Below are 57,671 nucleotides of genomic sequence, written 5' to 3'. Positions count from 1 at the left end.
TCGTCGAATCCCAATGCAACAGATTCTGGAAATGTTGTCCAGCGGCAACACCGAAGCGGTGAACGCCCGCGTCAATGAAACCAAAGTCGGCACAGCGGAGCGAGCAGACGCCGCCTTCTATGGTGATTTCTATCTTGGACTCTATGCCGATGCTGCGGGCGATCTGGACCGAGCACGCAAGCTATTGGACCGCGCGTCAAAAGACGCACCGCACCATTACATGGGCGATATCTCGCGAGTCTACGCAACGTATTTGCACAGCGACGACGCTAAAGCCAGCGTCAAAAAATAATCGTTCTTCAAATCGCATCGCATCCCCAAGAAGGTACCCCATGTCCGCAGCGGATCCGCCCCGCCGGCACTACTGGAAGATTGCCATTCTGCTGTGTGTCCTGGGGATTCCGATCCTGCTTTGTTCAGGCACGGCGACGTGGTGGTTTGCGCGACAAGAGATCGCCGCGGGAAAGTTAGCTTCAGAACGTGCCGAGATTGTTGCGCGTGGATTACCGATCGATAACGAATCAATTGCAGAGTTCCGTTCCGAGCGGATGAGTCACAAGCTGTCGGATCGTTGGATGCGTTTGCTGGATCAATTCGAAACCGAAGCGTTTCTAAAGTCGTGTGAGGGTGTCCCGATTGTGGGTGTCACTGAGGATGAGCCTTCTGTCGCGTTGGATTCGCCTAACAAATATCAAGACGATATCGAGCGTTTCTTGGAACAATGGGCTGGTTTGCGGGCAGAGCTACACGAGATCACCGAAGGCAGCGGGGCAATTTGGACCGAAATCGAATTTGACTCCTTTGCAACTCTACTTCCTCGAGTGCACAGCACGCGGTCGGCGGCGAGGCTGCTTTCGCTCGAATTCAAGGATGCCGTCCGACGTGATGATCGCGAACAGGCGTTTCACAGCATCATGGCCACCATTGGCGTCGCACGATCGCTCGAGTCGGAACCGATTTTGGTTGCCACATTGGTCCATCTTGCGATCAGCGGGATGGCATTGGACGATCTGAAACTAGCGGTTGAACGTGATTTGTTTAACGAAGAGCAGCTCCTGCGACTTCTCGACCAACTCAAATCGTTCGATGATTTCGGGACAAAATATCGACTCGCTATCGCGGGCGAGCGGGCGATGTCTCAACCGGTATTTGATAATCCGGGGCAATTGATGGATGAGGGGAACGAAAGCAACCTCGGGGCTCGCCCCATCGATGCTTTGGCGGCTCTCGAATTTCTTGAACAAGCCGAGTCGATTCCCACCGACAACTTGACCGATTTCATGGTCGATGCCGATGCGTTTGAAACCCACGTTGATCGCCAGTTTAAAGATGCGGGATGGTTGCAGAGATGGGACACAATCATGACCAGTTTGACAGTACCTGCGGTCGGTGCGTACGCAACGGCAATCGTGCGCAATACGATGCAAATGAGAATCGCCAAGCTGGCGATTGGATTGCGTTTGTTTCAAAAGCCTCGCAGTCACTGGCCTGATTCTTTAGAAAAGCTCAGCGTTAGCAGCATCGGAGTGGAACTGGGGCCGACCGAGCCAATCGGAGACAAACCGTTCGGATATCGAGTAGAAAACGAGACGGCCGAGCTGTGGGGATTCCTTCCTGAGAACGCCAGCGATTCGACGCCCGACTCGCCGCCGGATCCAATCTCCGTGCCTGAGAACCAGCGAGATCAAGTGGATTATTGGCACTGGAAACTACAAACGCCGACGAACTAGAAGCGAGGGGGAACCTCTTGCGACCAAAATACCGCGGGGCCCAACGATCCTTCTCGCTTCGTTTAGCAATCAACTCGCATTGCACCACGACAACATTCAGCCCGCGTCATAGGATTGCTGAATCAAACGACCAAGGGCGGCGATGTTGAAGGCTGTTTTTGCGATACAACGACGTCGGATCAGGATCTCGGATCCGGCACTCGAATGCTCGGTGGCGGTTGATTACAGCATGATGATCAGTCAAGCGTTTTCGATGCCAATCGACTTCGAGACACAATCGATCAGGCTCGCACGTAGTCGCTGGATCGCTTTATAAAACGCCTGTTCGCTTTTCCCCGATTGGATTGCGACATCGCGGATGACCACCCCGGCGGAATGGACCCTTAGCAGGACATCGCGTTTATCGGGATGCATTTTGGCCAAGCATTTCTCCAGATGCTTACGGTACAGAGGCTGAGGCTCGTCCTGTGTCGACTCCTCGGCCAACAAATCCCAAACGTCGTCGGCAAATACGAGTGGTGTGCGTGCGATTCGGCGTCGGTGTTTGAGCGCTTCGAAGCGAGCAATTGTCAAAAACCAGCCACCAAATGCCGTGCCTTGCTCGAAATCCGAAAATTTCCGCCATGCGATCAAACTCGCTTCCTGAACGACCTCGTCCACATCGTTCCAGGTCGGCAACAACCCACGTAGAAAGGCACGCACCTGGGGTTCATGTTCAAGCAATAGACGTACAAACACTTCGCCCTGGTCAACACCTACCTGCTCCGCCCTGGGCTGCTGAGTGCTGTCGTCCATTTTGAGTCGCCTTGGTCGAGTGTTCAGAGGAGGCACGATGCCCAACCGCCAACAGAAACGCGGCGTTTTCGCCCCATCATAAGCAAGCGTGTCGCTTCGATTGATCTGATTATATCATCCCGGTGGTTTCGCGGTACGCCGTCCGCCGTCCGGTTGAGGCGAGGATCCCGTGTCGAACCGAGCGATTGGATGCCCTCGAATCGGCGAACAACGCTCGCCTCCTAGCCGCAACCACTCACGCTGTGAAGCATTTTCTCGTAGCTACCTTCGTCAGAAGCTGGTGATTCGTATTGGCCGGCAACCATCCACGCTACGGCGAGCGTCGCTACGAGACGCAAATGCTGCAATTTGCCGTCTCTAGGTGCCTCACAGCATTGCCCTTGGGGGCTCTTGATTTGCTCGCCGTTTATCTGCCACCCGCGGCATAGGGTGCGCCTGGATTGAGATCCAGTAATGCACGTTTGGGTTCAAGTAACGAATCCTCAAATTGGCAAACCCATTTTGAATCAGGTTCCGTGCCAGCGACGGTCTGGCCAGACTCGATAACCGAACCGTTTTCAAAAATGTAAAGTCCGGTATCGAACAACAACTGGCTGACGTGGTTGGGGTCAAGGCCGCGAAAATGGCATTGCAAATCGTGAAGCCCAATTTCATCAAGGCCGCGTGTGTCCATAATCATATCTTTGGCATCAGAATTACTGATGCTGAAGAACCGTACGTTGAGTGATCCAAGACGCTGAATTGGTTCTAATGAGCAAGATTCGAGATAGGCATCAGCGGCCACGATCTGCTGGGAATGGCCAAACGCAATGGCTTGTGGATCGGTGATCTCGACAAACGCCTGCAAGACACCGTGGAACAATCGAATCCGTTCAGCGGGCTCTAAAGCACTTGCCATCAGCTCGGTGACAAGACGCGAACACTTGCTGGTGCGGATGCGTTCGGCTGCATCGTCGCAGCACCACGATTGCTGGATGCGGTCTGCGTACGCTGCGGGGTCGGTTGACTTGTCCGTGGCGAGGATTGCAGTTTGCGGCGGAACCAAACTGTCCTTGTATTGGACGCTGTGTTTTTTGTGAATGAATAGCAGCGATCCGCTACCGGAATCGGATGAACGAGATTCGATTCCAGAATCGAGTAGCTCCTCCGCTCGCTCAGCAATCTCACCAGCGTCGTATGACGGTGTCGAGGTGTAGTGAAGCTCCGCCATCTGCATTGACATCAACAATTAGCCTTTCGCTGCATAACGCACATCGTCACGGGGCGCCAGCGTTACGTGGTGATTTCAGAACTCGCCCGATTCGCCACTCCCGGTAACACAAAGTTGGACATCGACGCGATGTCAACTTTAATTGTGTTTGTGAATTGCGTCTAAGGGGACCGGATCTTGTTCGCGAAGGTTTGCGAGTATGTTTCGTGTTTCGTCCGTGGGAGAAAAGGGTTCAACCAACAGATCGGTGACGTCGACCGTTTCCACATTCGTTCCTAGAAAAACAAAATCCCATTTCGACACGACCAAATCGACGTCAGCCTGTTTTGCGATTTCAGGCATCTTCTCCTTGATCGTCTCCAGAATATCGTGAACCGGCCAAGTGCTGAAGGCTTGTTTATGAACCTGGCCTTGTAACGCTTGACCTTCGGCTTCAAGTTGCTTGGCCCGCTTGTCGTCTCCCGACGCCTTGGCATCCTTCAGCTCGGATTGCATTTTTGCAAGCCGCAGCTGAAATGCCTGAGAGCGAACATAAGCAGTCGCGACAAGACGAGAATCGAATGTTCCGACGCGGACTGTCGACGGTTCCGACTTCGTGTCCGATTCCTGTGCCGAAATGCCTGGGCATGACAACAGCTGCAAAAGCACGAAACCTACAGCAAATAATTTTGCAAACAGCCCCATCAGAATGTCTCCTTGATGATTACGCCAACGTCACCCGACACGAACGGAAAGGTGACCAATTGGAATGCGTTGTTGTATGCTCGGTTACTTCAGCAGTCTCCGTCGTCGGTGGAGAGGTACTTACAGTATAGGCTAGGTGATTTTGTAGCGGGGCGACGCGAGCCGCCCGGTTAAAATCGAACGTTTTCTGACGCCGCAACCGGACGGCTCGCGCCGTGCCGTTAGCCAAAATAGGGCGGGTTGCGGGTGAGACGGGGGGGGCAGCGTTTTTTTGCGGAGCGACAAACGACACTCAACGTCGTGAACCCTATGGGGTTTTCTTGGACATCTGCAGAATCGCGTCGGCGAAGGCGACTCCCATTTCGGCAAACGTTTTCGCGCAGCCAAGGTAGTGGTAACCGGCATTGGACGCGCCGCGTTGCCGCATTACGACTTCGGCGGGGCTGATCAATTCGGATTCGAACCTTTTCAGAAACTCGCGTTGTTCTTCCTCGCTCATCGAACCATCCGCGTTGGCGTGGTTCTTGTTTTTGGTTCGTAGCAGGTAGCTCATCTGACGCACCGATTCGTATTTCTCTTGGATCGCCGCCAATGGTTCGTCCCAAAATGGCGAGGTTGGCACCGCGGTGACATTGCCGCGAAATTCAGCGAGTGACGCAGGCGCCGCCATGGCTTCGCGGAATTTCAAATTGTCGGCGTTCGCCTTTTCACCGCCGACTCCCATCACGCCGATCACAAATGGCATCTTCGGTGCGTCAAGGTCACTGCGGACGTCGCGAATGAAATCGGCCATCCATTCACTGTACTTGGCAAAGCGGTTCTCGGAGCTTTCCTTTGGCAACGGCGGATAGACATCGCGGTTGACCATGTCGTTGAACCCTTGGAACCAAACAAAGCCAGCGATCTCGTAGCCTTGCGTCTCGTCATACTCAGGGCAAACCCGACCGATGTCGCTGAGCACGTGTTTAACATGCTTGATCATCAGCCGGTAGTAATGCCCTGATCCGCTCTCAGGATTGCGGTCTCGCGCGATGTCTTGCTCGGTTCGCGGATAGACGCCAGCACTCGGTGGCCGGAAATCGTAGTAAAGCGATTTGCCGCCCCATGCCGTTTTAATAATCAAGACCGGTTCGTCGTAGACCTCGTCCATCTTCAAACCAAACGTGAACTCGGGGCCGATCTTGCCTCCGTTTTCACTTGGATTGGATCGCGATCCGTAACCCGCGGTAAGCTTGCCGTAGCCTTCACCGTTGTTGTCCCCTCGCCCGGGCAGATAGGATATCCATGCTCCTTCGCTGACACGTGGGTTGCCTTCGTCGTCTCGCATCTTTTCCAGTAGCGGCTTCGTCGCAGGATCATCTCCGATGTAGTCAAACGTCTCGACCTTGGCGTGTCCTTCCATATTGGATTGCCCCGCCAAGATAAACACCTTGATCGGCCGCTTTGCCGCGTCCGCCGCAAACGTCGCCGACACCGAAAGCAAACAGAACGTTGTGAACAAGAACAAGTTTTTCATGTGAAGCTTTCGATGTGGGATAGGCATCTTGCCTGTTTTGCGGCGCAACGTTGATGTCCTTTCAACGGCGAGATTATTCCGTAGCGAAACTCGCGAAGAGTTTCGGATGGGTGATATTTGACAACAGACTGGAAGCTTATCCCACATTGACGAAAGTCTTGACGACTTTCGCTCCATTTGACTGAGCTGACGGACGACAGGCTGGCAGCCTGTGCTACGTTAGGACTTTAGTTTCCAGAGCAGGTAGTCGGTGGTCGTTTCGTGATCGACGTTCTCAGCACCAGGGTAGACCAAATCGCAATCTACGCCCGCTTCTTCGCAGTGCTCTTGCAATTTCACGCCAAAGTTTGCGGTGTGTGTGGGATCCTTTTGGTTCTGGCCGAGTGCTGGAGGGGCTGAATAGCTGAGATAAACCGGTGGATCATCGGAGCTGACCAAGGCATAAGGGGAATATTCGGCGATCCAGGGCAAGATCGTATCACGGTTGGCAAGGAATTGCTCGAACGCCGACAACTTGTTTGCCGAGTCTCCGTGGTAACCGAATGCGTGTCCGCCGTAGCGACTGTTCGGCGTCCACTCTTTCATCTGTTTCGGATCAAGCGTGGTTTGAGCACCGGTGACGGCGGCACACCACAAACGCGTCGACTCACGTGCCACCGCGTCTTCACTGTCAGCATCCGCCATCTCGGGATGAAACGCTAACCACAGACTCGAGCAGGCACCGGCGGATCCACCGGAGGCACCAATTCGCTGCTTGTCAAGATTCCACTCGGACGCCTTGCTACGCACAAATTGCAACGCCCGCGCTGCGTCGCTGAGCGGTCCTTTGACTGGTGGCGAGACCCCATCGGCAGTCGCTTCGGCGACAAAACGATACTCGACCGAGACCACCGAAATTCCCTCGGATAACATTGTTGGCAACATGTTCACTAAACCACTTAGCCGTCCACCACCACTCCATCCACCGCCGTGAATGAAGAACAGGACCGGGGTAGGCTTGTCCGACTCGGCTTGCCAAAAATGGAGCACCTGTTTCGGGTGCGGGCCGTAGGCGACGTCGTATTGGGTGGGGTCTGGAAGAGGGCGGAATGCCGCTAGGATTCGTTTGCTCTCTTGCTCGCCAATCTCGCGAACGAAGAGGTTGCGCCAGCGGATCTCGCCGCCGTGAGTTTGCAACATAATGGGCCCTTTGGTGGGCAACGGCTGCGAGCGGTCCCAGTAATTCTCCATCACCGCACCTTCGACCACCAAACGTTTGTTGAGCCAAACCCAGGTTCGGTCACCGACTTGTCGGATTCGCAATTGGTTCCATTGGCCAAACGGTTTATCCGCTCGCATGATGGGATCACGCCCAAGAGTGCCCGGCGTATTGTTGAACAGCCCCCCCGATCCTTGATGCGGTTTGCGATCGGGTTTCTTTGGATTGAACGCTTGGTTCCAGTCCCAAATCTGAACTTGCGGGGTACCACGCAAATAGACGCCACTGTCCGCACTGGGAACCGTCTTGTACTCGATCAGCAAGTCGATGTTCCCGAATTCCTGTTCGGTCGTTGCGTAGGGGCCATGACCATCGTTGACCAATTCGCCATTTTCCACGGACCAGTGCTGGGGAAATTCGGCCCGCTGCTCGCGTAGGTTGGCCGCCTTCTTTTCGCCCGCAAGCTTTGCGGACGCGTGCGGATTCCATCCGTACCAACCCGATAGATCGTTGCCGTTAAAGATCGCTCGATAACCTTCGGGCGGTTCCGGCGATGCTGCGTCACAAGACGGTGCAAGCGACAAACAAGCAAAGGCAACAGTCACAAGTGCCAGGGATCTTATAATGATTTGCATGGTGAACTTTCCAGGTGGGGTGAGCTTTAAATGTGGGATAGGCTTTCAGCCGGTAATGCGGTCTCGCGTTGAATTCCATTGCAATGAAACCACCATTATCATGGTAACGAAACTCGCCAACAGTTTCGCTCAGGTCCGCGGCAGTCGAAAGTCTTGGCGACTTTTGCGACACGCCGGCGCTCTCACTTCGACTTTGCCTGTTCTAACATTTTTCGAACTCGTTCTTGTTCTTTTGCGAGTGCTCCCGCTGGGACAGGCATTGGTTTGAATTCCGCCGATGCTTTCAGCTCTTCTTCCGGCGGAATTTCTCGCCAACGCAAATTGCGAAACCATACGGGTTGCCCGTGATCTTGAAGCCAAAGTTCGCCGCCGCGTCCGGTCAAGTCACCGCCGCGAATCGTTAACAATTCGACCATGTCGGCCCATTTGGGATCGGTGTAATCGAAATCCAAGACCTTTTCGTTGTTGAGCCAATGCTGGATCACCGTGCCTTTGCAGACAACGCGACCACTGTTCCATTGGCCCACTGGGCGTGTCGCGTCTTTGGACGGGGCCATGCAGAAGAACAGCGATGCCGCGGCTTGGCGTGGGTTCTCACCATACGGGCTGCCGATATTATCGAGCACTTGATACTCGACTTGTCCTGGTCGGTAATAAACGCCACTGTTGCAGCCTTGGGATACTTTCCATTCGAAGCGGAGCTCAAAATCGTCAGGGACCTTTTTGCGTTTGTACGTTAGTGATCCCCCCTTGGCCGCACGAAAGAATGCACCGTCTTCGATTCGCCAATTTCCGTCTTGCTCCCATCCGTCAAAGGATTCGCCGTCAAACAGTTCGACAAATCCTTGCCGGCTTTCTTTCTCGGTCATCTTGGCAATCTTCTTTGCCAACGGCTTGCTGATTAACATGCGAAGCTTGGCTCGCTCGCTGACAAGCTTTTTCGCCAACACATCCGCTTCGTTAAAACGAGCCATCAAAATTTCACCATCGGTCGCACGATTGCGGTCATAGGAAATGTAGATCGTGCCATCAGGTGACTGAAAACCATCGGGATAGCTAATCCCTTTTCGATCGTCCAGCACCAACCCGCCGGACCATGATTTGCCCTCATCGTCCGATAGCCACGCACTTAGTTGAACTCGCCCGTGGTGGGAATCGATCTTGTCTCCGTGTTTGATCAGCAGGATGCGACCCGATGCCAGCCGGCGAACAAAAAACCGAGCATTGGGGTGGCTGATGCCTGCGGGCTGGGTTGGCGATTTCCACGTGCGACCGCCGTTGCTGGACGTCGTCTGCATCATCCCTTTGGCAGTGCGAGCGAGCATCCAAAGCGACCCGTCGGTACGCTCGACGATCATGTGTTCGTGCCAATCGGGGTTCGGGAACGTTGCCGCACCTCGGCGTTGCCATGTGGCCCCTTGATCGGTCGACACATGAACGCTCGCTCCACGCAGCGGATTCAGTTCGGCAAAACAGCCGCGAAACGGACCAAACCCAGGACGTTGGTCCAAGGAAATGGGCAGCATCCATTCACCGCTGGACAACACCGTGGGCTTGTTCAGCATCACACCGTCAGCGATCCGCGTGGGCGGCGACCAAGTCGGCTGGTTGGCATCCGGGTTGTCACAGCGAGTGGCCCAGACGCCGGCGCGACCATCAAACATATCCATCGACTGATCAAAAAACAGCCACAAACGCCCGAGTGGATCGGTCCACAGGTTTCCAACCAGGATGCTGCGAGGTCGCGGCAAATCTTTGTCATGCGAATCGACCACTAATCGAGGCGGTGACCAGGATTCGCCGTCATCGTCGCTGGTTGCCAACACGAAGAAAGCCTCGGGGCTGTCGCCGCCGGCGACCCAGCACGCCCACAGCCGTCCACCGCGAGTCCGCTCGATTCCAATCGTCATCCCATAATCGAGTTTGTCGTAACCATATTCGGGCAACGGCGATGTATTCAGGGTGGGGGGGACAAGTGCGTGTTCGGCAACCTTCTCCATTTGCTTAATTCGAGCAGCTGCTTGCTGTGGCGTTTCGTTTTGGGCCGTGCGGCCCTTCGTCGGCCGCGAGCTAAGCTCGGTGGCTTCGCCGAGCACTACCAGCGTTGTTTTATCGAATCGCAACCGATCGCCAGGGTTCAACGCTTTGCGATAAGCAAACACACGGTTGATGTCGCCAGGAAAGAGCTGGAACTCAGGGGTATCGACCTTCGTGAATCCTTGCTTTAAAAGCTTCTCGCTCTGATTGGCTGGATGCGGTTTGCTGAGAGTCATTGCGAACACGTCGCCGGGTTTCACACACTCAATCTCGTACCCTTCGATACTGGTCCGCACAAAACGACGTCCAATCAGAAATGCGGGGGCTTCGGTCAACGTGTAATCACGATCGGTGAACAGTTTGACGCCGGGTTTCAGTACAGCGGCTTGTTCTGTGGAGGCAGCAATCGGAGTGCGTTTCTTGCCAGCTTGAGACTCGAACTCGCCCACCGTTTCCAGCTTGCCGAACATGATCCGTTCCTTCCGGCTCGGTGACGTGTCGCCTTGCGTGACGCTCAACCAGATCGTTCCGTTGTGTTCATGAAACGCGGGGTACTGGAACGATTTAGTGGTTTCAAAGCGATACTTTCGCTGCCATGATTTGCCGTCGCGTGATATATCAATGTTGAAAACGCTACGATTGACGCCGTGTATCTTGGTTGCTTCTTGCCAACCGAGATAATAAGTGTCGCCGAATTTGTCGAATGTCGGCTTCGAGTTCGCGCCATTAGGAATCGAAGACAACTCGCGTCCAGGCGTCCATGTTTTCCCGTCCTCACTGGTGGTGATGTGATAGTTGCCTCCGTCGTTGCGACAGATCGCCATCCATGTTCCGTCGGGCAATCGGTTGACGGCCGATTCACTCAGATTCGCCGATTGCGGCTCGTTGAAATGCCCCACCACCTCGAATGTGGCAAAGTCGTCATGGGCGATCGCCAAGGCATTCTGTTTGCCTGGGAAATTATTCAGCGCCACATACGTGGTGTCACCGAATGTTTTGAAGCCATCAAAAAGGTAGCATCCGTAATCACGCGGTCCCTTGCTAAAGCCATTGGCGGCAGCGTCGGCGTGCAGGTGACGCGGCTGCATGTCAAACGTCCCTGCGGCCGTTTTTAGTTTTGCTTTGTGAATGGTGTCCTGAAACTGCTGTGACTGCAGATCGAAATCGCGATACCAAATTTGCGACTGCCGCACCCCAGGTTGCTCGCTAGCGAAATAGCAACGTAGCACGGTGTCGCTAATTTGCCGAATCCGTGGCACGAAACAGGCACCTACCGGCAGAGTTACGTTGGCGAAAACTTGCTCGGTGCGAGCCAGCGGGACGATCGCTTCGACATCCAACGTTTTCAAATCGACGATGGACATGGCACAGTAGACCTCGGGCCAAGCCGGACTTTCTCCTGCCCGCTGATCGCTCAGTTCGGCAACGATATAGGCTTTGCCGCCGACGACCACAAATTCCGAATCGTGAGCTCCTTTGACTTTAGGATCTGTCACGCGGACGAGTCGCTGCATCACCTGGTCGCCAGCCAACGCGGGATCCCAGTTATCAGGGATGATCGATGTGCCAGAAACGCTGCGGCCAGAAACCAACGTGTCGGCTGCCTGGACGGAATCAGAAACAAGCAAGATGGCCGTGATGACAAACGGCCCCAATACAGAGCGGAAAGAAAGCATGTGTGGTGAGACTAAACGTGATTGGGGGGAGGGCAGGGGCGGAGGGAACTCTATACAAATCGATCCAGGCACTCGGCGGAGGGCACGATTGCCTAACCAATATAGTCCGCCCCGCGTCGGGAAAACACCACCAAACGTCAATTCGCGTTGCCGCCAGATGGCCGATATACTTAGGGCGAACGATCGGATTCACAGGTATATCGCTGACGATCCCGTTTACTAAGGCCTTTTTGTAATGCTGTGTCGTCGTTTCTACTGTGGGTTACCCTCCGTGCTTCCGCAGCTCGCGGTAATTCTAGCGTTCTGTACATCGCTAGGGGCTGCGGACGAATTGAGGATGAAGGCCGTGGTCCCAGATGAAAATGCGCAGGCGGAGAAAGTCGCGTTAATTAATGAAATTTATCAGCACGATTATGAGTCCGCGGAGACTCGAGAACAGAAGTTGCGTTTTGCTCAGAAACTATATCACGTCGGGTTAGAAACGAAGAATGATCCGACGGGGCGATTCGTCTTGTTGCGAATTGCGAGAGACATCGCGATAGAACAGCGTGATCCGAACACGACTATCCGTGCGATCGACGCGATGGATGAGACCTTTCAGATTGACGCGTTGCAGATGAAGGTTGCTTCGTTGACAAGTATTGCCAGCGCCACTCGCATGCGGAGCGAGCAGAAAGAAGTAGCGGCGGAGCTAATTTCACTGATCGATCAATGTGTCAAGTCAGACCGCTACGCGATCGCCGAGCCTTTGCCCGCGATCGCAATCAGTGCTGCACTGAAAGCTAGGGATACACCGCTGCGTGTCGCCGCGATCGCACGTGAAGATGAACTGGTGCGATTAACCGGTGACTACAATCGCATCGCGAATTCGCTTGAGACGCTCGCGGTTAATTCGGATGCCCCTGAAGCCAATCTCGCGGTCGGTAAATTCTATTGCTTTTCGAAGGGAGATTGGGCGAGGGGATTACCGATGCTGGCCGTGGGCACGGATCAGGTATTGAAATCTCTATCCTTGCAAGAAATGGCACTGCCTGCCGACGCGATGTCGATCGGCGAAGGATGGTGGGAGTTTGCTGAGTCAACCAGCGAATGGGAGAAAAAGCACATCCGCAAACATGCCGCGATGTGGTACGCAAAGGCGCTACCGGATCTTTCGGGACTCAACAAGGCTCGCATCCAGCGACGTATCCAAGAAGCGGGGCTGCAGCGAAATGACGGCACAGCCAATGCTCATTCTGCACCCCAATTCGCCTTGGCTCTGGATGGGAAAACGAGTTACGTGTCGGTGAATACGCTGCGGTACGACGGACGTTATCCGATCACGGTTGAAGCGATTGTCAGAGTGGACGTGCCGCCCAAAACGACGGGAGTGATCTGCGGGACATACGATGACGCCGGATTAGGATTGGCAATTCTGAAAAACGGACTGTGGGAATTTGCGGTTCGATCTCGCTCCGCTGGCTACCGACTTAGCCAGTCCGACAAGTCAGCCACATTAGGCAAATGGACTCACGTCGCAGGCGTCTATGACATGAGCCAATGTTACCTCTGTGTCGATGGAAAGATTCAGTCGTCGGTCCAACCAGTGCCTGGCGGGCACAAAGCGTCCAAGATTCCAATCCAATTGGGGATTAATCCCGGTCGCGTGCGAGTTGATTTCTTTCATGGTGAGATACGAGAGTTGAGAATCTCGAAAGTCGCCAGGTACACCGCCCCCTTTAAGGCAGCTCAAGAATTTGATGCCGACGACGATACCATCTTGCTGCTGAAGTTTAACGAAGGCAGTGGAGTTGTCGCGAAAGACCTCTCAGGAAATCAGCATCATGGCGCGATCGTGAACGGAACCTGGATCCCTCTGAACTAGCGGGGATTCAATTTCTGGAAGTCTTTCGATGATGTTTTTCAAATAGCGAATGCCTCACTTATCCGCTGCGAATCGAAACGCCGGTTTTCCCGTGATGTCGGTGCTGGTGATTGTGGGACACCAGTAGCGTTCGATGTGCATCGTGACCAAGCGGTTACCATCGAAATGGTCGACATACGGACTTTGGCGGTGATTGTACATGGTGTCACTCAAGTCTCGCATTAGCACCACGTTTTGGCCTTGATAGACCATTTGGCGAATTGAAAAAGGCCGTCCCAGCACACACATATTCATGTGCACTCCCATCACAATCACGTTCCGAATGCCACGTTGTTTCATCAAATAGAACGCTTCGGCATTGTCAGTGATCGCATCACCGGGCTGAATCTCGATCGTGTCGATTTGCCGACTCCATGCTTGTCGTGTTGTGCAAGGGGGATCGCAGTCGCAGCCTCCATCAGAGTCGTCGATTGGTAGCGGCGGTTCGCGCGCCGGATCGAGGTAAGCCCAGCGTTTAAGCGGTAGGGCGGTATCGATCGGCGCTTGCTGCGCAAGTTTTCGCATCGGGGTGTCTTTGTAATAATCGACCACCGAGCTTGGGCAATGAATGATCAGCACCCCTTTATTTCTGGCTTGTCGAATCACCGTGTTCATGTGCAGTGCCATCTCGGAAACACTTTTTGTGGCGCCCTCACACCAATGCTTGTCCCACATATCGCAGACGATGATCGCGGTTTCCTCGGCTTTCCAGCTTCGCATTTCGGTCGTGGTCAGATATCGCGGTTGACCACCGCTGTTGTCGCTGACTTGGCTGCGTGTGTGCAGCGTGAGCGTCTCAGCACGTGCTGTCGTGGTGAGGCACGTGATCATAGCGATTGTGAAAACGACCATCCGAAATTGACGCAAACCAACACGGCGGTGAAACATGAGTATTGGTAACCACAGGAAATTAGTACGCACAGTCGTCAGCCTCGATCGTGGAAACACTCGATACCGAAAAGCAGCAGGAATCTTGAACGACCAACAGTGTAAAGAGTATCGTCGCCGCCATGGGGGCGGGGGGGGGCACGAATGGTAGGCCACCAGTTGACGATCGGTTTGCCCCCAAATCCGTGATCCAGGGATATCGTTTGCGGCCGCTATTGCGACTAAGAAACACGAGAAACAATGCAAGACATGCATTCCAGGTGTTTATTTTGATTTTCAGTCGCGCTGGCTTTCTGCCACCTCTCCCCGACTTCAGCAGTCTACTTCGTTAGTGGAGCGGTAACCGCTTTCAAGGCCGGAAGGAAAACGCAGCCCAAGTATCCGACGACAGCACCAAAGCTTTTACACTCCAGGCTATTCCCCCCACAACGGGAAACCAGAAACGACGGCAACACTCTAAGCACGTTAACTCTATTGACTTCAACGCCGCAGTAGTTGCGGCTGCCTTTTCTAGGAAATAGGATGGTGCCTGGATGATCCGTCTCGTGCCCGATAGTTGATCTTCATCCGCGAAGGTTTCTGGCATACCGCCGATCTTTCAAGTACAGAGTCCCACCTTTTTGCTAGGGCGACGTGTCAAACGATGCGGTCCTAGCGTCCCACCTCCTACGCATCGTATGCGACGATTTTTGCGTCGGATAACAAAGATGCTCCAGCAATGTCCCAGTGGAATGAACTGATGAAATTGATCCATCGTGTACCTTCGACCACGCTAGTGATGCTGATAGCGTTACTCGCCTTCCAACCACAAACAGCAACCTATGCCGCTACTCCCGATGGATTTACATCGTTGTTCAACGGAGTGGACTTGAGCGGTTGGAAAGGATTGGTGGGGAATCCCAAGACGCGTGCTGCGATGTCGGATGAGGAGTTGTCAGCGGCGCAACAGGAAGCGGACAAAATCATGCGAGCCCACTGGAGTGTCGTCGATGGCGTGCTGCAGTTTGATGGCAAAGGCAAGAGTCTGTGTACCGAGCAGGAATACGGTGACTTCGAACTTTACGTCGATTGGAAAATCCTCAAAGGCGGCGATAGCGGCATCTATTTGCGTGGTAGCCCGCAGGTCCAAATTTGGGACACCGAGTTCGAGAACTATTTTCGTCACGGCGCCGAGAACGGTTCGGGGGCGTTATGGAATAACAAACGCAACCCCCGTTTTCCGCTGGTCAAAGCGGATAAACCGGTGGGGCAATGGAACACGTTCTACATCCGTATGGTTGGCGAGCGAGTAACGATTAGGTTGAACGGCCAATTGGTGGCCGAGAACGTGGTTATGGAGAATCTTTGGGAAAGGGATCTGCCAATCTATCCGCGAGGACAGATTGAACTGCAAAACCATGGCAACACGCTGTACTTTCGCGACATCGCCATTCGTGAAATTCCGACCGACGAAGCCAACGCGATTTTGACCGCGATGAGCGATGACGACTCCTTCGAGCGTGTCTTCAATGGCAGTGACTTTACGGGCTGGAGCGGCGATTTGGACAACTATGAAATCGCAAATGATGCGATCGTTTGCAAACAGGGAAAAGGCGGCACGATCTTTACGGAGAAACAGTACGAGGATTTCATTGCAAAATTAGAATTCAAACTGCCGCCCGCAGGAAACAATGGACTCGCCATCCGTTACTCCGGCAAGGGCAACGTCAGTGCGAATGGCATCGAACTACAAGTCCTTGACTCGGAAGCGGCGAGGTACGCGAATCTTGATGCACGCCAATATCACGGTTCGGTTTACGGATTGGTTCCCGCACATCGCGGCTATCTGCGACCGACTGGCGAGTGGAATTTCCAGCAAGTGACCGTGCGTGGATCTATGATTAAAGTCGAACTGAATGGTTATACAATTCTGGATGCTGATCTGGCGGAGGTCAAAGAGTCAAAGAGCGGTGCCGTTCCTGAGGGAGCAAGACGAAGGGGCGGACACTTCGGATTCGCGGGGCATCAGGACCCCGTGGCGTTCCGCAATGTCGAGATCCGGGAATTACCAGGTGAGCCAGCGGAACCTCCATCGCGGGACGTCGCGGTAAGTCCGGCCGATGGTCCAATAGAATTGTTTAACGGACGCAATCTGGAAGGTTTTTATACTTGGATGCGAGATACCGAGTACGCCGACCCGAATAAGGTGTTCACGGTGAGTGATGGGATGATTCATATTTCGGGTAATGGCTACGGCGCCCTTATCACCAACCAATCCTATCGCGATTATCACCTGATCGTCGAATTTAAATGGGGCGAGAAAACGTGGGGCGATCGCGAGGATCGGGCGCGAGATTCTGGGATCTTGGTGCACGCCTGGGGGCCGGATGGTGGGTTCGGCAACACGTGGATGGCCGCTATCGAAGCTCAAATCATCGAAGGCGGCGTGGGTGATATTTTGGTGTTGACCGGTGCGGACCCGGTGACAGGTCAAGTGCTGCCGGTTTCGCTGAGTGCGGAGATCGCGAAGGATCGTGACGGTGAAAAAGTCTGGAAGCGAGGCGCCGATCGAATGACGCTTTCGAGCGGCCGAATCAATTGGTTTGGACGCGACGAAGACTGGGCCGACAAAATCGATTTTCGCGGCAAACAGGATGTCGAAAGCCGCTTCGGAGAATGGACGCGGTTGGAAGTGATCGCCGATGGCGGCCACTTGCTGTACATAGTAAACGGCGTGGTCGTTAACGAGGCGTTCGAGGCGAAACCCGACTTTGGGAAACTGCTTTTGCAAACTGAGCAAGCGGAAATGTTCGTCCGCCGCTACGAACTATGGCCTCTCGGCAAGGCTCCGGCTGACGAGCTGGAGCAATAACCGATTGCGCAATGCCGGTCGCACAAAACTGCGGCATTTTACTGGCGTAGCTACGCTCGCCAGAGCGTGGTTTTCCACCGCGAACCCGGGCGCAGCCACGCCGCAACCCCGTGCGTTATCTTTCGCGCGTCCCGCTGCGACGTTACTCGATTGTCGCAGTGAAGGTCCCTCGCAGTAAACTTTTGTTCGCATCGGGCAAGCACAGGTAGATTTTGCCAGGCAGTTTGCCGTCGGCCGATTGGCCGAATTCAAGCCGCATTGCGTATTCGCTCATGAAGATCTCCGTTTCCAAGCCGTCATCGGCCGTGCTATAGCGGAAATGCACATGAGGCGACGAGAAGCCTGATTTTGCGTTGACGTCAAATGTCTTGCCATCAGGTTTCTCTTCCTCGTCCAAGAACAAAAAGATGATCCATGAATGAACGTCCTGGTTGCCATCACGGTGCGTCAGATGGAGGATGCCATCGCGGATCCTCGAGTCGTTGATCGTGGTGGGCATCCCGGCGGCGACCCCGGAAGCCGTCGTGGACGGAATTTCCAATCCAGCGAGATCCAAGCTCCAGCCCTCCGGCGCCGGACCTGATGGGACCTTCTTCGCACCTGCGGGTGCACTGGAGCTCGCCATCGACTCGGAGATCTCGAATTGGATGCTGTCTTCGCCGCTGAAACCAAACTCCATTTCGGGGGCCGCCGCGTCGCCGGCATTTCCGGCTCCGAAATTTAGCATCGCTGCCGATTTTGTGATTGCTTGGTCAAACTCCTGTTGCGACTCGGCCGCCAGTAGTGAATCCAACACCGTGCCCGCCATGACGGTAAACATACTCGTCATCATCGTTATGCCCTGCATGCTTTCCGCGTTCTCTGCTTTCATCTGCTCCATCGATTGTTTCAGTTCGCCGGATTCGAGTTTCGACTTCAGTTCCGTCCATTGCTGGAACTGTTCCTCGGTGACCCAGCGATTCGAGACGCGGACAAGTTTCGCCTCGCGAGACGTGAATTCAAAGTTGAAGTCGCTTGCAGGTTGATCGTTTTCTGTTTGCGGAACACGTACGATGGCGTGATCGTCATCAATTTGCTCGATCGTCAACGAGTCGAGGAAACCGTCGATTGCACCCGGAGGGGCTAGTTCGAACAATCGTTTCAAGTGTCCACCGATCCGAGGGCCGTGATAATTGATCGTTTGCGAAAGGTTGCGTTCTCCCGCCATGTCGAATGAAAGAGCGAAATCAACTAGCTCGTAGAGGACGCCGACGGCGGGATCGTAAGCTTGTTCGATTTGCGGCATTGCCTCGGCGGGTGCCTTTCCAAATAATGGCGAGCCAAGCACAAACTCTTTCTTAGTGACCAAGACTTTGATCGCCTTGAAGACCACCGGCTCTATCTGGTCTTGCAGAGCGGACCGCTGATCGACGAACGGGCTGACTTCACCGCGAAATCGGTCGTCATCAAACGTCGCTCGCATCTCTTCGGGCAGTGCGTGCCACAACACTTCCGGATGCCCCGCCAGGAATTGGTGTTTGGCAAAGTTGATCGTTTCACGCACCGACAAGTTGTCGGGGAACGCCGGCATCGGATCGACCGGAGGCGGCGTGGGCGGTTCAAAATCCAACGCTCGGTTGACAGTGGGTGCCACTGCAGACTCCGGTTCCGACGATGACTGCGCAGGCTGCTTAAGCTCGTTTCGCATTTGCTCATAGGCGTTGCGAGCCTGATCACGACTCTCCCGGCTCAGCTTCGCGATCGGGACGCTGATTTTGGCACCATTGTCCTTGAGCAAAACGATGCTCTTGCCCTCAACACCGATGAACTTTGCATCGATCGTGAATTTGCCGGTTACGTCGGTCCAGGTTTCCGCTTTCGCCGAAGCGTTAAATGAAGTGCCAAGCACGGTGATGCATCCGAGCAAGCAGAAGCGGCCGATCCAAGGTCGCACATAAAAGGATCTTGGAAAAGCATTTTTAAGCAACATAGGAACCTATCGAGTGAGCGAAGCAAGTTGAAAAGGCCAACAGCGAATTCAAGTCAGCCTAATCGATGGGCTCGAATGGAATGAGAGCCGGGGCGCAAAAATATCAAACAGGCCGCAAAAAATTAACTTACTGTTATTTTTCCGCAGCCGTTTGCAGCGAATCGCGGTTAATCGCTTCGCCACCTGCTAACGAGCGGTCCCACCTATATTCTTGTTGTCCAAGAACACTATTTTTTCTGCGACTTCTTTTTCGCCGCCGCTGCGGTGGCCGGATCAGGCCAATCGGGATGCGGCGTGCGGGCTTCGTTCATCGTTGCCACCGCTTTGCTAACCAGTTCGGAGTGGGATTGGGCCAAGTCGGTTGTTTCGCCCAGATCATTGGCGAGATCATACAGTTCAATGTCAGCCCCAGGGGCGGGGCGAACCGCTTTCCAATCACCCCAGCGGATTGCCTGGATTGGTCCCGGTCGGTTCTCATGCAATTCCCAATAAAAATAATCCCGTTGAGGTGCCGGTCCACCTTCGAGGAAATTGACTAACGAGTAACCGTCAGGTTGAAAGTCCTGAGGGATTTCGGCTTGTCCCAGCTCGGCAAACGTGGGCAGCAAATCCCAGAACGCCCACGGTTCGTCCGTCACGCGGCCGGCGGGAACCGTGCCAGGCCACCACGCGAACGCCGCCTGACGTAGCGCTCCTTCATACATGCCCCTTTTGAATCCACGCAGCTTGCCGTCCATCGTCTGATTGAAACGTTTGCCGATTGCCGTGTTTGGATTAAACGACGAGCCATTGTCACCGGAGAAGACGATCAGCGTGTTTTTGTCGATCCCTTTCGCCTTGAGCAGCTCGACGAGTTCGCCCATGTCCGAGTCAATCCGTGTCACCATGGCCGCGTAGTTCTTCTCTGTCTCGGTCCATGGTTTGTCTTTATAGATTCCCTGATCGTCGATTTCGAAACGTCCGTGAGGAAGCGTGATCGCATAGAACAGGAAAAACGGATCACTGGAATTCGCGTCGACCCACTTCAGCACATCCTGCTGGATCAATTCCTGTGCGTAGACTTGTTTCTTGCCGCCTTGATTTTCAGGTATTTCAAAACGCTGGTCATCGTTATACAGATAGTTTGGGAAATAGCTGTGCGCATGTCGCTGGCAGTTGTAGCCAAAGAAGTGGTCCACGCCGTTGTTGAACGGGCTGCCTGACGTATCGAACATGCCCATGCCCCATTTGCCCATCGTCGCGGTCTTGTACCCTGCTGTCTTGAGTATTTTCGCAATCGTGACCGTATCGGCCGGAAGCGGGCGTTGCCCTTCTGGTTGGATCTCGCGGTTGGCCCGCGTCGGACAGTGCCCCATATGCAATCCGGTAAAGAACGAACTACGTGCCGGTGCACAAACGCTAGTACCTGTATAGGCCGACAGGTACCGCGTCCCCTCGTTGCAGAGTCGGTCGAGATTCGGTGTCTGAATCAGTTTCTGGCCGTAGACACCGAGGTCACCCTGCGCAATATCATCGGACAACACGAAGATGAGGTTTGGCTTCTCTGTTGCTGCCGCAAACAGAGGCATGCACGCGAACACGAACGCAATTGCCGTGAAAAATTGTTTCATCATTGTTTTACATTCGTTCTCAGGAGAGCTCATTTTTAACGGTCGAACGATTCTGGCGGAGAGCGACATGGTCGAGTGTCCGTTTTGGTGCCTCCCAAAATACCATAGACAACCCAAGAGACAACAATACGGGCATGTTTTCTTTCCCGTCTCCAAAACCGCCGAAACCGACTCCCGCGGCGGGTGGTTTCATACTCGGGCGTCGCCGGAGTCACACTCGTGGGTCCGGGTGAAATCAAATGGGAAAGTAATTGGGTCAGGAAAGTTTGGCAAAATGATTTCCCAACTGGAGGTGCTTTGGTTTTTAACCATTTTGACCCTTAATCGTTTTGCCAATTTTCAATACAGGTCTTCATTATCCACGGGCACTCGCCAATGCCATCTGCTTTCGCCCCAACCAGGCAATATTCGTAGCGGAGCCCGCGAGCCGCCCGGTAAAATTCGAAAGTTGATTGGTGCCGAAAGTTGATTGGTGCCACCCACCATTCGATTGGAAGAGGAAAAGATGATGAGGGGAGTTTCCGTGAGTAGGAATGGCAAAATGATTGTTTGGCAAAATGCTTATTTGGCTTGAGATGCCTTGGATTTCAATCATTTTGCCAATTCTCATTGCAGGGTGGTATTCGATCCGGATTTTCAATGCAATAGTCGCAGCGGAGCGAGACTTGGCAAAGGAGATTGCAGACATATCGTCCAAGGTTCCTTCAAAACAAGTCGCTGGTGTGGTTGCAAAACCGCTCGGTTCTGCTTTGTTCGTTTGGGCCGTAATGGATGACATTCTGAAAGATGGCAAAGTTCATGCAGGTGAGATTCCGAATGCAATTGCTTACAATTCTCCGCTGGTCGGAGATGCCCTGCAGGCTGGCGTGGGGCTGGCCACGTCTACCTTTACCATCAAGATGAAGTTGCCGGCCGAACCACTGGTCACGAGTGGATACGTTGGAGCGACAATTATGATTCGACCAAGAGCTGTGGGAAATTGAACATGCACGGAATTAGCCTCTGATGCTGCTAGAGAAGATTTATAGCGTAAGCTCCCTTCCAGTCGGTGTACCCGCGATCGTTGCAGAGTGGACGCCCCAAAATGATTTCTCATCATTTCTGCGTCGTTTAAGAGCCCCACGACTTCTCGACTTCGATTTTTTTCTTGTATTGAACATCGATTCTCAGCTCGTATACCTCGACGAAGTAAGTTGGCGGGGAGAATCTTTGGCGGGACGGGATGTTTTAAGACAAGAGTTTTGTCGGCTTCCGGAGTCAAGAGTTCGTGAGACTTTAGTGGATTTTGGTTATCTCGAAAATGGAGTGCTTCGTGGCACCAATTGGCTCAAAGGCGTGTTGTTCGATTCCGTTCGCTCCAGCGGGTTGAGTTCTGCATTCATAATGCCACAGCAGTTGGAAGTACCTGAAGACGTATATTCACATTTCCTCGCCATTGCCCAGCATGACCACACTGCTCTCGACATGATTCGCCACTTTCCGCTCGACTCTGTTTATGCAGTGCCATTCGAGTTAAACGATTGTTTTGATTTAGACGAGTTCTGCGCACTAGGCTACGCGGTTGCTTGTGGCAATTTGGCGTACGTCAATGCTGCTGGGGAGAGCGGCGTCGTACAGTTTTCCAATTGTAAGTCGTATCACCAACTGGGCCTTGCTCATCTCGCGACTCGTTTCGGCCACTGCGGCATGCTGCGTGCGGTTCTCGCGCACGGATGCGACATGAACGTGGCCGACGAGTTTGGGTTTACGCCGCTTGAGACCGCTGTAGCACTTGAGAAATCGGATCAAATTGACTGTTTGCTTTCACACGGCGCTGATCCCAATCTTGGCATCGACCGTGGTTCTACCGAGGTTGAACATGCAGTTTCGCTGAATGCAATGTCAGTTCGCACGTATCATCGACTCAAACAATCAGGGGCGAGATTTGACTTGCTCGATGAAGAGCAATCCTCCCCACTGCAGGTTAACGCACAGAGATTCCGAAGGGATACGTTCATAGCCATGGTGAGAGACGGCCTGAATCCTCGAGTTGAGAACAGGGAAGGTCAAACACCATTTGATAAGTTGCGTGAAAATGTACCGCTGGAGATATTCCATCAAGTCTATGAAGAAGTCAGGGGATAGGTATCATGTCGCCCCTTCGGGGCTTTGGAATTACCTCTTCTCCAGCATCCACGGGTTCGCCCCCCGTGGCTACATCCTGCCGTCCCGTTGGGACTGGCGTTAGCCATGCTCGTGGCGATAGGTTGTCGCCATGGGGATTAGAGCATGGCCTAGGAACGCCCCACAAACCCATCGTCCCGAAGGGACGTCAGGAGAGGCCACTTCGACGTATCCGATGGCCTGTTCGGACGTGGTGCCTGCACGGATTTTCGCCGAACGCACCCCAGCGGAAGCGTTTGCCACACATTCACCGGCGGGCGTCTAGCGATAGTTGAAGTGCCACAGACGGTCCTTGCAAACTGGGTCCAGGCGGGGGACGCGAATGAAGCGAAAATCGCAGGAACGGCCGCTTTCGGGAATCTCGACGGCGGTCAAATGGCCAGCCTCCAGGAAAACGCCGCTATCCAAATTCAGCGCGCCGTCATGGACGACGGATTTGAAGATCAACTCTTCGTCACGCCAGGGAGTGGTATCGGGAATGAACGAGTACAAATAAAAGAGCGGTGTGTGTCCATGAACGATCAGTTCCGGAAAGCGGGGGGCGTGGCCGATCCCGTCGCGGGTCCAACACAGGTCTCTCGCGTCAGCGGCGATTTGGGATTCGATGGCGCGGTGTGCGTCGTCCATTTGCAGACTCGACGGACGAATTCCGGAATGCACGAACAGGCAGTTTCGTTCGATATGATGCGTCTTGCACTGAGACAGCAGATCCAAATGCGGCTGTGGAAGTTCCCAATCCGTACGCTGGAGTTTTCGCGTTACTTTTTCGAAATGTCGTTCAGGGTGATCGTGTTGAAATGCCCAAAAGTCCGCATTGTCGGCACACGGAAGACCGTAGGACTTGAGTGTTGCCCAGGTCTCATTGCTGCGTATGAAAAAGCTGATATCGGCTCCACGAAACATCGTCGGCGGAAACACCGTGAGATCGACGTCGGCGCCGACTAAGCGCTGCATGGCCAACAGCATCAACTCATGGTTGCCGAGCAACAGCACCAGTCGCACGCCGCGGTGTTGCAGCCGAAGCAATTGGTCGTGAACCCCGCGTGAGTCTTCGCCTTTGGACGATAGATCTCCTGTGCACAGCAGCGTGTCATCGCGACGCAGGTCCAGAATCTCGAGCAATTTTTCGAAGGTTTTGCTGCACCCATGAATATCGCCTACCGCAACAAATCGGCTCATCGTCCGCCCGCCCCAGAGTGCTGGTGTGTGAATGCTGCGGAACTCCCATATTCGCTCATCGTTGTAGGATCGCCTCCTGCCGGGTCATGAATGTTAAACCGACCAGTATACATCGCTGGTGAGATGATTGAATGAGGTATTTCCGGCGAGGAACGCCCCGGCGGAATTTTTTGAGTCGCATCCACGCGCTCACCACCTGTGGCTAAATCGCACTGTCCTTTCAGGACTTTCATTGTCGCACGGCTTTCCAAGCCGTTAGCGCGGACCGCGTTGTGACCGTCAAACCAACAGTAACCGTTTGAATCGAGTCAAACACGTTCACCGCGGCGGTTTCAGTTTGGTAAGCTGGCTGACATTGCCTTATCATGGAGCGGCGGTTTCGTTCGGCCAACCGTCGGGCGTTGAGATGGCGAAGGCCCCTTTTTGCTAGAGTAAGTTATCGTGGCGGATGCAAACTTTAAATTGAAATGCCCTTCGTGCGAGAAGGTGTTGAAGGTTCCGCAGACGGTGCGTGGGAAAACGGTTCGCTGTCCCGCTTGTAAAACAGCCTTCCGCATCCCGGCGGCGAAAGCCAGCCTGCAGCCCCAACCGGCGAATCCGCCGTCGCCAGTTCCGCAGGCATCCGTTCCGCAGCGACGTGTCCCGCCGGCCGAGTCACCTCGTCCGCAATCCACTCGCTCGCCAGTTCAATCAACGGCTCCACCGACCGCTGCGAAACAACAGCAAGCTCCGCCCCCAACCCGTTCTGCCGACGATCTTGACTGGGACGACTTGTCATTGCCAGCAACCGGAGCAACAGCCACGGCGGCGGCGAGCACGCCCAACGCTCTGGACAACGACGATCTGTTTGCCGATCTGCAGTTACCTGCTGCAACGGCCGGACCAATGGCTTCCGCAAAACAACCGGTAGCGTTTCCGGTACCGGCATCGGTAGCGAAAGTCACCTCGAGTGAATCCCCGAAACCGAATGTGGGCCCCGGCAAGCCGGCAGCAGCACCGGCAGCGAAGATTGACTTCCGCCAGGAGATTCAACGGCAATTGGACCAACCCATTGCGATGCACCGTCCGAGCTTTGGTTATCGCGCCGGGTTGGGGCTGCTGAGTTTGTTCATGATGGCGATGCCGCTGGCCTACGTCGCGTTGGTCGCCGCTTCCGCATGGTTGGTCTATCACTATACGTTTCACGTTTTTCCCGAATTGGTTTCAGGAATGGGCGTCCGTGGTGGCCGCGCAATGATCTTTGTCTGGTTGGCAATGGTGTCACCGATCATTGCCGGCGTGACCGTCGTGATTTTTATGCTGAAACCGATCTTCTTTTCGTTGGTTGGATTTGGCCCCGCTCGCACACGCGCGGTGACGCGTGAGGGCGAACCAGTGCTGTTTGAACTTGTCGATCATATCTGCGACGCCATCAAAGCCCCTCGTCCTCAACGCATCCAAGTCGACAGCAACGTGAATGCATCGGCGTCCTACGGTGCAGGTTTTCGTGGCATTTTCAAAGGAGAACTGGTGCTGACCATCGGGGTTCCCTTGGTTTCGGGGTTGTCGACGCGACAACTTGCCGGGGTTCTTGCGCACGAGTTCGGACATTTTTCACAAGGCGCCGGTATGCGTGCGCAGTTGATCATCGCCGCGATCAATCTCTGGTTCGCCAAGGTCGTTTATGCCCGTGACGCGATCGACGAGATGCTGGATGAAGCGATCGCCGAAAGTGAAACCGCGTTTGGATTGATGTTGGCATTGGCGAGCGGGTGTGTGGGGTTGGTCCGCTGGGTGCTGTGGGGATTCATGGTCGCGGCGCATACGGCCAGCAGCATCTTCAGTCGTCAGATGGAATTCGATGCGGACCGCTACGAGATCGCTTTGGTGGGGTCGGAGGTGTTTGTCACCACGGGCGAAGAGTTACACCTGTTGAATGCGGCATCGGGTCATGCGATGGAGGGAATGTATTCGCTGATCAAGAAAGCCGTGATGATTGACAATATCCCTCGCATGATCCAGCTGTGTCGACACAAGATGCCTAGTGACGAGGTCGCCAAAGTGAAGCAAGCGATCGCGACGGGGAAAACAGGACTGCTGGACACTCACCCTTGCACTCGAGAGCGTGTCGAGGCAGCACAGCGGATCGGACAAGCGGGAGTGTTTACGATTGATCGCCCCGCACGGGAACTGTTTCGCCATTACGATGCACTGTGCAGCAACGTGACGCAAGACTTTTACCGCAACGCCATTGGCCGATTGGTCAACCCCAGCGAGTTGCAACCCGTGGATCAACATCTGCATGTGGTGATGCACAGCGGGTAATGGTGCATGGACCGCCCGTAGGATTCTTTTTCAGTGCAATTCGTATCGCCCCGCTTCGAGCAAACCGCGTCGGAGGCGGACGGTGAACTGTCGAGCAGTAAAGTCATTCGCGTTTGCGGCGATGTCGCCCCGAATGAAGTCTGTCCGCAACTCAATTCAGGGGAAGCGATTGAGTCGGGGGATGCGAGGGGCACCGCATCGCATGTTTGCGAGTCCATTCGCGATAATGAAGGGGCGGTTATAACTCAACTGTTTTGGTCGATGGTTGCGGAAACCGTAGCATGCGACGGAATATATCCGGTCGCCTTTCCAGTTCCGACAACAAAGCCTCGTGACACTTTTCGAACCAGTGGCTTGTCAATTCGATTTTCCGAATCGTGTTAACGGTTCTGGTGCTCTCACAACCCGCGGCCGTGCGGACACTCGATTCACGTTGCAAACATGGCATTGCCCTCAAGCAAGAAGTCGTCAAGACTTTCGGTTTCCTGGGCGATTCGTCAATCGTCATGGGAGCATCCGAAACGGTAACGGACCCGGCCCTCGATTCACACCAAGTCAGCAAATCAACCCACCGATGAACATGAACATTTTCCTGCGACTGATCCCGCTTCTCTTGATGATCGCAACCGCGACTGCGGCCGACTCCAAACCACCGAACATTGTTTTGATCATGGCGGACGACCTCGGATGGAAGGACCTTCATTGCTACGGCAACGAGAAGCTAGACACGCCCAACTTGGATCGGTTAGCAGAGCAAGGTTTGCTGTTTACTGATGCCTACTCGGCAGCCCCCGTATGTACTCCGACACGCGCGGCGCTGATGACCGGAGAATCACCGGCGCGTCTGAACATTACCAATCACGCTGGAGGACACCCACCGAATTTTCAAAAGCCTGGGACGGATTTGATCACACCGATCTGGTTGCGACACCTACCGCTGGAAAGGGTAACGCTGGCCGAGCAACTGAAGGCAGCTGGATATGCGACCGGCTTCGTTGGAAAATGGCATCTCTCTCAACGTAGCCGATTTGATACCAGTTCCGACCAGGACCAGCCGACCGAACCGGAATTGCGCCCCGAACATCAAGGCTTCGATATCAATATTGGAGGCTGTCGTTTCGGAGGACCCCCCAGCTATTTCAGTCCGTATGGGATTCCTAACCTGCAAGGCAAAACCGACGGCGAATACTTGCCGGACCGATGCGCCGATGAGTGCATCCGCTTTATCGACTCCGCTCAAAGCGATGGGGATCGCCCGTTCTTTCTTTGTTGGTGGAACTACTCGGTTCACTATCCTTTTCAAGCTCCCGACGATTTGATTGCCAAATACGAAGAAAGAAAGGGACCGGGCGTCAAGAATCCGACTTATGCTGCGATGATTGAGGGGATGGACCAAGCGATCGGCAAGCTGATCAAGTCCATCGACGAACAAGGTCTCGACGAAGATACCCTTATCATTTTCACTTCGGATAACGGACCGTTCGCGACCGACGTGCGACCATTGCGTGCGGAAAAAGGCTTCCTGTATGAAGGCGGAATTCGGGTTCCGATGATTGTCCGCTGGCCAGGTCATGTCCGCCCAGCGACGCAAACGTCGACGCCGGTGATCACGATGGACATCCATGCAACGATTCTTGACGCCGCGAATCTGCAGACCGATTCCTCCAATACACCCGATGGTGTCTCGCTGCTATCGATGCTGGAAGACGAGTCCGATTTGGAACGCGACTCGATCTACTTTCACTACCCCAATTACGCTTTTCACAAACAGAATCGATTGGGAAGCGCCATTCGCTCAGGCGACTACAAATTGATCAAGTATTACGACGATGACTCGATTGAACTGTATGACCTGAAGAACGACATCAGCGAATCCCGCAATATCGCGGTCCGAATGCCAGAAAAAGCGGAGCAGCTTCGAACCAAGTTGGAGGCGTGGCTGAAAGAGACCAACGCCAGCCAGCCTCAGCACGCCAAGTGAGCTTCCGCCAACCAGTGAAAGCCTGCGGCGAAACTTTGGGACCGCCTGGAAACGCACGATGAAGACTGGCCACTGCTCACTCGATCGGTGGCTAGTCGCGTGGTTCTTTGCAGGGAGGTCCACTGCAGGGCCGTCCTTTGCACATCCGCCAGAGGATTGTTACCTAACATTTCGATGATTTGGCCGCGAAGATCCCGGCGTCACCTGCGCCGCTAATAAAAACATCCGAGAAACTGCAGCCACACCACGTCCCTCCCTTTCGCTCTCTGGCGGAGGCCCGCCGAAACTCTTGACGGGCTGTTGATTTAATCGAAATGTAGATTGCACTGGTGAGCCGTGGGCCGTAAGGCACCGGGTAATGCGAGGAACCCGGCCGCTCACGCGTCACGGCTCACTAAATCAACAGCGCGTTGACGAGTTCCGCTACGAAATCATTTGTTGCGTTGCGTGGAGCGATGAAACTAATCGAGCACGGGAATCGCAAAGTCGGCGGGTTCGATTTGGGCTCGCAATGTCTCGATCGTTTTTCTGACGTCTTCGCTTGAATACGACGTTGACGATGAATCACCGATTGCATTCAGCTCGGATTTGTTCATCCAACACTCCACCTGAATCCAAGTGGCAAGTTCGTCCGCCACGGCTTGGTGGTCACGAGCAATCGTCAGCGATTTCATCAAGCATGCTGCGGTTTCATCCTGATCCTTTTGCGAATCCGCCAAGTGTGCTTTCTGACGCCACAATTCCGGCAACGCGAAACGGTCTTCGAAGGCGTCGGCGGCGTCCAAACCACGACGAATCGCCTCTTCCGACGCCGCTAAATCGCCGGTCTGACGTTTGGCAGAAGCCACATAGCTCATGTAGAGCGGCATCGCCAAGCGGGCGCCGGTCATCTGGTAACGCTGGATTGCGTCATCGAGCGTTTCGTTAGCGGATTGCGGGTCGCCGAGGCAAAGCAATCCGCCCGCACGGTACAACATGCCCGTGGTTTCCCAGAAAAAGAACGCTTGTTGCTGCGAGACTTCGATCTGGCGATCGGCCATGCTCACGGCCTCGTCGCCGCGTCCCATCGACACCGCTAACCATGAATGATGATGCAGTGCAAAAGCGACGCTAAAGGGATGATCCAAACTCTCGGCCAATTCCAAGCCTTGACGCATCGAGGCGATCGCGGATTTTGGTTGGCCCATATGCCACTGATTGAGCGCCAGATAACACAGGTGGGCAACGCCTGCGTGTTGGCCGGTACGACGAAGATGAAAGAGTGCTTTCTCTGCATCGTACAGCTGCGATCCCTGTTTTGTGGTCTGCAGCGACGAAGCAAATTCGGCGTGATAGAATCGGCCGATCGCATCGATAAACAACGCCTCGACGCGAGCGCCATCGTCATCGATCTGTTCGGCCATCTGCATGATCGCTTGGCCTATTGCGATGCAAGGCATCACATCATCACGCACAATTCGCCACGAGCCTTTGGCCCACAATGCGTGCAACTGAGCCATCGGATTGTCGAGCTGCTGGCAAAGCACGGTTCGCCGATCATAAATGGATTCTAGATCCGGCGATGCATAACCCATGATCGATAGGATCGCGATGCCTAGTGAGATGTTGATCTTCAGTTCCAACTCGTCTCGCGAAGGCGATTCTGGCAACCGCTCGATCAGGGATAACCCTGCTTTTAGATGTTCGGTGGCTTCTAAAAACGCCCCGTTCGCGACGGCGGATGCCCCGGCCACCTCCCACCATTTTGCGGCCTCGGCGTCCATGCCCGCTCGCGTGAAATGGGACGCCAATACCTCGGGTCGCTGGGCCATTGTATCGGGGAACCGGCGGACGATGACGTTAGCGATGCGATGATGAAACTCTTGTCGCTGGCGACGAAGCATCGCCTCGTACGCGGCGTCTTGGATCAACGCGTGCTTGAATTGAAACGTGCAATCCGGCAACGTCCCACGTCGATACAGTATTTCGGCATCGGTCAAAATAGCCAACTCGCGTATCAGCGTCACGTCGTCCAGTTCGGCTACCGCACTGATCATTTCGTAACTGAATTCGCGTCCTAACGTGGCTGCTAAACGCACAAATCCTTGATCGCCGCCGGCCCGATCCAATCGTGCCGTCAACAGGTCCTGAAGCGACGATGGAATTTCATCGCTGCTGCGTGCGGTCAACAGTGAGGAGCCATGCGAATCGGCAATCGGTTTATCGTCGGTCGTGCCCGATTCGGCCAGCATTTTGGCGTACTCTTCGACGAACAACGGAATACCGTCGGTTCGTTCGATGATGCGAGCTAGTGTGCCTTTGGCAATATAGTCATCGCCCAGTCGTGATCGAACAATCTGGGTGGCTTGCGCGCGAGTCAAGCGGTTTAGTGCGATCTGACTTTGATGTGCTCGACTCGTCCAGGGCGTGGTAAACTCGGGGCGAAAGGTTTGCAAACACAGGCAGGGCGAGTCCAGCGGCTGATCCGCGATCCGGGACAAAATCTCCAGTGTTGATGGATCAATCCAGTGTAAGTCTTCGATGATAAACAACAGAGGCTGTTGCTCGGCCAGACACATGATCCAGTTCAAGACGACGGTAATCGTCAACTCTTTCTTTTTGGACGACGCAATCTTGGGAGGGCCTAATTGCGGGTCCGCAGGAAGCGACAGCAATTCCAACAGGATTGGCAGCGAATCGGATCGCGACAGACCGATCGATTTCAGATGTTCGTCCACCCGGATCCTCCGGGTTTCGGCTGGCGAATCGGGATCGAGGTCCAACCATCGTATAATCGATTCCTTGACTGGCTGAAACGCACTGGCGGTGTGATAAGGCGAACATTGCCACTCCAAAATCGGCGGCGATCCTCCTTGTGATTTACGATTCGCGAGGAATTGTTTCGTCACATATTCCTTGATGATTTGGATCAAGCGTGATTTTCCTAAACCCGCTTCACCAATCAAGGCGACAAGTTGTCCTACACCTTCGGACGTCAATTCCCATCGATCAATCAACATGCTGACTTCTTGATCACGCCCCACCAGCGGCGTTTGTTGTACGGTATCGGCGATCTTGTCGGACATCGATTCCGGACGCCGCGCGCAAACACGATGCAGCAATGTGGGTTGGTCGTCACGCAGCCCGCAGCTAACAGCAAGCGGCTGCGTATCAAAATGGTGGGCGACCAAACGCAATGTGTCTTCGCTAAGAACGACTTCGTTGGGTTGAGTTTCGCGGTCGATTTTGGAGACCAACGAGAGGACGTCGCCAACCAAATTTTGCGTGTCGCCGCCCATCACGACGATCATCCCGCTGTGAATTGAAAGCCACAGGTCCAATTGGATGTTGGTGCGACCACGCGAACTCTCTTGGCGAGCTCGAAAATGTTCGTTGATATCGATCGCCATGTCAGTCGCTCGACGAGGTGCATCCTCATAACTCAGCGGATAGCCAAAGCAGACTGAAAATTCTTGGCCGCCACGGTATAAAATGCTGCCGCCATAGGCTTCGGACTTTTTATTGACTGCCTTCTGTAATTCCGCAAGCAGTTCAATCTGATCATCAGGGTCCATCCCGGCTGAATCTTGGCAGCGGGCAACGGCATTGATTCGCAGCACCGTGACGTGTCGCCGCCCCGACACCGTTGAACCTGAACCTTGCGATCCCGAGGTGGATTTGTTGCTGTGCGTCGATTCGCTGGGCGGTTCGCCCGCATTCGGGAAAGTGCTTTCGTCGGTCGGGTCCTTCCAAGCGAGGTTGATCCCTTCGGCGTGAACGTATGGTCGGGTCGGGGCTAAATTCTGGCCTTCGTTTTCCGCATAGAACCCATCGGATGAATCCAATTTGGTATGAGAAACCAAGAATTGGTTCAGCCGATCCGCGAGGTCTTGCCCGGTTGAAAAGCGTTTTGAGATCGTCCGAGACATCGCCCGAAGACAGATCCGCTGAAGGGCTTCAGGCACATCGGGTGCGAGTTGTCGGAGTGGCTGCGGATCGTCTTGCAAAATCTGCCGTCGAATCTCGTTTTTGTTTGAACTTCGAAACGGCAGGCGGTTTGTCAAAAGCTGGTACATCAGCACGCCCAGCGCGTAAATGTCCGTACGCCCGTCGATGCGGTGGGCCTGGCCTTCGACTTGTTCGGGCGCCATGTACTGGACCGTTCCCATAATGTCGCCGATCTGGCTGCCGTCGTTTTCCTCGGCGATCGCTAAACCGAAGTCGACTAAAACGGGACCGCGATCTTTGGTCATGATCACATTGCCTGGTTTGACGTCGCGATGGACGAGCATCTGGGAATGCGCGTGCCCAAGTGCCGACGCCAAATTTGCAATCAAGTTTGCGGTTTCGATGGGCCCGATCGAATGCGAGCTAAGGTAATCGTAAAGCGTCGGCCCTTCGAGAAACTCGGTGACGATGTAGACTTTGCCATTTTGTACACCTACATCAAATACCGAAACGATCCCTGGGTGTTGCAGCTTGGCAAGATTCAACGCTTCATCAAGATATTTTTGCGTCCTTTCGGCGCTGCCCTTTTCCGCGCGAGGTTTAGGGACTTTGATCGCAATCTTGCGTTTCAATGTCGGATCGTAGCCTTCGTACACCCATCCGAATGTACCTTCGCCGATCATCCGAATCGTGCGATACCGGTCCCCAAACGTCATTACCGTTTTATGGGTCGTGTTGTGTTCGGTAGGCTCCATCGCAAGTTCTTTAAATTTTCGTTCGCAGAAACGGGCAGTTAGCGATTGCTAATCCTTTGCCGATGTTTCTGGTTCTCTAGCTTTTCGTCCTGCTTCGGCAAACGACTCGGGGACCGGGCCGGCCGGGCCCATCGATTTCAGATATTCCAGTATCTGCATGCGTTCCTCATGCGATAATCGTGGCCCAATCACGCCGTTGCCCAGTGGCAAGGCGTCAAAGGCGTGTCCTGTGTTCAAGTTCCCCTCGACTCGGGTGTCGAACAGGAACGCTCCGGGAACGGCTTCGTCTTTGTAACCCAAATGAACCGCATCATATTGCCGCGTCCCTACGTAAAAGGTTTGATCACGCTGCTCAGGCGGGCAAAGCAACTGATAAATCGTACGCACCGAACCGTTATGCAAATAAGGAGGCGACGCCCAAATACCGTTCAGCGGGCGGGGGCGATACTCGAGGGGGTTCCTGGCCCCCGGGTTACGGTGTCCATCATAACGCTCGCGGGTATCTGTCGACCACCCCTGTCGGTCATAGTGTCGTTGGGCAATCGCAACGGTCACCCGCTGTAGCGCCTCGCCCACCGACAACACGGTGGCGGGATATTCGGTCGTGTCGGCCCCTTTGACCGGCGAGTACCAATCCTTGTTTTCCCATTGCTGGTTCTTGTAAAGGCCTTTGGTGACCGACGGCAGCACCGATTTTCCGGTGTTGACGTAACGAGAAAAGAAGTTTGTCGCCTGTCCCGGGTCGGTGCCTACCTTGCCAATATTCACCCCCTGTAAATTCAGGAAACGCGCCCGCTTGCTTGGTGGTTTCCATTGCCATGACATCGAATACGCGTCATTGGCTACCCAATTCGGAGCCTCCCAAATCTCGTCGGTGTCCAGCGCGGGTAGATGACACGATTGGCACAGGTCGCGGTACAACGCGGCCCCGGCGGCCGCTTTGGTATGGTTGATCGCTCCCATTACCTCCACGGGCCAACGAGGTGATTGCAAACCTTGCAGCGGCGCGTCACCAGCCAATAACGTTTCGATTTCGTGCAGCCCCTCGATATCGACCGTCGAGTCTAAAAAGCGTTCCGAACGCGGATCCAAATTCACTCGTGCTCGCACGCCAATTGCTTCGCCAATATTGCGGACCATCGGCTGTTCTACCGAACCGTTGTACTGGGCCCAATCGAACCAAGGCGAATCCCAAAGCGGAGGGAAACGAACCGGTGCGCTGCCGATTTGTAAATTGTCATTGTCCAGTTGAGTGCCAAATACGAAGTTTGCGATTTTGGCTAACGCGTCGGTGCGGCCGTAGCCACCGTCGTATCCATCGTAGATTTCGCGTGCTGCATTGGCGTCTTTTTCAGCCAGTCCCTGTTGTAAAACTCGGTTGACGCTTTCTTTCAGCTCGGCACGCTCGTCCGGCGTGTGGTCCTCGCCCAAAACTCGATCGGCAAACCGATTGAAGCGAAGTGGATTTTTGATCGTCAACAGAAACGCAGCCCCCACTGCGTTTTGAAATTGCTCTAGATCGATCAGCCCTGCGGCCCCGTCGATTCGCAAATGATGATCCGCGTAATGAATTTCACCGGTGTGACAAGCTGCGCAGGTCAGCCCAACCACTCGCTGTTTGGATCCATCGTCCGGCATCGTGACATCGTCAACGGCAAACCCCACCGGCAAATTAGACGCGTTATGTTCCTGGCTATGAACGTCTTTTAGGAACCCGAATCGGGCCAAGTAGTCTTGGTCCGACATCAACCCTACGCGTCCTACGAACTTGATCGTGGGTTGTTCAAGCGCCATGAACCAATCGGCGTTCATCAGCACGGTCCCTTGGGAAGCATGGTAAAACTTGTCGCGTTTTTCCGCCGACCAATTCTGGTTCAAGTAGGTCACCGGGGCGTCGATGGTCGGCGGCGGCGACAGGATCCGGAAACAGAAGGGTTTCAGTACGGTGAACAACACGGCTGCGATTGCCACCGTGATGATGCCGCCAACGACCGGTGCGGTCCCGATCAACCGAGGTTGCTTCGCCGCATCGGTGGCCGTGTCGGCAGGATCATCCCCCTGATTCTGCTTGGCCTTTAGTCTGCGTTTGATTGCGTCGCCTTGGATCACATGCTCGATCGTCAATCCGATCAACAGCATCATGCCGCCCAGCTGAGCTTGGTCATGACGCACCAAATACAACCACGCAATTCCTCCGAGTGTCTCCAGCACGGTGATCACCGTCGCTTGCCGGGACGCAACAAAATTCAACCAACTGGTTTGCGATAACAACCCGAGTTCGATGCTGTGTTCGATTTGCTCGCCAACAAAGAGCACCAGAAAGGCGGCGGTCCAGCCAAAATAGTGCTGGGCAAAAACAAATGCAACCCAGACGGAAATTTCGCTCAGGCAGATCAATAACAACCCGATCAGCTTCTGCCACCACGTTTTGTGATCCGCCGCGATCCCTACACTGCCGCCAAAGTTCTCTTTGACCCAATACAGAACCGCAACTCGCTCGACCAAAAATCCCGCCCATAAAACGACGGTGGCCAACACATAAGACGACTGATCAAACAGCAGCAGCCAATAGTACAACGCGATAAATTCGCCAGCCGTGGCAATGACAAAGGGAAGGCGAGCTTTCAGGGTCTGCCGAACCGTATCGAACATGTGGTTACTCTCTGATTTCATTTAAAGCTATGCGGTGCCCCCCCATTCACTAAGCTCGAGTGTAGTTGCTCGCATGCCGTCGATGATTTGCGACGGCAGTGATCCACGAAAAATATGCAGAAACGGGAGTTGAAAAATCAGACTAACCGGCATTCGTTGCTGCCCGGCGGTGGTGATGGCGAATTATTTTTGTGGCCGACACCACCACTAAAACGGCCTGTGTGTGGGAATGTCGAACAAAACCAGTTATTATGGATGCTCGACGTACCGATACGTCTTGAAGCCGTCGGCGGCACCGTGGTTGCCAACCCTTCGGTCCTCGGCTTGCTACATTCCGTCCAACTATCCAAGCTATCTCACCTATAGGAATTCACTTGATGTCCACCCCTCTGTCCCCTAATCGCCGACGTTTTCTGCAAGGAGTCGCTGCGGCTGGGACCGCTACGGCTCTGTTTCCTTCGACCCGCAGCGCCTTTGCCAACGAGTCGCCAAACAGCCGTCCGGTTTTTGCCACCATCGGACTACGCAATCAAGGTTGGGCGATCACCAGCAAGTCGTTCAAATTTGCAGACTTCGCTGCGCTAGCGGATGTTGATGCCAATGTGTTGGGAGCGAACGTCGAGAAGGTTCAGAAGAATCAAGGCAAGAAGCCCGATTCATACAAGGACTATCGCAAGATCTTGGATCGCAAAGACATTGATGCGGTGATGATCGCCACTCCGGATCATTGGCACACCAAGATCTCGGTCGAAGCGATGTATGCGGGCAAAGACGTCTACTGTGAAAAACCGTTGACGCTGACGATCGCCGAAGGCAAGTTGATCGAAAAGGTCGTCAAAGAAACCGGCCGCGTTTTCCAAGTCGGCACGATGCAGCGATCCGAATCGAGCCAGCGTTTCTTGCAAGCGGTCGCATTGATCCAGCATGGCCGGATCGGAACCGTCAAGAAGGTGACTTGTGGGATCAACGGAATGGAAGCATCTCCGGTCATTCCGGTCGCTCCGGTTCCGAGCGAACTGGATTGGGATTTCTGGCTCGGCCCGGCACCGAAAGTCGAGTACCGTGCGCTGCCGGAAATGCGTAAGGGCTATGGCGGTGGCGTACCGTTGTACAGCAATTGTCACTACGCGTTCCGAAACTGGCACGAATACGCCGGTGGTAAATTGACCGATTGGGGTGCCCACCACGTCGATATCGCATGCTGGGCACTCGGCGCCAGTGATACCGGGCCGAGCAAAATTTCGCCGCTCGAATACACGTTGCCGGTCGAGCACAAGGATGGTTATCCCGTCGTCAACGACCAATACAACGCGGCGACGAAATTCAAGCTCCGCGTCGACATGCCTAACGATGTCGAGATGATTATTACCAGCGAAGGTGACAACGGCATTCTATTCGAAGGCACCGAAGGACGCTTCTTTGTTAACCGCGGCAAAATTGTCGGCAAGCCGGTTGAGGACTTGAAAGACAATCCGCTGCCTGAGGGAGCGATCGAAGAGGTTTACGGCGGAAAGGTCAGCGCGAATCACACTGCGAACTTCATCGAAGCGATGGAATCACGCAAGCAACCGATTTCCGATGTTTGGTCGCACAACCGGATGTTAGAGATTTGCCATCTGTCGAACATCGCGATGCGGCTGGGCCGAGATTTGAACTGGGATCCGAACAAGCGAGAAATCGTCGGCGATTCCCAAGCCAACGCGTTCCTGGCCCGCGAGAACCGCAAGGGCTACGAAATCAACATGTAGTTCGACCTAGCGGCTATATTAACGATCGCGAAACGCGAGCCATCCAGCAGCAGGGCAATTCCCTGTACCGGACGGTTCGCGTTTTTTCTGCTTGACGCGCTGCGTTTGTGTGACCGAATCTGTGTCGCCAAACGCAGCGCCCCGCCTATTGAAGGAACTGCTGATGATGTTGAAAACTTTCCGCGAGTCGCGTAGTTGGCTGTTTGTGCTTGTGACGTTGGTTCTGTTGCTCGGCAATCGGTTGGGCGATACCGGGGCAGTCGTTTTTGCCGAGGAGCCATCGACAATTCAGCTTCCCCATCGCATTGCAGACAGCTTTTCCAATTTAGCCGATCAAATCACGCCTTCGATACAGTGGGACGCTTCGACGGTTGCGGAACATCGCCAATGGCAGCAAGAATTGCAAAGCGTCGTTGTCGATTTGTTGGGGACGATGCCAGAACGGGTGCCGCTGGAAGTCAAATGGACCGAAGAGAAGCAATTCGACTCCTTTACCCGGCACAAAATTTACGTTCGCACCGAGCAATCTTATTGGGCTCCGGTCTACTACTTTGTGCCGCACAAGCGACCCGCTCCGCTGCCCGCGATCGTTTGCCTGCACGGCCATAGCGGGATCCAGCCGTACATCGGAGAAGGGAAAAACGAAGCGGATTTGAAGAAGATCCAAGAGAGTCAGCTCGATTATGCGGTTTTCTTGGCCGAGCACGGTTACGTGACGGCGGCAATCAACGTCCGCGGGTGGAATGAAACGTCGGGAAATCAGGATGCGGGGATCAAGGGACTTCCGCGAAGTTGCACCCAGATGACCATGGATTCACTGCTACTTGGGATGACGCCGCAAGGATTGCGTTGTTGGGATGCCATGCGGGTGATCGATTTTCTGCAAAGCCGTGAAGACGAAGTGGACCCTGAAAAGATTGGTGTCGCGGGACTTTCAGGTGGCGGCACGTTGTCGATGTACTTACCGGTACTAGACCAACGCGTCAAAGTCGCGCTGATCGCAGGGGCGTTTTCGACCTATCGCTCGTCGATTTTTCCGATTCGCCACTGCATCTGCAATTGCTTGCCAGGGATCATGCAGTATGCCGAGATGGCGGATGTGGTCGCCTTGTACGCTCCCCGTCCTGTGCTGCTGATCAACGGTGTGAGGGACCCCATCTTCCCAATCACGGGGGCGCGTGAGGGGTTGGCGACGCTACAGCAAGTCTATGCGCTACTGGGCAAACCCGACAACATCGACGCAGACTTCTTTGACGGTGGCCATGCGTGGTCCAACAACAAAACGCTCGAGTTTCTACAGCAGCATTTTGGTGAGGCCACGACACCATAATAGCAGCGAAACATTTATACTCGGCGTTTGCTGTAGCGAATGTCGTCAAGACTTTCGTGAGTCGCCGCACAGGTCGAAACTCTTGACGAGTTCCGCTACGCTAAAATTTAGATGTGACAAAGTACTCGACGCGAAATCCGCCAGCCCTCTCGCCCCTCCATCGCCGAAACATTCGGTCTCTCCGGAAAGATATCATGCCTGAAAAAAGTTTCACCGCCGCACCGTCGACGTATTCTCGCAGTTTCGCTCGTCGCCGCTTTCTTGAATTCTGTGGTCTCGGTGCTGCATCAGCCATTTATCCGCAGATCGCCGCGGCATCCGAATCCGCTCGTTCCGGAGGCGAAAGGCATGTCGATGTCGTCATCATCGGTGGTGGTCTGGGCGGTTGTGCCGCGGCGCTCGCAGCAACCCGCATGGGCAAACGGGTGTTGTTGACCGAACCGACCGACTGGATCGGCGGACAATTGAGCCAACAGGGAGTTCCGCCGGACGAACACAGCCATATCGAGACGCATGGATGTACGGCGAGTTATCGTCAGTTCCGCGAAAATGTTCGCGATTATTACCGCAGGAACTATCCGCTTACCGAATCGGCCAAGAACAATCCGCGGCTCAATCCCGGTAACGGCAACGTATCGCGACTTTGTCATGAACCGCGAGTCGCTGTCGCGGTGCTGGATGCGATGTTAGCACCAGCGGTCAGCGCCGGGCGATTGACGGTCATGCTCAACACCAAACCGGTCAAAGCCGAGGTGGATGGCGATCGTGTTCGATCCGTCACATTGATCAACGATCAAGGAGCGGAGTATCAGGTGACGGCGCCGTACTTTATCGACGCCACGGAACAGGGCGACTTGCTGCCGCTGACCAACACCGAGTATGTCACGGGAGCCGAGTCTCGGCACGAAACCGAGGAATCGCATGCTCCCGAAAAAGCCGAACCCGACAACATCCAAGCGTTCACTTGGTGCTTTGCGATCGACCACATCGATGGTGCGGATCACACGATCGATCGACCCAAGCAATACGATTTTTGGCGGGATCATACTCCCGATTTGACGCCGCCGTGGCCGGGGAAACTTTTGTCGCTTCAGTATTCCAAACCGAACACGCTGAAACCTCATGACCTGGCCTTCGTGCCGCCCACCAAGGAGGCACCGCCGCCGAAAACCAAAGCACTGAACCTGTGGCTGTATCGCCGTATCATTGATCCAGCAAATTTCCTGCCAGGCACGTACGACAGCGGGGTGGCGATCGTCAATTGGCCGCAGAATGATTACATGCTTGGAAATTTGATCACGGGCGACGAGCAAGAAATCGCCAAACATCTCGAAGGCTCGCGTCAATTAAGCCTATCACTGCTGTATTGGTTACAGACCGAAGCACCTCGGCCCGATGGCGGGACAGGTTGGAAAGGACTTCGTTTGCGTAAAGACATCATGGGCACCGCCGACGGGTTGGCCAAGTATCCGTACATCCGCGAGTCTCGCCGGATTCAAGCCGAATTCACGATCCTCGAGCAACATATTTCGAGGGCCGACCGGCAAGCCGTGGCTAAAAATGCTGGCGATAAAGTCACGGCGGCTCCGTTTCATGATTCCGTTGGGATTGGTTATTACCATCTGGATCTGCATCCCAGTTCCGGCGGCGACAACTATATCGATTTTTCGAGCGTCCCGTTCCAGATACCGCTGGGGGCTTTGATACCACGACGAACTGAGAATCTGATCGCAGCTTGCAAAAACATCGGCACCACTCACCTCAGCAACGGATGTTACCGCTTGCATCCTGTCGAGTGGAGTATCGGTGAAGCCGCAGGTGCGTTGGCCGCCCATTGTCTGGATCAACGCGAACGTCCTCGTGGCGTTCGGAATCAATCCAAATCACTGACGACATTTCAGAGCGTGCTAAAAGGCCAAGGCTTTGAACTTGTTTGGCCAACCTGATCGCGACGGCAGCCTTCCTGTAGCGGAATTCGTCAAGAATTTCGGAGGGGCTTGCGCTGGGCCGCTAAAACTCTGGTGTGGACGTCGGAAATTGCGCGCAGCTTTTCTTCCGGCCTATAACGTAGTCGCCTCTCCCTAGCCTACAAAGACTGCTGTTATAGTAGCAGGCGCATAGGCCGGAGGCCGAAACATGACCTGCCGTTGGCGTGAGCCAACGGTTTCGGGGTGGCCTGGCGCCGTAAGGCCGGAGGCCGACACACTGGCCGAGATTGTGTCGCCCGCTGGGCTATGTTTTCCCACCTCCACTAGCCGGTGGCTCACGCCACCGGCAGAGGGTGTGCCGGCCTCTGGCCTGTAATCAACGCTACTAAATCAGCAGTCTCCGAAGTTGGTGCAGAGGTGGCAGGAAACTACCGCAAGCAAAAATCACAAGAACCCCAACGTTTCAAGCAGTTAGGCAGGAGTCTTTCAATAGATTGCCCGTTCTACCAAACGCTGTGAACCATTTGGAGATCGCAAATTACGGCATTTGCGTTCCGTAGATACGTTCGCCAGAGCGTGGATGATTGCCGGCCAATACGATTCACCACCTTCTGGCGAAGGTAGCCACGAGAAAATGCTTCACAGCGTTGCGTTTTTGCGCTAGCCACGGTTCCGGCGCTGAACCGAGGCCAGCTCACTAACTGCTAACGGGGTTTCACCCAATGATTCCTGGCTAAATGCCTAGCAGTTCGGGCTTGCGCCTAATGCCATCTAATTTGTTGGTAAGCTCGCGGCGATAAAATCGTGCCATTGGAAACCATCGGGAAGGTGGCGTTGGCCCGCGAATTCGAGGTGCAAGATCCGTCGGTGTCGCGTCGTGCCTGGTTTCGATGAACCGCTGCTGTGGCTGATCAATGGCCGCATCGCCAACATGTCGCCCGCCGCGGCATGAATTGTCACCGCGGCCTCGATGCCCGCGCCTTCGCTGGTACTCGAAACATGAGAACCGGGGATCACCCGTAACGGACCGTTCTCGTCCGTGACGTCGTCCAGGTGCAAACGCAGCGTCAGCATCTGTTGCAAGACATCGTCATTTGCTACGACGTGAGGTACACCTGATTTGACGGTGGGACGCGAGAATTTTGCCGAGCGATACGAGTTGTCCTTTACCGCGATCGCGGTGTCTTTATGCCAAGGCAACGTCCAAGTCCGGTCGGGCGGTTTGTCGAAAAACAAGACACGTACCAAACCAAATTGATCGCCCAAGATGCAGTTCAAGATTTCAAACGGTTTGCCTTCACGCCAGAATGTTTGGATCTCCGGGACGACGTCTAACAGGTTGCGTGCCGCATAAACGTGACCGCGACTCGATCGTGCTCGCTGCACTGCGGAATCCACGATAAATGCCTGCTCGCATGCAGCACTCAATCGCCCGACAGTTTCCAAATCCACTGCGGCTTCGATCTGGGTGAATCCATTGTCGTGGATCTCCGTGGCGGCTTGTTCGTTCATCAATCGTCCGTGTTTTCAGCTTGCGAATTGCTGGAAAAGGTCTTCACCACGCTGCTTGCCAGGGCAATCATTTTGCCATCACGCGACCATTCGCCGCCGGCGACCGCAGCCATGCGGCGTTTCTCGAGCAGCGGATGTTCACACGGACTTCCATCGCGATGGATCATGAACATCGACATGCTGCCATAGGCTGGATCGCTGTCGCCGAACATGATCCGGTCTCCGTCGGGATGCCAGGCGATGTTAGCGTAGTTGCCGCCCGTCAACAGCGTCTCAAAGAGTTGCTGTGATCCATTGACGCTGACGACCGCCAACTCACGTTGCCCGGTGTGGCGATTGCTACCCACGAAACAAAGTTCTTTGCCGTCGGCGGACCAATCGAAATTCCAGTAGATTTGAGAATAGCGTTCCGCGAGGGTTCCCGTCAGCAACGGGCGTTTCTGATTCGTTTTTAAATCGAGTAGGAACAGATTGTGTCCTTTGGTGTCATTGTCGGTAAAGGCAACTTGATCGCCGAGCGGCGAAATTTGGATGCCCCATCCCGATCGGCTGATGACACGACGGTTGCTGCCGTCAAGGTTCATCATCATCATCCCCTCGAGCGAAGAATACGCGATTTGTTTACCGTCAGGCGTAAAGGTCGGCATCAATCCCAGCCCCAGGTCACGTAGACCGGTACCGTCAAAGTTCACAATAAAGATGCGGGCTGACCGCGAGGATCCGGTCCACGTGTCAAAGGCGATCTTGGTCCCATCGGGTGAAAACTCGGGTGATCCATGGTTGCCCAAGTCGTCAATGCCTTTGGTGATCTGTCGGATCTGGCTGCCGTCAGCGCTTGCAACAAAAATTCGGTTTTCACCGTCCGTGGCTCCAATTTGTGATAGCTGTTCGGAACGAATTTCAATCTTTCGCCAATTCACCGTGGCAAGCTCGGCACGCTGTGCTATCGCCACCAAACGGAGCTTCTGCGTCGTTGCGTCTGGTACTTCATAAGTTTCAAGGTGACGGAATTGCGAACTCGTGTCGTCTTTGATCAACAAGTGCAATTGTTTCCCGCGACGCGCAATCCGCATCGTTCCTGATGTCGATTCCCATCCCAACGGTTTGTTGACGACGGTCGGTCCGCCGTTGGGATTTTCCGTCTGCAGCACCGAGTTGATGACTCGCTTGCCACCACCGTGTTCGTCGCGAGAGAGACGGGCGCTTACCGGATTCGCAGAGACAAAGGGAACAATCAATCTGGCCATTGCCACTTCGCCCGACTCGACCTTTAGATCGCTGTAGTCCAGCGAGACATCGAAATCCCCTTGCATTTGCAAATTGCAAACGATCGAGGACTGAGACCACTTGTCCGGACTACGGATTGCAAATGAAATCCCTTCGCTCGAACGCGTGATGGTCGCATTCTGTTGTCCCTCGATCGCGAAGAATTCAGTTGGCAACCCATCGCGTGTGAAGTCGTGTGAAAATTTCGACTCCAACTGATCTCGCGTCGCATCGAGCTGTACAACCGTCTGGTCCGCAAGCGGTTGGCGATCCAGCGGAGGCAACTCTGAAGGCCAATCACCACGAAGCATCACTTCTTTGACTCGCGCCGATGACTGATCGGCGTAATAAAACAGCCCAAACGTGCGAGCGGTGTTGGCATCAAGCGGACCGACATAGATGGATTCGCGATTTAACTTTAATTCGATCGTGTTACCACGAACGAGGATCTCCATCGCGTTCCATTGGTTGTTTCGCAGCAGATCGCCGGGTGCCGTCCGCTGACCTTCAGGACTCTCACGACGATTCATTTTGTTGGCAAATGTTTCGTCGTATCTGCCGTCGGTAATCGAGTGAACTGCAACACCATTTTGTTCCAAGAGAAAGGCGGTTCGATCGATCGCCGGATGGATCGTAGTTTCCCCCTCGGAGTAAAAGAACTTGTAACGGATCGAAGCATCTTCGCACACGGGACGCTGGTAATACAGTAACTGCTCATCCCCGGTTCCCGCAGACTTCGTACTTCGTTGACCAACGATCTCGCCATCCTGCCAATGCCAGGGTACATGTTGGCCTGTCACATCGTGATGGTAATAAGACCGCCAACCGGAGCTCCCCCCGGTATCAAGCCGCACCACCTCTGGAATCGTGGCATCGCCGGTCACTCGCAAGTCGAGCAAGCGAGTCGACTGTTTGTACACCTGACGAATCGCGATCCAAGGGTATCCCGGCTGAACAGGCTGCTGCAAGACTTCGCGTCCATTGGCAAACACCGTGCACACCCCGTTTTTCACCGAGAAACGTTGATGCAGTAGATGGCCTTCGGCGGACAAATCTGGATCGATTTTCGTCAAGGTGAGCGGGCCATCGATCGGACCGTTTCGGATGTTCCATCTGGATATCTGGTAGCACTGTCCGCCGATCACGACCTGACATCCCGTGTTATTCCGCAGTGAATGCTGAAACTCGAACTCAAAGTCGCCTTCGAGCGGATAGCGATAAAAGATTTGTTCGATCCCGTGGCCACCAATCGCTTGAATTCGGCCTGGCTTGGCAATCCAAGTCGCTTTGCCGCCACCGGCTAAACGCTTCATCGCATCGACTGGCGAGGACGCAACCCAAAACGGAGGTTCGATTTGCGGTAGGTCCACATCCTCGGCCTGAATTGCAACCTCAAGGAATTGCAAGACATTGAGCAATTCGATTCCAATTGCATTCGCATCGTTGAATGCCGCAGGTTTTAGAATCGTCAACAAATCCGCCAGGACGCTGGCGGCGTCGGGATCATCCGCAAAAGCGTGAGCCACCAAGACCTCGGGCCAAAGTTGATCGGGCGTCTGGTTCGGTTCTTCACTCACCCATTTGTAAATCGCCTCAAGACTTTCGTGTGCGTCATCAACGTCTCCTTGGGCCGCTTGAACCAACGCCAACATTGCAGCTTGAGCACGCTTTTGCTGGAGCGTGTCGTCCGGACTCTGTTGAATCTTCGTCTTCAGTTCCGACAAACGCCCCAATTCATTGGCCGTGGAAATGAGTTCGGTCGCGGGGGCGATCAAATGATCACGTCGATGGTGGCCGGCGTTGTGTTGATGTTCGCCAGCGTCGTCGCCAGCGTCCTGGGGAACGAAATGGCCATCGAGGCGAAAGTTCCGATGCGAGGATCCTGGCAACACCCAGTCGGACAGGAATTCGTAGCGTTGTTCAGCCTCCATTTCACTCGCTAAACGGATGACTTCTCGGGTGTTCGAACGCAGAATCGCCTCCGGGAAAAGATTCGTTGCCGAATGGAGGGCAATTTGATCGGGGGCGCCCTCAGGTCGCAACCACTTATCGACGTCGATGGTTTGTGGCCAATCGCCGCTCAACTTTGCCGCACGCACCCGAACCGTCTCTTTTGAGGGATCGTGATAGAATCCGATCCGTGTGTCATCGAGCTCGTCAATCGCTCGTTCGTAGATCAACGTATGGTTAAGGGTGACACTGACGTTGTCGTCGCGACGCCTCAGCACGACATGATTCCACTGGTTGTCTCGTAGCGGTAACGGCCGGGGGCCTCGCCGTGCGAGCGGTTCCAGCAGGGCGTTGTCAGCCGGTAGCCCCGTCCAGTCCGATTCTGCGTCGGTGACCCAGTGGGCCTTCACCCCGGTTGGCTCGATCAGAAACACGAGTCTTCCAAGTGCAGGATGGACCACCTGATCGCCAGTTGAAAAGAACTCGTATTCGAATGTTTCCTGACTAAGCAGCGGACGCACGTAGCGGAGCAGACGTTGACGCGGAGGCGAATCCGTTTGCGCGCTTTGCAGCACTCCTTCCGCGACTGTCCACAGCGCGTCATCGTTTTGCTCTGCAACCGTTGACCATCCATTTCGCGAGTCTTCGCCGATCATCGAAACCTCGCGGAGTACAACCGGGGATCCCGACAATTTTAGGTTGCGATAGCGATGGTTTTCCATGCCCTCGCCGTGCAACAACAACCAAGGCGATGCATCGGTCGCAGCTGCATTGCGAACCGGGTGTCCGTTGACCCAAAACCGAACCGTATCCGCTTGTCTCTCGATGGCACGACGATTGAGCTCGAACCGACGATATCCCTCCCAGCCGACGTCGAGTCCACCATAGCCCACGTAATTATCATCGCGACTGCCGGTCGCAAGCTGCTCCATTTCAAAGCGAAAATCTCCGCTAATCGGATAGCGGTACAGAATCGACGACGGTCCGGCGGTTGCCTGCGTCAGATGCCCTTCATGCATATACCAATGTGAATTTCCTGGTATTCGAATCCAGTCCTGATTTAGCTGAGAGGATTCTATATTTGGCACCGCAACGGAACGCAGCTGAATTTCTCGTGACAGCTGTTTCAGTGAAATCGGGACCGATTCGGATTTGTCCAGCAGCGTCGAAGTCGTATCGACAAGCGTGGCGTGTGATTCGGAGTCCGCAGCGACGGCGGCAACAACCACGGCTTGCATTGCGCTGGAATCGGGTTCTGTTTTCAGTCTTTCGATCCAGGCGCCTTTTCGTTCCTCGATTGTTGTTGCATCCACCCCCCGTGCCCCGGCAATCGAAAGCAGCAGTGTGAGATAGTCTGCGTTTGCGTCTGACCTCAGGTTCACTTGCTGAGTCAACTCGTGCAGACGTCCGATTTCTTTGGCCGTGTCAACCAGTAACCAAGCTGAGCTAAAAAGCCCTTTTACCTCGCCAACGCTAGGAGTTGCAAACACATCGGCCTGAGGTCGTTTCCCGATCGCACGAGCGAATTCACGTGGCGGAGCTTGGACGTTGCAGAGGCACGCAAAGCAAGCGACATCCTCTGTCGCTGGTTCCGGCAGCGTGAAAGCTTTGAGTATTTCATAACGCTCGTCGGCGGACAGTTGCAGCAAATGCCGGTTGATCGTTGCTGCCCGCCCGCCGAGCTTGTCCGGCTGCACCGGATCGAACATCGCAACCGATTCGCGGAGCGATTGCACAAGATTGGCATCATCGATTGCCTCGAGGCTTAGGTTTTGAGCCTGGACTAGACTCGCAGACAGGGTGATTAGGATAACGGCAAGGATTCGGTTCAAGAGATTCGTCCACCTAGGAGGTTTCTACAGGTTTGGGGCCGAAAGATTCGGCGGGCGATGACAGAGCATCGATGGCACGTTACTTAAACGAGCTTTTTATCTTATCCGCGTGGAGCGTCAATTTCTTCAACAACACGGTCGTTTCATGGCCTTCGCCGCTTGTATGCAGCATGATTCGAAGATCACCCAGTTGAATTGGAGTCTCGCCGACATCAAGACGGCCAAGCATCGTTGGTTGCAAATCGTTGACATCTTGTACGAGAAAATACGCGATCCCTTTTCGCCGTGCAATTCGCAATTGATTTGCCTCCTTTAGAGGGACCGTCGCCAACTCTTTGTAATCGAATCCTCCGCTTGGGTTAACACGACGAATTTGGATTTCACCCGTGGTGTGACCTCGATCCGACTTGGCAAATTTTGATTCGATAGTGTTTTTATCCAGATTCCGGAATTCGGTTTGCAAATAGACCACTGACTCGCCACCAGGACTCGCATTTTGAAGTTTTTTGATGTCGATGTCCACCGAAACGTCAAAGTCTCCACTGAATTCAACGTGGGGCACCACCGCATGTCCTTGCCAAGTGTCGAACCCGGGTGCAGTGACAAGCAAACCGTCACGCGTCGTTCGAAATTGCGTGTCCTGGCCCCACTGGTCGAACTGTTTCGACGAGTTTGGATCCGCGAAATCAAGTTCAACGTGATCACGCAATGACTCGCGGGAATGATTCAGCTGTGCGACGGTAAAGGAGGGGACCGTTGCAAGTCCCGAGAGAGCTTCCGCACGAACGCTGAGCGAATTCCATAGAACATGGGCGTGTCCTGGTTTGGTCGTTTCGATGCACAGTTGCAAGTTGCCTGGCAACACCGAATCTCGGGGCACCGTTTCGGTATGGAGAAAGCGATAGTGCGATGAATCCGCGTACGCAAACAGATAGTGAAGTTGATCGCCGCGTCGGATAAGTCGCAGTTTGCCGCTGTTCGTCGCTTCGCTTTCGAGCGTCGGGAACAACCAAGCCCGCTGGCCACGGCGTGTATGAAATTTGGCGGTTTGGATGACCTGTTGGCCAAATTGCTTCTTTTCAAAGCGTGAAAATTTACGATACAGGCAGCATTCTGTCTGCTCGTGCTCAAACGCCACCTTTAGGTGGATGTTTCCGTCGCCCCCTTCGGCAATCGCTGCGTCGAATCCATCAAACACGGCGACGATGTCAAAATCACCGTCGATTCGGAGCTGGGGACTGATCTGGTTACCGATGTGATAGTCTCGGCCCGTATGCCGAATTTTGATGCCATTTGTCAGTTGATCAAGGTGATCACACCATCCTTCTCCGGAAATTAAAAACTTGTCAAGCGACAGCCCCTGAGCAAAATCGTATTTAAAAGTTTGCAGTAGCTCTGAAACTTCCAAGATCGTTTCGAAGGTCGTGTCCGCCAATTTCTGATGATGCGGTGAAGGCAACGATTTAGGCCAATCGCCACGCCAACGGATGTTCTTCACCGCAGCGGCACTGCTGTCAGCATAGTGAAAAAATCCAAACGTTCGCAGAATGGTTGGCTGAAGTTTTCTTTCGAAAACAAGTGCACCGTTGAGTTGGATGTTCACGACATCCCCTGAGACAATGAGTTCAACGCGATTCCATTGATTCTGTTTTAGCGGCAGCGTCTTGTCGCCTCGCTGGTTGACGGATTTCACGAGTGCGTTGGCTGGGTCGATCCCCGTCCGCTCGTATCGTCCGTCGCTGATCCAATGCTCTTTGACTCCGTCGGAACCTATTAGAAAGACGCACCGATCAAGCGCAGGATGCACTTCGAATTCGCCTTCTCGATAGAAAAAGTCATAAGCAATCACACCGTCCTCAATCATCGGACGATGGTATCGCAGCAAGCTTTCTTGAAATGACCCGTTCAACTCGGGATGTTGGACGCCCTGCAACACAAGTTCGGGTGAGTGACTGGTTGGATCGAATTCCGACGCCACGAAGTCAGACTCCGGGGTTAAACGCCATTCACTTTCTTGATCATGTTGTGACGGCTCGAAATAGGAATTCCAACCAGGCAAACCTGGGTTTGTCGCCAATTCAATTTCTCGAGGCACGATCGGGGCTCCCGAAATTCGCAAATCGCGGACCCAACCGTGCGTGTACCAATAACTGAATATCGATAACCAGGGATCGCTTTGCGATACGCGAGCTTGAAAAACATTGCGTCCATTGATCTCGGTAGTACGTACGCCATCTTTGACAATAAGCCTGACACGCATCGATTCGCGAATCTCATCGAGTGCCGGGGCGATGGAAATTGCTTCGTCATCCCCAGCAAATTGACCATTCAAAATCGTTTTGTGATCAAATTTAGGTCCTGCCCAGATTCCTCCGTAGCCCAACCGCGTCTCTTCGTAGTTAAACGCGCTGACGTTGGCTTCGACGACAAAGTCACCCATTAGCGGAATGGCGTAATAAAGGTAGTCTCGATCGTGCCCCTTCACCTTGGACGATCGCCCCGATTGGGACAACCACTCAGCCGACGGATACCCCCGTCCATTGGTTTCCGAAGTTGATCGAGTCACCGGATGCCAAGTGGCGGCCGAATGCAATAAATTTTCCTCCGTGGATGCGTCTACTTGCATCTTCCGCTTTAATTGAGACAGCCACGCGAAAAGATGTCTTCGCCACGGTTCGCTGTCGTTCAAGTTTTTCTGATCGGTCAACTCACGAAGACGAAAAGCGAACGCATACGCTTGATCCTGCAACTGCGGAACGTTTGCAGCACTGGAGATCACAACCATCTCCGGGCCTAAACATGCGTTGTCGATTGGCCGAGTGCATACCCAACGATCCAATTCTCCCAATTTTTCCTGAGCGGAATCAAACTCGTTCAGCGCAATCGCGATCAGCACCTCGAACGCCAGTGATTCTTTGGACTCGACACCGCGGTTGGTTCGTCGAGTTTCCAGCAGAGACTCGAGCTCTGGAATCTTGCCTAGATCTTTTGCGACGCTTACTAATTGCAGTACCGGCGCGATTAGTTCGCCCCCTAAACAATTCGACTGGCTACGATCGCGTTCGCGAGACTTATTTGACAGAGCGTTCAGTCGAAACTCTTTGGCCACTTCCGTGCTAATCGAAGTTGGAGAGAAGTCAAAATCAATGCGAATTGTCAATTCGTTTGGTGGGAAGACCTTGTCTCGGAGCACGCGGTACTTCTTGTCCGCTGTTAATCGATTGATTCTTCGACTTAACTCCAAGACGTTTGCAGTATGCTGTTCTCCGAAAATTGTGCTTAGAGCGATGTCATCGTGTTTCCGCTGACCACCGAACTGAGCAGTTGTGACGGTAGGAAAAACGAACAGAAAAGCCAGACAGAACAATCGCAGAGAAGGTGAGCGATTTGCAATTGGCAATTGAATCTCCATATTTGTGGCGTTTCCCAATTGCAAACTAACGCTGATAAATCGGCAGCAGACCGTAGGCGGGCGTGAGCGCCAAAATCGCCAACGAAGTGCTATAGGTCTGGCCAAAATGTTTTTCATTGGCGCCACCCGCTGGCCATCCGCCGTTTTCGGATTGTTCCTCGAGCATGCCAGCGGCGATTTGAGGGAAGATCTGGTCCCACGCGTCCCCGCCGACTTGTGCCATCGCTTGGCTGCTGTAGTAGCTGGCCAAGTAGTAATAGTTGTTCTGCCACGGATTGGGGTAAGCCCGGCTACGGAACCATCGTACCGCAGTTGCGACCCCTTCGTGGTCTTGGCGTCCACCCAGGATTAACGTCAGTGTCGCCGATGCGGTATTGGCCAGAGTGATTTGCGGATTGGTTGGTTGCGACTCGACGGGACGGTAGCGAAACACTCCTTTTTCGTGCTGCGACAGGTCGCGTTCGTAACACCGCTGGACAAAATCCAAGCCTTCGTCAAAGTATTGTTTGGGGACATTGAATTCCGCGTTCCGCGCTGACCGCAGAAACATTAGCGCCCACCCGGTGACGGACATGTCCGACGACGCCGTTGGGCTTTCGGGATACCCGTATCGCCATCCGCCGTTGTCGGCTTCGGCTGCTTTTGTTCGCGATTGCACCTCACGATGGTAGATCAACGCCCGATGGATCGCCTCTTCAATTCGTTCGGATCGTTCGCCTGAGCACATTCCATAGACTTCGCCAAGCATCAGCCCGGCAATCGAATGGTTGTACACGACGGTTTGCGAAGGGGTCAGATGTTGTGCCGGAGGAATCACCGGCAATAGTGAAAAGTAGCCGCGTCGACGCTGCGTGCTCAGCACAAAGTCGATCCCCCGCGTGATGTTCTCGCCATACGGTCCTTGATCGGGCAGATGACCACGCGAAAGAAATGCCATGATTGCCATCGATGTGACGGCGGGTTGTGCGATCTCGTCGCTGGGGAATCGTCCATCTTCGGCTTGTTGGCTGGCCAACCACTTTAGTCCGCGGTCGACCGAGGACTCCACTCTCGCCCACTGGCTGGCCGGAAGCGCGGCACTCAGATTGGTGTTGGTTGTGATCACCGAACCGCTGTCTTGTTGCCCATGGACTTGTTGCCCCTGGATTGCCCCCAGCAGGAAACAGATTGTCGTCAACATCACCAGCCTGCCGATGCAACGTGCACTCGCCTTGATCGAGTCCCCAGGAATCGCGATATCGATGATCCGTCGATATCGGTCGCCGTTTTGTAAATTGTTAGTCTTCATCGATTGTTTGCATCAGTTCGCGAATCTGGTCTTGGTATTGTTCGATGGCTTTGCGATAGGCCGCTGGCGGTTGTTTGCCGCGAACCTGCCAGAGCCCATCATCGAGTGTGGAAAGCAGTTTATTCCATTGTTGATCGGGAATCGCTTCGCCTGCGGAGATCGCTCGCAGTAATCCCGCGGCCTCGTCCGATTGGACCATTCGCTCCCACGCGGCACGATTGCCATTTTCGTCGTCAGAAAGATCGATCATTTTCTGGACATCCTCGGCAAGCTTTTCCAAGCGGCGGCGCTGAGCTTCGGTGGTATTCGGATCGTCTCGTTGTTCTTGGATTTCGACCAACGATTTTTCAAGCATTTGCTGTGTCTTCTTTGCTTCTTCGCGTTTCTCACGTTGCTCGTCCGACAGTTCCTGCGGCTCAGGCTTGTCTTGTTTTGCCTTTTTAAGCGTTCGCTTCATCTTCATAGCTTCTTTCAGTCGAGCTGCAGCGGCTTGTCCCGAATCGCCGAGTGAACCCGCGCCGCTTTGCTGCCAAAAAACTGAATCCGCAATCACACGCAGATTTTGCGGACGATTGGGAATGCCCAGTTGGGCCGCGATATTGGGCTCGCGTTCGAGTCGTGCTAGGAATTCATCGAGCGTGGGATCGCGAAGGTCGGCGATATTTGGATTTTGCACATCGTATTGGTCTAAGGCATCGACGACGGCACGGCGTATTCTGTCGAAGAGCTGTTCCGCTTCGATCAATCGTTCGGTGGCAAGTTGTTGTTGGCGGGCGGCGGAATCGAGTTGCGTCTGACTTGCCCGAAACGCCGCGGCGGCTTGATTGAACGTGATCGTTTCCATCAACCGATGCAATTCCTCGATCATCACCTCGATCTCATTCGGGATCGGCGATTCCGCCAACTGCTGGAATTGGCCCTCCAATTCGGTCTTCATGTCAAGCATTTCGACTCGCAGCATTTGCGTCTCGACCGCGATACGATGCTGTTCCGTTTGGACAATTCGCAAATAGGATTGTTCCGCCAGACTTTGGCTCAATATCGCCCAGGAGTCCGCTTGATCGGCGACGGTTCGTGTTTCCAACATCCGAGGTTCGACGTAGTCCGCGATCGCATCGACCGCCTCGTTTTCGAACAACAAGCGATCGAGTGTTGCAGAGAAGCGGTCGAATTGGGCGACCAGGGTGCGAGCATGGCTGACCAAGGACGCCTGTTCTTCTACGGACCCCGCCGCTGCGATTACCTTGTCCGCGTCAAAGCTGATCGTGCGAGCGAGACCTGCGATCTGTTTCGCTTGACGAATGACATCCGCGGGAGTGCCAACGGCAGCATCAAGTTCCAGCGGCATTTGTTTTTCGATTCGTTCGGCAAGTTCCGCAGCATCTTTTGCCAAATCCGTCGCCGAGTGTAACCGTAATTCGACGATGATCGTCCATAGATCCGGTTTTTGACTTTCATCAATCTGCAACCATCCCAGCACTTCTTCGGTCGCGTCATATTGCCGCTGCGAGATATCGGTTAACCGGTCACGCAACGAGTTTCGACGGCGTTTGACTAATTCGAGATATCGGGAAAGCAACCGCGGGTCATCCCCGAGCATTTGCGCAAACTCGTCCATCATCTCGCGACGCAGCTTGACGACCTCGGCGAAGCGATCGAGGTATTCTTGGTCGACTTCGATGATTCCCATTTTGCGTTCGAGCGGATTGCGGTTTTGCCGCGATTCCCGCATCAAGGTCCGTCGCTTCTCGATATAGATCTCGTACATCGTGACGGTTTCGTCGAGCGAACGTTTAAGCTTTTTCTCCTGAACCACGCGGTCGTAGCGTTTCAGCAGAGCCTCCAATAACTCTCGTGCTCGGACCACGTGTTGAAGCGACACCGTGGCATCCGCGTCGCTGGCGTTGGGCCGTTGGATGGCGGCAAACACACGGTCTCGGGCCGGAGTGACGTGGGTCCGTGCGATGTCGACCATTTGCAGCCCCACAAAGGCATATTGATTTTGTCTCGTTTGCTCTCGCAGATCCGCTACATACGCTTCGATATTTCCCAGTCCGAGATCCAACCGCCTGAACTGTTCCGCCCGATCGGCATCGGCGATTCTATGGTCGAGCAATTGCTTCAGTCCTGTTTCGATCTCGGCGAGCATTTTGTCGATCGTGACAACGTTATCACGCACCTCCATTTCTTCGCCGGGGCGATCGTTCGCCTCAGCAATCGCGGCCAATCTTGCGGTAATCTTCAACCGCCGTCGTCCGGTCATCGTTTTTTGGCCACTATGACTGCGTTGTGGCTTGAGTGAATACTTCGCAGGGGGCGACGGTGGTGTGTTGCTGGCGGATGGTTTAGCGGGAACATTCGCCAGACTGGACGCCGCCGGTGACGCTGTTTTGTCTGGTTTGTTCGGCTCAGGCATCACATCGGAGGGGGCCGAGTCACGCGTTGGGGCCGCTTCCTCCGTAACGACTTTGTCTTTATTTGCTACGTCACTATTTGACTTGTCTGTCTCGCCCTCGTCATTTTTGCCAGCGACCTTGTCTGTCGACTTAACGTCTCGGTTTTCCACCGTTTGATCCCGTGGATCGTCGGCATTCATTTGCGGCGTGTTTGCTTCGCTGGCGTCACCGCGAGTTGTATCGTCTTCCGACCTTTTTGCGATTGGTTCGGATGAAGACGCTGGATTCTTTGCAGGCGAGTTTTGTTTTGAGGCGGACTCAGATGGAGACTGATTGGCAACGGCGGCTGGATCCTTGTCGGTTTCATTCGCCACGGCTTGAGTCTTGTCGGATTGGTTGGCATCGGAATCCGGTTGTGTTGGCATCCGATCCGCGTCCTCGCTGTCTTGACGGGCCAGCCCTTGTTCGTTGGCTGTAGGCGATGCCGCATTGTCTTTGGCGTTCCGATCGTCAGCCGTTGGCTTCGGCATCTCTGCGATCTGCGTCCCATCTTGGTCGCCGGTATTCGAATTCGGCGACGACGATTCTGGCATCGAGGGTTCTGCGACGGGGACATTGCGATTGTCAGAAACGCGGACTGCGTAACTGATTTCGCTTCCTTCCGGCAAATTCAGCTCTTTCAAGTCGAGCTGGGTTTTCCCCAGCACATGCTTTTGCATCTTCTGGTCGCCAAGCGGAATTTCTTTCACCGCGACGACTTTTGGGTTTCCCTCGGCGTCTTTCTGCGTTTCGTCATAGACCACCAATTCGGCGGTGGCAATTCCGTGATCGTCATGAGCTTCGAATTCGATCTCGATCGTTTCATCGACCGCAACCGCCATCTCATCAGTCGGGCTGACGACGCGTGCAACAGGAGCTTTGTCCGCGATCACGTCGATGCGGCAGAACGTTTTTCGTTGGTTGGTCAATCCATCACGACTCGCTAACACAGGTCGTAGCACAACATCGTCGATCAGTTGCATGCGATATTGGTACCATCCGTCCGCATCCGGCACTAAGTCTTGCACCGTTTCATCCAGCGACGCTTGATCGGATTCCACATCGCGGAGCGATTGTTTAGCTGCGGAGAGCGAAATCGAAAGACGTTGCAGAGGCTCGAGTGATTTGATCGCCAAAGTGAGATTGCTGCCCTGTACAACCTTGATACGTCGTGGAAGCAGGTCGCGATGCACGCTCGGGCGATCGGTATACTCGGGGAACTCAATTAAGAACTGCAACTCTGCAATCTCGGGGTAATCGATCGCTTGTACATGATTCCAATCGGTTTGTGCGTCCCCCGAGCGAATGCGGTAACTCAGCGATTCATCGACACGCATCGGGTGCGAAAACTGATCCGTCATCTTATCGTCGGGTCGCAGTCGATGTGTTTGTTCATGCCCCTCGCTGTCTCGTAGCGTCAACATCGCCGTCGAACGACTCACTCCACTCAGCTTCGTGACCAGATCGATGGTGTCACCGCGAGGCACTCGCAGGTCCCCGGTCACACTGGTTAATTGCGTCGCGGTAATGTTAGACGTGGGATTCCAAAACCGCTGCAACAAGATTGAAATCTGTTTGGGACTAGCTGCAATCATTCCGATAAGGATGATTCCCATGACTGCGGCGACCACGAGCGTCTGGCGAAGCGGGCCGGGCGACGCAATCGCATCGGGGCGGACGATTCGCTCCATCGCGATCGCTTCGCTGGTGACCTGGGCCGCCATCGCCTTGGCAGTTGGCGAATCAGCGGATTGATCTCGCGTCGACAAACTTGCGACCGTGGACCAACGTTCTTCCAATTGCGGGACGCCAACGTCGACACAACTCGCGGCGTGATGCCATCCCAGCGACCGGCGGATCGGCTTGATTCCCATCATGGCCACCGTAATCGCGGATGCGATCATCGTTGCTGATGTCATCAGGGGACGCACCAATGGATCCATGAACGGAAACAACCAATCCAGTGCCATCGACAGAATCATCAGTGAAATCAACACGCACCATCCGATCGAAAGGGCGCGAATGGCAGCGAAGATTGCATGCCGCCATCGAACCGATCTCAGTTTGACCGTCATGGCGGAGGGTAACGGATGCGTTGAAATTGAAGCTGACATGATTACGAAAGCCCTCTCCACTTACGAATAATCCATTCGATTTGCAAACACCCAAACACGAGCCATAGATACCGCCAACGCAGCCATAACGGTTGACGCTGGACGCGGTGGGTGACGATGGGATCCAAATTGGTCAGCTCGATGATTTCACTCACAGCGGTGGGGGGTAAAACCTGGCCACCACTCAATTCAGCGACTTGTCCGGCCAACACGCGATTGCACCGCGTATCGACCAGCTCGGTTGGCAAGTCTGCCTGTACCGTAAACGTGGCTGACGCGATTTCCGGCGTGGCCTCGGCGGCATCAATTTCCGCAAGCGACTCAACCAAGCTGCCACCCGGTTGAGCCTGATAGACACCCGGTGTCAACGAGCGAATTTCGGCTCGATAGTGGCCTGGACGCTCCGCGTCTGGCGCCAGCGGAACCATTCGCTCGTCCTCACCCGAGATCAGACGCAGATTCAGTACCTCGGTTGCACCGCTATCTTCGATCACGGGGTTGCCGTCGGAATCAAGCAATTCAACTTCGACATCCACGGGCTGGTCGGTTTCATAGAGCGTCTTGCTGGTGCGAATTCGAACCGACCGGTTGCCTGCGGACAGGTCCGACGCGATCGCCCACCGCATCAATTGACCCCAGAAACGATAATGCAACCGATCGCCACGCAAAAAACGCAGACGGTATGTATCTGGTCCGGCTAGATAGACGACACGTCCCCGTCCCACCGGTTGCCAACACAAAAACGTCGAATCGGACAGCTCGGCATCACTTGCGTTGGTGCCGAGGTCACGGGGGGCCGCCGCGATCAAACTGCGAGCCGTTGGCAGCGGTGATCGCCAACGCGATACTTGATGGAGCGGTGAAAAACGATTGACAAAGTCCCATGCATCACGTGTCGCCGAATCGGTTTCGCCGATCATTAGCGCCACGTGCGATCTTCCCTGCTCGGTCACACGAAATGAATATTCGCGATCGCCGTCGTTAGCTTCATCAATCGGGCGGACCGGGACGATCTCGGCTAGCGGATGGTCACGATAAGCCTGGGGCATCGCAGCATCTCCAGCGATCATGATCAGCGTGCCACCGCGAGTCCGCAAGTATTGTCGTAACGACTCTTGCGATTGGGCCGGGAAATGGTCCGGCTGAATGTCGCCCAAAATGACCACGTCGTATTGATCCCACTGGTCGACGGT

The 57,671-nt window shown here is 54.4% G+C and carries 29 protein-coding genes (2 of these 29 only partly in view); 11 read left to right on the top strand and 18 right to left on the bottom strand.

What is annotated here, in order from left to right; genetic code table 11:
* Both ABD971_RS14780 and ABD971_RS14775 read left to right on the top strand, forming a co-directional pair.
* Positions 1-292: the 3' portion of a tetratricopeptide repeat protein gene (locus ABD971_RS14780; protein WP_345323258.1), read on the top strand. Its footprint begins 521 nt before the window's first position; 292 of the gene's 813 nt are visible here — the last part of the coding sequence; the start codon falls outside the window, past its left edge; it ends in the stop codon at positions 290-292.
* A gap of 40 nt (positions 293-332) precedes the next feature.
* Positions 333-1,730 carry a hypothetical protein gene (locus tag ABD971_RS14775; protein ID WP_345323256.1) on the top strand — a complete coding sequence of 466 codons (1,398 nt, stop codon included), beginning with the start codon at positions 333-335 and terminating at the stop codon, positions 1,728-1,730.
* A 240-nt stretch (positions 1,731-1,970) separates the two neighbouring features.
* On the opposite strand, the gene ABD971_RS14770 is transcribed toward ABD971_RS14775, so the two are convergent.
* The 6 genes from ABD971_RS14770 to ABD971_RS14745 form a co-directional block, all read right to left on the bottom strand.
* The gene (locus ABD971_RS14770) at positions 1,971-2,525 is read right to left on the bottom strand and encodes a sigma-70 family RNA polymerase sigma factor (protein ID WP_345323254.1); all 555 of its coding nucleotides are present in this window, start codon (positions 2,523-2,525) and stop codon (positions 1,971-1,973) included.
* Between the two features lie 406 nt (positions 2,526-2,931).
* Positions 2,932-3,747: a DUF4261 domain-containing protein gene (locus ABD971_RS14765; protein ID WP_345323253.1), complete on the bottom strand. Its 816-nt coding sequence runs from the start codon at positions 3,745-3,747 to the stop codon at positions 2,932-2,934.
* A gap of 126 nt (positions 3,748-3,873) precedes the next feature.
* Positions 3,874-4,419, bottom strand: coding sequence for a hypothetical protein (locus ABD971_RS14760; RefSeq protein WP_345323251.1), 546 nt, complete (start codon positions 4,417-4,419; stop codon positions 3,874-3,876).
* Positions 4,420-4,726: 307 nt separating this feature from the next.
* A complete protein-coding gene (locus ABD971_RS14755) occupies positions 4,727-5,935 on the bottom strand; it encodes a sialate O-acetylesterase (RefSeq protein WP_345323249.1) in 1,209 nt (402 codons plus the stop codon).
* A gap of 219 nt (positions 5,936-6,154) precedes the next feature.
* Positions 6,155-7,768 carry a 3-keto-alpha-glucoside-1,2-lyase-like domain-containing protein gene (locus ABD971_RS14750; protein WP_345323247.1) on the bottom strand — a complete coding sequence of 538 codons (1,614 nt, stop codon included), beginning with the start codon at positions 7,766-7,768 and terminating at the stop codon, positions 6,155-6,157.
* Between the two features lie 182 nt (positions 7,769-7,950).
* Entirely contained in the window at positions 7,951-11,481 is a 3,531-nt protein-coding gene (locus tag ABD971_RS14745) for a 3-keto-alpha-glucoside-1,2-lyase-like domain-containing protein (protein WP_345323245.1), read from the bottom strand.
* Between the two features lie 235 nt (positions 11,482-11,716).
* Here ABD971_RS14745 and ABD971_RS14740 point away from each other — a divergent pair, with 235 nt between their 5' ends.
* Positions 11,717-13,345 (top strand): LamG domain-containing protein, encoded by a 1,629-nt coding sequence (locus ABD971_RS14740; protein ID WP_345323243.1) that lies wholly within the window; start codon positions 11,717-11,719, stop codon positions 13,343-13,345.
* Between the two features lie 54 nt (positions 13,346-13,399).
* Here the strand turns inward: ABD971_RS14740 and ABD971_RS14735 are convergent, their stop codons facing one another.
* Positions 13,400-14,272 carry an isochorismatase family protein gene (locus ABD971_RS14735; protein ID WP_345323241.1) on the bottom strand — a complete coding sequence of 291 codons (873 nt, stop codon included), beginning with the start codon at positions 14,270-14,272 and terminating at the stop codon, positions 13,400-13,402.
* Positions 14,273-15,011: 739 nt separating this feature from the next.
* Between ABD971_RS14735 and ABD971_RS14730 the strand changes: the two genes are divergently transcribed.
* Entirely contained in the window at positions 15,012-17,123 is a 2,112-nt protein-coding gene (locus ABD971_RS14730; protein WP_345323240.1) for a 3-keto-disaccharide hydrolase, read from the top strand.
* A 142-nt stretch (positions 17,124-17,265) separates the two neighbouring features.
* On the opposite strand, the gene ABD971_RS14725 is transcribed toward ABD971_RS14730, so the two are convergent.
* Both ABD971_RS14725 and ABD971_RS14720 read right to left on the bottom strand, forming a co-directional pair.
* The gene (locus tag ABD971_RS14725) at positions 17,266-19,056 is read right to left on the bottom strand and encodes an SHD1 domain-containing protein (protein WP_345323238.1); all 1,791 of its coding nucleotides are present in this window, start codon (positions 19,054-19,056) and stop codon (positions 17,266-17,268) included.
* Positions 19,057-19,319: 263 nt separating this feature from the next.
* A complete protein-coding gene (locus tag ABD971_RS14720; protein ID WP_345323236.1) occupies positions 19,320-20,705 on the bottom strand; it encodes an arylsulfatase in 1,386 nt (461 codons plus the stop codon).
* Between the two features lie 554 nt (positions 20,706-21,259).
* Here ABD971_RS14720 and ABD971_RS14715 point away from each other — a divergent pair.
* Together ABD971_RS14715 and ABD971_RS14710 are read left to right on the top strand one after the other, a co-directional pair.
* Positions 21,260-21,685, top strand: a complete 426-nt coding sequence (locus ABD971_RS14715) for a hypothetical protein (protein WP_345323234.1) — start codon at positions 21,260-21,262, stop codon at positions 21,683-21,685.
* Between the two features lie 22 nt (positions 21,686-21,707).
* Entirely contained in the window at positions 21,708-22,826 is a 1,119-nt protein-coding gene (locus ABD971_RS14710) for an ankyrin repeat domain-containing protein (RefSeq protein ID WP_345323232.1), read from the top strand.
* A 300-nt stretch (positions 22,827-23,126) separates the two neighbouring features.
* Here the strand turns inward: ABD971_RS14710 and ABD971_RS14705 are convergent, their stop codons facing one another.
* Positions 23,127-24,044, bottom strand: coding sequence for a metallophosphoesterase (locus ABD971_RS14705; RefSeq protein WP_345323230.1), 918 nt, complete (start codon positions 24,042-24,044; stop codon positions 23,127-23,129).
* Between the two features lie 489 nt (positions 24,045-24,533).
* Between ABD971_RS14705 and ABD971_RS14700 the strand changes: the two genes are divergently transcribed.
* Both ABD971_RS14700 and ABD971_RS14695 read left to right on the top strand, forming a co-directional pair.
* Positions 24,534-26,348, top strand: coding sequence for a M48 family metalloprotease (locus tag ABD971_RS14700; protein ID WP_345323228.1), 1,815 nt, complete (start codon positions 24,534-24,536; stop codon positions 26,346-26,348).
* Positions 26,349-26,928: 580 nt separating this feature from the next.
* Complete coding sequence (locus ABD971_RS14695) at positions 26,929-28,329, top strand: sulfatase (RefSeq protein ID WP_345323226.1); 1,401 nt, start codon at positions 26,929-26,931, stop codon at positions 28,327-28,329.
* Between the two features lie 461 nt (positions 28,330-28,790).
* Here ABD971_RS14695 and ABD971_RS14690 read toward each other — a convergent pair whose 3' ends face one another.
* Both ABD971_RS14690 and ABD971_RS14685 read right to left on the bottom strand, forming a co-directional pair.
* Complete coding sequence (locus ABD971_RS14690) at positions 28,791-33,011, bottom strand: protein kinase domain-containing protein (protein WP_345323224.1); 4,221 nt, start codon at positions 33,009-33,011, stop codon at positions 28,791-28,793.
* A 48-nt stretch (positions 33,012-33,059) separates the two neighbouring features.
* Complete coding sequence (locus tag ABD971_RS14685; protein ID WP_345323222.1) at positions 33,060-35,663, bottom strand: di-heme-cytochrome C peroxidase; 2,604 nt, start codon at positions 35,661-35,663, stop codon at positions 33,060-33,062.
* A 377-nt stretch (positions 35,664-36,040) separates the two neighbouring features.
* On the opposite strand from ABD971_RS14685, the gene ABD971_RS14680 reads away from it, so the two are divergent.
* The 3 genes from ABD971_RS14680 to ABD971_RS14670 all read left to right on the top strand — a co-directional run bounded on the left by ABD971_RS14680 (position 36,041) and on the right by ABD971_RS14670 (position 40,687).
* Complete coding sequence (locus ABD971_RS14680) at positions 36,041-37,411, top strand: Gfo/Idh/MocA family protein (RefSeq protein WP_345323220.1); 1,371 nt, start codon at positions 36,041-36,043, stop codon at positions 37,409-37,411.
* 163 nt (positions 37,412-37,574) lie between these two features.
* A complete protein-coding gene (locus ABD971_RS14675) occupies positions 37,575-38,741 on the top strand; it encodes an alpha/beta hydrolase family protein (RefSeq protein WP_345323218.1) in 1,167 nt (388 codons plus the stop codon).
* A gap of 194 nt (positions 38,742-38,935) precedes the next feature.
* Complete coding sequence (locus ABD971_RS14670) at positions 38,936-40,687, top strand: FAD-dependent oxidoreductase (protein ID WP_345323216.1); 1,752 nt, start codon at positions 38,936-38,938, stop codon at positions 40,685-40,687.
* Between the two features lie 753 nt (positions 40,688-41,440).
* On the opposite strand, the gene ABD971_RS14665 is transcribed toward ABD971_RS14670, so the two are convergent.
* The 6 genes from ABD971_RS14665 to ABD971_RS14640 form a co-directional block, all read right to left on the bottom strand.
* Positions 41,441-42,181, bottom strand: coding sequence for a phytanoyl-CoA dioxygenase family protein (locus tag ABD971_RS14665; RefSeq protein ID WP_345323214.1), 741 nt, complete (start codon positions 42,179-42,181; stop codon positions 41,441-41,443).
* Complete coding sequence (locus tag ABD971_RS14660) at positions 42,181-47,229, bottom strand: DUF1583 domain-containing protein (RefSeq protein ID WP_345323212.1); 5,049 nt, start codon at positions 47,227-47,229, stop codon at positions 42,181-42,183. The genes ABD971_RS14665 and ABD971_RS14660 overlap by 1 nt, the downstream gene beginning before the upstream one ends.
* Before the next feature lie 79 nt (positions 47,230-47,308).
* Positions 47,309-50,389, bottom strand: coding sequence for a DUF1583 domain-containing protein (locus ABD971_RS14655; protein ID WP_345323210.1), 3,081 nt, complete (start codon positions 50,387-50,389; stop codon positions 47,309-47,311).
* 277 nt (positions 50,390-50,666) lie between these two features.
* Entirely contained in the window at positions 50,667-51,929 is a 1,263-nt protein-coding gene (locus ABD971_RS14650; RefSeq protein WP_345323208.1) for a prenyltransferase/squalene oxidase repeat-containing protein, read from the bottom strand.
* Positions 51,919-56,478, bottom strand: coding sequence for a hypothetical protein (locus tag ABD971_RS14645; protein WP_345323206.1), 4,560 nt, complete (start codon positions 56,476-56,478; stop codon positions 51,919-51,921). Before ABD971_RS14645 ends, ABD971_RS14650 begins: the two co-directional genes overlap by 11 nt.
* Before the next feature lie 2 nt (positions 56,479-56,480).
* Positions 56,481-57,671 carry the end of a hypothetical protein gene (locus tag ABD971_RS14640; RefSeq protein WP_345323204.1) on the bottom strand. It continues 1,671 nt past the right edge of the window, so only the last 1,191 of its 2,862 coding nucleotides appear in the window; its start codon lies beyond the right edge, outside the window; its stop codon occupies positions 56,481-56,483.

Source organism: Novipirellula rosea (assembly GCF_039541335.1).
Lineage (GTDB): Bacteria > Planctomycetota > Planctomycetia > Pirellulales > Pirellulaceae > Novipirellula > Novipirellula rosea.
The sequence above is the reverse complement of the archived record's forward strand: the minus strand, read 5'-3'. Positions and strand labels throughout refer to the sequence as shown.

Coding starts and splice junctions, on each gene's coding strand:
- ABD971_RS14775 (WP_345323256.1), top strand. CDS start 333: ATGTCCGCAGCGGATCCGCCCCGCCGGCACTACTGGAAGATTGCCATT.
- ABD971_RS14770 (WP_345323254.1), bottom strand. CDS start 2,525: ATGGACGACAGCACTCAGCAGCCCAGGGCGGAGCAGGTAGGTGTTGAC.
- ABD971_RS14765 (WP_345323253.1), bottom strand. CDS start 3,747: ATGTCAATGCAGATGGCGGAGCTTCACTACACCTCGACACCGTCATAC.
- ABD971_RS14760 (WP_345323251.1), bottom strand. CDS start 4,419: ATGGGGCTGTTTGCAAAATTATTTGCTGTAGGTTTCGTGCTTTTGCAG.
- ABD971_RS14755 (WP_345323249.1), bottom strand. CDS start 5,935: ATGAAAAACTTGTTCTTGTTCACAACGTTCTGTTTGCTTTCGGTGTCG.
- ABD971_RS14750 (WP_345323247.1), bottom strand. CDS start 7,768: ATGCAAATCATTATAAGATCCCTGGCACTTGTGACTGTTGCCTTTGCT.
- ABD971_RS14745 (WP_345323245.1), bottom strand. CDS start 11,481: ATGCTTTCTTTCCGCTCTGTATTGGGGCCGTTTGTCATCACGGCCATC.
- ABD971_RS14740 (WP_345323243.1), top strand. CDS start 11,717: ATGCTGTGTCGTCGTTTCTACTGTGGGTTACCCTCCGTGCTTCCGCAG.
- ABD971_RS14735 (WP_345323241.1), bottom strand. CDS start 14,272: ATGTTTCACCGCCGTGTTGGTTTGCGTCAATTTCGGATGGTCGTTTTC.
- ABD971_RS14730 (WP_345323240.1), top strand. CDS start 15,012: ATGAAATTGATCCATCGTGTACCTTCGACCACGCTAGTGATGCTGATA.
- ABD971_RS14720 (WP_345323236.1), bottom strand. CDS start 20,705: ATGATGAAACAATTTTTCACGGCAATTGCGTTCGTGTTCGCGTGCATG.
- ABD971_RS14715 (WP_345323234.1), top strand. CDS start 21,260: ATGCTTATTTGGCTTGAGATGCCTTGGATTTCAATCATTTTGCCAATT.
- ABD971_RS14710 (WP_345323232.1), top strand. CDS start 21,708: ATGCTGCTAGAGAAGATTTATAGCGTAAGCTCCCTTCCAGTCGGTGTA.
- ABD971_RS14705 (WP_345323230.1), bottom strand. CDS start 24,044: ATGAGCCGATTTGTTGCGGTAGGCGATATTCATGGGTGCAGCAAAACC.
- ABD971_RS14695 (WP_345323226.1), top strand. CDS start 26,929: ATGAACATTTTCCTGCGACTGATCCCGCTTCTCTTGATGATCGCAACC.
- ABD971_RS14690 (WP_345323224.1), bottom strand. CDS start 33,011: ATGGAGCCTACCGAACACAACACGACCCATAAAACGGTAATGACGTTT.
- ABD971_RS14685 (WP_345323222.1), bottom strand. CDS start 35,663: ATGTTCGATACGGTTCGGCAGACCCTGAAAGCTCGCCTTCCCTTTGTC.
- ABD971_RS14680 (WP_345323220.1), top strand. CDS start 36,041: ATGTCCACCCCTCTGTCCCCTAATCGCCGACGTTTTCTGCAAGGAGTC.
- ABD971_RS14675 (WP_345323218.1), top strand. CDS start 37,575: ATGATGTTGAAAACTTTCCGCGAGTCGCGTAGTTGGCTGTTTGTGCTT.
- ABD971_RS14670 (WP_345323216.1), top strand. CDS start 38,936: ATGCCTGAAAAAAGTTTCACCGCCGCACCGTCGACGTATTCTCGCAGT.
- ABD971_RS14665 (WP_345323214.1), bottom strand. CDS start 42,181: ATGAACGAACAAGCCGCCACGGAGATCCACGACAATGGATTCACCCAG.
- ABD971_RS14650 (WP_345323208.1), bottom strand. CDS start 51,929: ATGAAGACTAACAATTTACAAAACGGCGACCGATATCGACGGATCATC.
- ABD971_RS14645 (WP_345323206.1), bottom strand. CDS start 56,478: ATGTCAGCTTCAATTTCAACGCATCCGTTACCCTCCGCCATGACGGTC.